Here is a 57,671-nt window from a genome sequence, read left to right as displayed (position 1 = left end):
GACCAACTCCGCGAAGACCTCATAGTCCTCCTTCGCGGCATCGTTGGTGATGGCGAACATCTCCTGCTGTGCGCGGTCCACCACGTTGTCTACATCTGCACCCTCGGTGCCCGCATAGCCCAGCTGCACAATCGTGGTACCGGCCTGCACCAGGCGACGCAACGTGGCCTTCTCTCGCACAATCGAGGCGTAGTAGCCCACGTTTGCGGAGGTCGGAGTCTTTTGGATGATGCTATGCAGGTATCCCGCACCACCGATGAAACCCAGCACGCCGTCGCGGTCCAAGCGCCCGCCAAGGATGACTGGGTCGACTTCCTTACCCTCGCCGTAGAGCTGAAGTATGGCGTCAAAAATAGTCTTGTGCTTCGGCACATAGAAGTCATCGCCGACAAGGACTTCTACGACATCCGCGATCGCGTCCTTGTTGAGCATCATGCCGCCGAGCACACCCTGCTCAGCCTCCGGGTTCTGCGGCATCTCGCGGACGATCTGCTGGGTGCCCGAACCTCCGCGACGCCCACCGCGGCCACTGCCGAAGTCACGGCCGCCGACGAAATCCTGGGATCCGCCGAAGTCATCAAACGGCTCGTCGGGCAGCGGGGCGCCGTCGTCGAAGTTCATGCCTGCATTCTCGCTCATGTCGACCACTTTAGTGGCAGCACCGGACAACCTCGAACCCCGCCCTGTGCCCGCTTTTTGTGCTCACCCACCCCGTGCGAGAACAACTTGTGAGGGCATTGCAAATCAAGTTATCCACAGGCGCTGTGAATATACCTGTGGAGGAAATGTGCATAACTTCCAATAGCCCAGGACGGGTTGTGGATAACCTGTGGACAGTCAACGCTCTCACCTGCACTTTCTTCTATTATCGCAGGTCAGGGGCGTGTGACTGGTGTGAAAACCTCTTTTTTCATCGGTGGATAACTTGGGGATAAACAAACCTGCAGGCCAGGCGATTGCCCTTCTGTAAACGCCCAGGTCGCCTGAAAGTTCAAAATATTCACGTATTATTCACCTTCGGCGCGGAGTTTTGCACAGCCCTTATCCCCTCCTCAGACATTGCCTAATTTTCAGTTTGCTAAGTGGAAGCAAAATATTGGTTCTCCCACGAGACGTCGCCATCGTGAACTAGCCTGTTCCCCATGAACGCAACGCCCGACCACTCCACAGCCGACCCAACCTCCACCGCGACCACTCCCCTGCCCGCCCTCGCAAACGCTGGTGCCGAACACCCCCTCGACCTCCTTATCGTCGGCGCAGGCCTCTCTGGCATCGACATCGCCTACCACGTCTCCAAAAACTTCCCTTCCTGGAACTGGGCAGCCGTCGATTCCAACTACGACGTCGGCGGCACTTGGGCCACCTTCCAATACCCCGGAATCCGTTCAGATTCCGACATGGCCACGTTCTCCCTCCCCTTCAAGAAATGGCCACACAAGGGCACGCTCGGCTCCGGCAAGCAAATCCGCGACTACTGCCACGAAGCCGCCGCCGAAATCGGCATGCTCGACCGCCTACAGCTATCCACCTGGGTCGAATCCGTAAACTTCCACACCGACCGCGGGCTGTGGGAGGTTACCATGCGCCTCGGTCGCACAGGCCACGCAAACTCCGAAGGCACCGACGACTCCGGCCTCGCGCAGCCCACCCTCACCACGTGGACGCGCCGCCTCCACTTCGCCACCGGATACTACCGCCATTCGGAGGGCTTTACCGCGCAAATTGAGGGCGTCGATACCTTCCAAGGCACCGCCCTACACCCACAACAATGGCCCCGCGACCTCGACGTGCGCGGAAAGAAGGTTACCGTAATTGGCTCCGGAGCCACGGCAATTACGCTGGTTCCGGCGCTGCATTCGATGGGCGCGGACGTCACGATGCTGCAGCGAACTCCCACGTACATTGCCCCGCTGCCGGAGACGGACACGATCAGCTCCCTCGTCGGCCTGGGTCTCAGCACACAGCCGGGCACATTCGGCCATCGTTTGGCCCGCAGCCTGCATATTGGGCGCGACATGGCGCAGTACCACCTATGCCAGACATTCCCCAGCATCGCGAAGTTGGTGTTCCGGGGCTGGAATCGTCTGTACCTGCCCGCTGACGAGGTGCGCCGGAACTTCACTCCCCCGTATGGGCCGTGGGATCAGCGCGTCTGCAAGTCCCCCGGCGGCGACTTCTTTAAGGCCGTGCGGGGTGGGGCGCGAGTCGTCACTGACCATATCGACCGCGTTGACGCAGGTGGGGTGCGGTTGCGCTCCGGCGGGTACATCGAGGCCGATGTTTTGGTGATCGCCACGGGGCTGCAGCTTTTGGCCTTTGGTGACGCCAACTTCTCCGTGGACGGCACTCCCGTACCGACCGAATCTCTGGTGGCTTATCGTGCCATGATGGCCAATCGCCTGCCGAATTTCTCGTACACCATTGGGTATTTGAACCAGTCGTGGACGCTGCGCGCGGATATGACTTCGCGCTATTTGGTGCAGCTGTGGAAGGACATGGAAGCGCGGGGCGAGCAGTGGGCTTGCCCGCTGCTGCCCGCCGGAGAGGCCGCTGACCTGCCGCTTTTGGAGATGTCCAGCGGTTATATTCAGCGGAGCGTGGCGACTCTGCCGCGTCAGGGTGCTGGGGATCCGTGGCGGATGGAGCAGGATTACATCAAGGAGCGGCGCACCTACACGGGCGCGGACAACAAGCATGACATGGCATTTGGCGTGGAGGCTTTGAAGGCTGCGGCGCCGCTGGCGGCTGGAGAGGGCGGCGGCGGTGCCGCTGAGCTGCGACAATAGCTCTGGCTGTGGTGGCCCTGGTTGCGGACACCGGCTCCGGCAGTGGTAGCCCTGGTATGCGGCCAACAGCTTCGGCGGTGGTCCTTCTCCGTAGCATCAGAGGTCCTTCCCTAACCCCAGCGCGGGCGAGTTTGTGTGCTTCAGAACGGAAAATGTCGCTGGAACGGGAATCCATTAACCGCAATTGTTTTCATTAATGCAAACCCACAGGTCACAGCGCTGAAGAATTTTCTAAACTTTTCAGCCGCCCGCCACATTCCCGATCTAACGACATTCCTGGCCCGCCGGAGCCCCTCCAGGCACCAAACCGGCCCCACATTCCCGACCTAACGACATTCCGGGCAAGGTTCGCCGTGGCGTCCAAAAGCCCCAACCTGCACCCCGGTAACGGAAAAGACCCCACGCGTAGGTGCGTGGGGCCTTAACCTGCTGTTGTCTAAGTTAGAAAAGTTTTCTTCTGGTGCGTTCTAGTTATTGGCGCATCATCGCAGTTCAGGGCATTAAAATCCGACCGAGCCGCCGAAAAATCAGCCACCCGTGTTGTCTAGGCACGGGCAAAAGGGCTCGCAGGAATGCCATGACCTGCCGGTCACCGGAAAACGGCGAAACCGGACAGTTGCGAACTTACGCGGAAACAACCTCGAAGCTCAGGGATGCAACGATGCCTTCGTGCAGCTGAACGTCCACAGAGTAAACGCCGGTTGCCTTAACATCGCCCTTGCGCAGCTTGATGCTGTGCTTGTCCAGGGAACGACCGTTGGCCTTCTTCACTGCATCAACAATGTTGTCTGCGGTGACAGAGCCGAACATCTTGCCGGATTCTGCAGTGCGAACCGAGATGGTCACGCCAGACAGGTTCTCCAGCTCTTCCTTAACCTCGCGTGCGTGATCCAGGTCGCGAATCTGTCGAGCTTCCTGCGCGCGCTTAATTCCTTCGATCTGCTTCTCAGCACCGCGGGTTGCAACGATTGCATAGCCGCGCGGAAGCAGGTAGTTACGTCCGTAGCCAGCCTTGACCTCTACGATGTCGCCGGGGACACCGAGGTTGTCAACGTTGGCGGTGAGGATCAGCTTCATGATCCAGCCTTTCGTTGTGCTTTGGTTCGACCAATTATGTTCAAAAAATTTAACGCTGACCAGCGACTTTTAAGCCAACCGATCAGAATGGCGGTTCGTCGTCGCCATCACCAAATCCGGACTGTGGTGCAGAGTTCCACGGGTCATCGTCCATGGCAGCGTTGCGGCCACCGAAGCCCTGGTTGTTCTGTCCCCGATTACCTTGACCCTGGCCGCCGGCATTGCCGCCACCAAAGCCACCCTGGCCGCCAGCATTGCCGCCACCAAAGCCACCGTTTCCACCGTTGCCCTGACCTTGGCCACCCTGGCCGCCTCCACGGAACGACTTATTAATGTCCGCAGTTGCGAAGCGCAGCGACGGGCCTACCTCTTCGACCTCAATCTCGAAGACAGTACGGCGCTCGCCATTGCGATCGTCGTAGGAGCGCTGGCGCAGACGGCCAGTCACGATCACGCGGTCACCCTTGCTCAGGCTGTTGGCCACGTTCTCGGCAGGTTGACGCCACACGTTGCAGGTCAAAAACAGCGGCTCACCGTCGACGAATTGACCAGCTTGCTGGTCGTAGCGACGAGGTGTGGAAGCCACGCGGAAGTTTGCAACTGCAGCCCCGTTGGGCGTGTAGCGCAATTCCGGATCCGCAACGATGTTGCCGACCACAGTGATCTGGGTGTCTCCCTGTGCCATGTTTCTTTCCTAACGTTGTGTGGTGAAGGGCGGTTGAGCAGTGTTTAGTCCTGTTCGAGCCCCGTTAGAACCCTGTTCAGGTCTGTTTAGGTGTAGGTACAGTCCGTTCGGAGCCTGTAGCTCGCCTCAATGGCGATTGTAGCTACTGGTCCTTCCGCAGCACCTTGGTGCGCAGAATCTGGTCGTTGATGTTGAGCAGGCGGTCGATTTCCAGCACGGTAGCCGACTCACACTTCAGGTCGAGAACTACGTAGATGCCCTCGTCCTTCTTGTTGATCGGGTACTCGAGGCGACGCTTGCCCCAGATATCAACCTTTTCCACGGTACCGTTTTCCTTGCGGACAATATCCAAGTACTTGTCCAGCGACGGGGCAACGGTGCGTTCATCCTGGGAAGGGTCGATGATGATCATCATCTCGTATTGACGCACGGACCTCATCACCTCCTATGGTCTAGTGTTTCGGCCATACCCCTTTTGGGCATGGCAGGAGGGTCGTTGCGTCAGCAACGTTCCCAGCCTACCTGGTGCCCCCCGATTTAAGAAATGCCCCGTCGCGCGACCTGACCCCGCGCAACTGTCCCCGCGCTACTAACCCCTTGCTTCCCGTCCCCGCGCTACTGACCCTTATCGCCGACCATTACGCCGCGACGAATACCGCCAAGCTCACCGGCACAATTGTCAAGAACACGATGGCGATGCAGAACAACGTCCACACCTGCTTCTTCGACTTGCCGTACATAAAGCTGGCGAAGCTGCCACCGAAAAACAGAAATCCCGTGAATACGCTCGCCATGGTGATCAATATGGTCGTGTTATCCATCGTTGCTCTCTTTCTTCGTAGCACCCACTTTTTTCTTTGTGACGCCCACTTCTCCGTCGCCACCATCGTCGAGTACACCGGCCAATGGATCACGGCCAGCGTGTGCATCGCGTACCGGATCGGGGATCCGTCCCATGATCTGTCGGATCACCAGCACCGCCATGTACACCAGCAGCGCCAGTCGCAGCACGGTCACGCTATCGACCAGCCAATTGGGTGCTGCTTGGTTGGAGGGTAGGAACTGCCACATGCGCAGGTACCAGTAGACGGCCTCCAGAGCCGCCCAGCCAAAGACGAGTCGCCAGCGGGGGAGTGCCAGCACCAGCAACGGCACGAGCCAGATGGAGTACTGGGGGCTCCACACTTTATTAGTAATCATGAAGGCCAAGGTGGCCAGGAACGCCACCTGAACTACTCGCGGGGTTCGCGGCGCGGCGAAAATGACTAGCCATGCCAGTGCTAGCAACACGAGGAGAAGCAGTACGCCGGTCAGCAGGTTCAGAGCATCAGCGCCTTCAACGGACTTCGAGGGAGACACGCCGTTCCAGGCGTCATTACCCATGATGTGTGCAATGACGGCATAGATGGTCGAGCCTTCCCAGCCGCGTTCAGAGTTCAGTCGGAAGAACTCAGACCAGCCTGTCGGCGCGAGGAGGATGATCGGCAGGTTCACAGCGATCCAACTGCCAAGGGTTCCTCCGACTAGCTTGGCCAATGGACCCCAGGTGCGCTGGCGCAGGCAGAGCAGGATCAACGCTCCGCCGATGAAGGCAGGCCACAGCTTTAGAGCCACGCCCACGCCGGTAGCCACACCCGCCCAGCCGGGGCGGCGGTTGGCCCAGAAGCTAAAGATAGCGACAGCGGCGGCACAGGCCAGCAAGTCGAAGTTCGTGAATGCGTGGACGATGACCAGGGGAGAGGCGGCCATCAGCAGGGTATCCCATACCCGGTTGCCGGTCAGCTTCGTCATGAGACCGGTCGCGACCATCCAAAAGAGGCCTAGGAAGAATGCGTTAACGCCGAAGTAGATCGCTGCAGAATCAGCCGTCGGCAAGGGGAGGAAGTCCCACACCACGCCTACCGGCTGGGCGATAACCGCCACGAGCCACTGGTACAGACCGGTAAGCACCGGGTATTCCATGTACCTGGTGGCGCCGTCACCGTCAGTAAAAGAAGTTAAATAGGGGAAGTCGAGTGTATCCAGCCCGTGACTGCCGAATAGCGAAATCGTGTCGGAGTAGCAGGCGGAGGTGAATTGGCGCTTCCCGGACCAGTCGATATAGGGGAGCCCCTCAGAGTCAAAAGCTGTGCGGAGGCACTGGGCCTTCTGTAGCCATCCAAATGCCAGGAAGGTGGCGGCGGTGGCCAGAAGTACGCGTAGGGGAGTCCACCACCGGGCCCGCCCGATGAGGGCATGGGCGCCGGGTGGTCCGCCGATGAAGCGGATGAAGCCCTGCGCCATCGGCTCGGTGCGGGAGGGCAGTACTCGCTGCTCGGCGGTCATTTTTCTATTGGTTGAGGAATCCATCGATCAGGTCTTGTAGATCGTTGTTCGCCGGCGGGTTACCGCCCCGCGGGGCGGGTTGGCGCGGTGCCGGCTGCGGCGACTGGGGGGAAGGGGGTGCGGCTGGTGCAGGGGATTCTGGCTCCGTCTGTGCTTCGCCCTCGGTTCCGGCCCCAGCGGCCGCGCCAGCGCCAGCGTCAGCGCCAGTGTCAGCGCCACCGCCACCGCTGTAGGCACCGGAGCTGCCTGACGAGGCAGCTGCTCCGGTACCAAACTGCTCGATCTCGGAATCTGCCAGCTGGCGATCCAGCACACCCTTCCAAATCTGGGCGGGCAAGCCGGAACCGTACATAATGCCGCCGTAGCTGTTGTGAATTGGCTTGCCGTCGGCAGTACCAACCCACACTGCGGTGGAGAGCTGCGGGGTGGAGCCCAGCATCCAGGCATCCTTGTTCTCGCCCGTGTCACCCAGCTGCGCGGTACCAGTCTTGGCTGCAGATGGGCGACCACCGGCCAGCACGTTGCCATTGGAGTAGGCGGCGATGGGCTGCATCGCCTGGATCACTCCGTTGGCAACTTCCTCGGAGACTACGCGGTCGCCGTCGTCTTTAGTGTTATCCAGCAGGACATCACCGTTGGAGTTCTCCACCTTCTGTACAAAGTGCGGACGGTGGTAGACGCCGCCGTTGGTCATGGTCGCCAGGGCGGTGGCCATATCCAGCGGGCTGGACTGGTACATGCCCAGGGTAATGCCATCGGCGGGCTTGCCGTTCTTCTCCTGGAGCGTCTTGCCCACGCCCGGTAGCTCCTCTGCCACGCCCAGGCGGTGCGCCATATCGGCCACATCTTGCGGGCCGCCCTTCAGCGATTGCGTCAGACGGATGAAGCTGGTATTCAGCGACTGCTTTAGCGCCTCGGCGATGGAACAGGTGCCACAGCTGGCGCCACCAACGTTTGTCACCTGCGCATCACCGGTCATGACAGGGGAGGAGTCGAATTGGTCGTAGATGCTGCCGCCCTGGTCGAGGTATGCGGCCAGCGTGAAGATCTTAAACGTCGAACCAGTCTGTAGACCTGCACCGGCGAAGTCGAAACCGACTGGGTCATCGCCGCCGTACCAGGAGCGCACTCCACCGGTCTTCGGATCCACCGAAACAACGGCGGTGCGTAGGCCCTTCTGTTGGCCTTCCATCTTCTTGTGGATTTCATCCACTGCTTCGGCTTGCATCTTCGGGTCGATGGTGGTGGTGATCTTCAGACCACCCGTGTTCACCTGCTCCTCGGTGATGCCGGCCTGCTCAAGCTCTTCAATAACCTTCGTCTTGATCAGCCCGTTGGTACCCGCGGCCTGAGTGCTCTCGGCGGTCTCCGCCGGATCCTTTACCTTCGGGTAAACGGCGTTCTTACGGTCGGCCTCCTTCATCGCACCAATGCCCACCATGCCGTCGAGCACATAGTTCCAGCGCGATTCGGCGCGTTCACGGTTCGTCCATGGATCCAGTCCAGAAGGTGCCTGAATAGTTGCAGCCAGCACCGCGCCTTCCTCCGGGCTGAGCTCCTTGACGTCCTTATCAAAGTAAGCATGCGCCGCTGCGCTAATGCCATAGGCATTGCGCCCGAAGTAAATGGTGTTCAGGTAGGCCTCGAGGATCTCGTCCTTCGACCATTCGCGAGCCATCTTTGCGGAAATCACCAGCTCCTTCGCCTTTCGGCTCAAGCTGAACTCGTCACCCACCAGCGCGTTCTTCACATACTGCTGGGTGATCGTCGAACCGCCACCTGCGCCATCGCGGCCCAGCACCTGGCCGACAGCTGCACGGGCAAAGCCGGAAACTGAGAAACCAGGGTTGCTGTAGAACTCGCGGTCCTCAGCAGCTAGAACGGCCTGGCGCACTGCCATTGGCACTTCGTCCAGTTTCACGTTCTGGCGGTTGCCCTCCGGCGGCACGATGCGCGCCAGCTCAGTGTTGTTATCACTCGCCATGATGTAGGAGATCTGGTTGTTCACCAGCTCTTCCGGCTCTGGCACCTTCGTCACCGAATAGGCCGTAAAGAAGGCCACCAGCGGCACGATAATCATGACCGCCATCACGGCAGCCAACCCTGCAAAAAAGTTGCGCAGGGTTCGCTTGTCGCGCCAACTGCGCTTCTTACGTGTTCTTGCCTTTAGCTTTCCTTCGCCCACGGAGCGGCTCCCATCCTTCTTCATCCGAGTCTGCGGACCATTCTTCTTCAGTCCGTTTCTTTGCGGACCGTTCTTTTGGGGCCTCTTGTTTTGTGACGCCACCGCGCCAGCAGCAGCTCGACGCTTGCCCGGCTGTGCACTGCGATTCTGCCCCGGCTTACGCGCGCCCGGCCTACCCGGCTGGCCTGCCTGGCTGACCCTGCTTCTCTGCCCGACCCGGTGCTGTCCAGACTTACCTGGCTGGCCCTGTCCGGCACGCCGCTGACCCGGTCTACCAGGCCTACCCGGCTGACCCGACCGACTTGGCTGGCCCTGTCCGGCGCGGCGCTGACCAGGCGCACCGCCTTGTGCAGCTTTGCGGGAACCCGGCTTGCCGCCCTTAGCGGCCCGGTGCTGGTTCAACCGGCCTGGCTGTCCAGACTTACCTGGCTGCCCCTGCCCGGCACGGCGCTGCCCCGGCTTGCCCGGTTGCCCCGGCTTCCGCTGTCCACTCCGGCCGTTGCTGGAGCGGCCACTACCGGAATTACCGGCACCACCGCGGGAGTAAGGGTTCTTGGACGGCTTGTCGCTACTCAACTAGACGAGTCTCCTGATTATCGATCGTGATTCCGATCAGCTCTTCTCGGATCAAGTGATTCCATCTACACTTCATGCACACTTCAACGGTGTGTATCGAAAACTCAGCATTCTGCTGTTTATCCACGAGTGTCTCAATCACACCATTGATCTCTCTTACACTACGCGCTGTACCCGACTTTTCACCTAATACAGTGCCGTGAATCCACTGCGTTTCCTTTAAATAAGGCTTTCCACACACCGGACACGGGCGATCAACTGCCCGTCCTAGAACCTCCGCCGAGGATAGGAGCCGCGGGGTGGCGTCACCAATAAAGCGCTCGACCGCACGCACCTCGGATAGGGCGCGACGGCGATCGAGTGACCTATCAATAACCCTTCGCGAAATCGACACACCCATATTGTAAACACGCTCCGGGCAACCCCTTCTCCCCGTAGCTTGATCGATAAACCGGGCTAGCTTGATCGGTTAACCTGCCGATGAAGAGCAGTTTTCCGCGGCTCTCGCCCTACGGTTGTCCGCATGACTACGAATACTTGCAACATCGCTATCGTGGGGCTCGGTAACTGCGCGACCTCGCTGATTCAGGGAATCCACCTTTATTCTGACGCCGATGCGTCCCAGGACGTCCCAGGTCTCATGCACACCAAGTTCGGCCCCTACTCGGTGGGCGACGTGCGCGTGACCGCTGCCTTCGACGTAGACGCGGACAAGGTTGGCAAAGACGTATCCGAGGCGATCTACGCAGGCATGAACTGCACCATCAAGATCGCCGATGTCCCGCACATCGGCGTGACCGTCCAGCGTGGCCACACCTTTGATGGCCTCGGCCGCCACTACCAGGAGAGCATCACCGAATCCGAGGAAGAACCCGTCGACGTGCCGCAGGCTCTGCGGGACGCGAACGTGGACGTGCTGGTCAGCTACCTGCCGGTCGGTTCTGAAGAGGCCGACCGCTTCTACGCACAGTGCGCCATCGACGCAGGCTGTGCCTTCGTGAACGCCCTGCCGGTCTTTATCGCCTCCGATCCGGAGTGGGCGGAGAAGTTCCGCGCCGCTGGCCTGCCGATCGTTGGCGACGACATCAAGTCCCAGGTCGGCGCTACTATCACCCACCGTGTGCTGGCTCGTTTGTTCGAGGAGCGCGGCGTGCGCCTGGAGCGCACCATGCAGCTGAACGTCGGCGGCAACATGGACTTTAAGAACATGCTGGATCGTGATCGCCTGGAGTCCAAGAAGATCTCCAAGACCCAGGCCGTCACGTCCAACCTGCAGGAAGGCCCGCTGGCCGGCAAGGTAAACGACCGGAACGTCCACATCGGCCCCTCGGACTACGTGGAGTGGCTGGACGATCGCAAGTGGGCTTATGTCCGCCTCGAGGGCTCCGCATTCGGCGAAGTTCCACTGAACCTGGAGTACAAACTGGAGGTCTGGGACTCCCCGAACTCCGCGGGCATCATCATCGACGCTGTGCGCGCCGCCAAGATCGCGCTGGATAGGGGAGTGGCCGGCCCGGTCGACGCTGCCTCTAGCTACCTAATGAAGTCTCCGCCCGTGCAGCTGCCGGACGATGTCGCCCGCGCGCAGCTGGAAGAGTTCATTAACGGGGCATAGCACCTTTACCTTGTCCCGGCGCAACAACCCTGTGCACCCTGCGCCCCTGTACCCCTGTACCCCACCCAAGGCGGTGGGGTAGTTCGTTTCGATGCACAGCTCCGCAACAGCGAACGTCACCGCTATTCACCGCTTTCAGATGGGGGCAAAACCTCCGTGTCCAGCGCCCCGCTTGTGCATTTACAACCAAAACTGTTGTATTTTAGTACCTATGGCTTCCACACCCTTAGAAATCGCCAAAGAATTGCGTCTCCCTCTGACGCGGCTGTACCTGCTGTACTTCCGCCAGACAGAGAACTCGCACATCAGTATGGCGCAACTTTCCATCCTCATGATCCTCGAGGAAAACGGCCCGATGCGCATCAGCAAAATCGCGGCCACCGAGACGATCCGGATGCCCACCGCCTCTAACGCTGTTAACCAGCTAGAGACGATGGACCTGGTCACTCGCGTACGCGACACCTCGGACCGCCGCGGCGTCAGCGTCACCCTGACCGATAAGGGACGCGAAGAGCTGCGTCGTCTTTCCGAAGAACGCGCCGAGCAGCTCTCCAGCATGCTGGCTAGCCTCAGCGATGAAGAACTCAAGGAAGTAGCGAAGGCCACCCCAGTTATCGAACTGGTGCTACGTCGCTACACTGAGGCTATAGAGGCAAAGCTGAACAACGACCAGCACTAGAAGCTGGAGCTAGCGAGCAAACTTCCTTGAGCAACACCCCTAAGTCCCACGATCCCCTCCGCCTGCTCCTTACGTGGCGTCCGGAATCTGCCGGTGACGAAGCCGCGCAGGTCGCAGCCTGGCTCGGCCGCACGGAAACTGTGGCAGTGCGCACTGCAACCGTCATTTCGCGTTCCTGGACCGCACAGCCCGAGCTGGAGTTCGATAACTACTCACAGTGGATCGAAAAGGAATCAAAGGCAGTCTCCTCCGCCGCGCAGAAGGCTCTTGACCTGGCCAAATTGCCGGATTCTATGCTGGACGCCGACGAGCCCTCCTCCGTCACTGTCGATCACTCGGAGACGAAGGCTCTTATCGACGCCGCCACCGAGTTCAACGCCGACATGATGATCTTGGGCTCCCATCCTGCCGCGCCGCATTCTCGCTTTAGAATCGGCTCGACGGCGGATGCTTTGCTGCATTACGCTCCGCTGCCTTTACTATTGGCTCCGCGGACGCCGAAGTTGTCGAAACGTGGCGTCACCAGGGTCAATTGCTGTTACATCGACACCGATCAGTCGCATGAGGCCCTGCGTCGCGCCGCCGATCTGGCGCACCGGTGGGATGTGCCGCTGCGGCTGGTGGCGTTTAGCCCACGCGGGGCAACGATGTACCCGACGGAGACGGAGTTTATCGATAACTCCGACATGATGGTCGAATGGCGCGAGCAGGCGCTGGCACTGCTGGATCGCGGACGTGACCGCGCGCTGAACCGGCACGGCGACCTGACTGTGCAGATGGAAGTCGGTAGCGGCTATGGCTGGTCCGGCGCGATCAATGCCCTGAAGTGGAAGAAGGGCGATCTGCTGGTCATGGGGTCCAGCACATTGGGTGGTTTCCACCGCGTGTTCATCGGCCCGTCGACAAACCAGATTCTGCGCCACAGTCCGGTACCGGTGCTGCTGAGCACGGTCTAAGTCTTAAGCCATTACCCGGCGTGTAGATTTGAGGGCATTATGAGCACTGATGGTTTGAACGATAGCCCCTCACCTGCTGATAAACCGAGCCCTGACGCCGATCCTCGTGCGAACGACCTGGATTTTCCGGGTGAGCTCTCCGACCTTGATCGTCCCGGCGCGCCCTCGGAGCTCGACTACGAAGCCGACCCTTTGCTCCGCCTGGAGCGCAACAATAAGTCCACCCGCCAGGCGATACGGTTCTTCATCGGCGTGATTGTGTCGACCACGCTATCCGCCATTTTGATTTGGGTGGCCTCGAAGGCCATTGGCGGGCCGTACTGCGAGGCTGATTCCTCCGCTCAGCTGTGTAGCCGCACGTTCCAGCTGCTCTTCGCCATCGTTCCTACCTCGCTGGCGTTTTTCGGCCTGTTCGGCTCGGCCTTTATCACCTATTACAAGTGGAAGAAGCACCAGCGCTGGCGCCCATGGGTAGCGGTGATCTGGTTCATTATGCCGTTCTGCATGGCTTGGATCACGTCAGTTGGCGCCTACCTGATCCTCGACCACAACCTCTAAAAGGCGCCGCCGCGCGCTACTTTGCGACGACGTTCACCATCTTGCCCGGCACGACGATGATTTTCGCCACCGCCTTACCCTCGATGTGCGCGGCCACGTTCGGTTCTTCCAGCGCAGCGGCCTCAATGTCCTCTCGTGAAGCATCCGCTGCCACGTTGATGCGGCCACGTAGCTTGCCCATCACCTGCACGGGCAGCTCGATGGTGTCATCCACCAGCCACTTCTCGTCCCACTCCGGGAAGGGAACGTACGTGATGCCATCGGCGTGCCCCAGCACCTCCCACATCTCCTCGGCAATGTGCGGTGCCACTGGTGCAAGCATCTGCACAAGTGGTTCCACGGCCGCACGCGGAGTCTGTCCCGTGGAGTACGTCTTCGTCAGGTAGTTCACGTACTCGATCAGCTTCGCGACGGCTGTGTTGTCGCGCAGCTCTGCATAGTTCTCGTGAACGCCCTGGACGGTCCTGTGCAGGGCCTTCAGGTCATCATCAGTGAGGGCGTCATCGCTCACAGAGCACTCACCCGTGTTCTCATCCACGGCGAGGCGCCACGCGCGCTGCAGGAAGCGCTGCGCACCCACCACGTCCTTCGTCGCCCACGGCCGCGACGTGTCGAGTGGGCCCATCGCCATCTCGTATACACGCAGGATGTCCGCACCGTAGTCATCGCAGATCTCGTCGGGCGAGACCGCGTTCTTCAGAGACTTGCCCATCTTGCCGTATTCCTGGAATACCTCTTCTTCCTTGTCGACGCCCTCAGCGTCATCGGCTGTGCGAACCCAGAAGAACTTACCGTCGCGCTCGGTGACCTCTTCTGCAGGTACGTATACGCCACGGGAATCCGTGTAAGCATAAGCCTGGATATAGCCCTGGTTGTACAGGCGGTAGTAGGGCTCGAAGCTGGAGACAACACCCAGGTCAAAGAGCACCTTGTGCCAGAAACGGGCATACAGCAGGTGCAGCACGGCGTGTTCCACGCCGCCCACGTACAGATCCACACCGCCAGAGGGGCGACCTTCGCGCGGGCCAACCCAGTAACGCTCATTTTCGATGTCTACCAGGGCATTGTCGTTATTCGGGTCGATGTAGCGCAGCTGGTACCACGAGGAACCCGCCCACTGCGGCATGACGTTCGTGTCCCGGTAGTAGGTTTTCTCGCCGTCGCCGAGATCCAGGGTGACCTCAACCCACTCCTTAGCCTTGGCCAGTGGGGGCTGCGGTGCAGAGTCCTTGTCTTCCGGGTCAAAGCTGACGGGCTTGTAGTCCTCTACTTCCGGCAGTTCGACGGGAAGCATCTCCTCCGGCAGGGCGTGCGCCACACCGTTCTCGTCATAAACGACGGGGAAGGGCTCACCCCAGTAGCGCTGACGGGCGAACAGCCAGTCCCGCAGCTTGTACTGGATCTTGCCACTGCCGGTGCCCTTGGCTTCCAGCCATTCAATGGCCTTGTCGATGGCCTCGGCCTTACCCAGTCCATTGAGCTCCAGGCCATCGGAGTTGTTGGAGTTGATGTGCGGACCGTCTTCGGTGAACGCCTCCGTCATTTCGGCTCCGTCTCCGGCCTCAGAGCCAGCTTCAGCGCCCTCAGCGGACAGCACCGGCACAATTGGCAGCCCGAACTCGGTGGCGAACTCAAAGTCGCGCGTGTCATGCGCCGGCACGGCCATGATCGCGCCGGTGCCATAACCCGTCAGCACATAGTCCGCGATGAAGACTGGCACCTGTGCACCATTGACTGGATTGGTGGCATAAACGCCCAGGAAAACGCCCGTCTTTTCCTTATTCTCCTGACGCTCCAGATCGGATTTGGCGGCGATTGCCGCACGGTATGCCTCCACTGCAGCAGTCGGGTTCGCCTGCCCATAGGTCCACCGTGGGTCAACATCCGTGTAGGCGTCCTTACCCGTAGAAGAACCAGCCTGCGCGACGAGGGTATCGACCAGCTCGTGTTCCGGGGCCAGCACCATGTACGTCGCACCGAAGAGCGTGTCCGGGCGGGTGGTGAAGACATCAATGTCTTGGCCGAGGCAGTCAAATGTAACCTCCGCACCACGGGAACAGCCGATCCAGTTGCGCTGCATCGACTTCACCTTCTCCGGCCAGTCGAGGTACTCAAGATCGTCGATCAGCCGGTCGGAGTACGCGGTGATGCGCATCATCCACTGCTGTAGGTTTTTGCGGAAGACCGGGAAGTTTCCGCGCTCGGAGCGCCCCTCCGCCGTAACTTCTTCGTTGGCCAGCACTGTGCCCAGGCCGGGGCACCAGTTCACCGTGGAGTTGGAGCGGTAGACCAAGCGGTGGCTATCCAGGATCTCCTGCTTCTCGACAGCGCTGAGCTCCGCCCAGTCGGCACGCTCAGCGGCCAGCTTCTCTTCCAGCTCGGCGATGGGGCGGGCCTTACCCAGGGTGCCGTTGGCGTTCTTGGCTTCCGGGTCGAACCAGGAGTTGTAAATCTGCAGGAAAATCCACTGAGTCCAGCGGTAGTAGTCGGTATCCGTGGTGGCGAAACTGCGGCGCTTGTCGTGTCCCAGACCCAGGCGGCCCAGCTGGCGTTCCATATTGGAGATATTCGCCATGGTGGTGGTGCGCGGGTGGGTGCCCGTCTGCACGGCATATTGTTCGGCAGGCAGGCCAAACGCATCATAACCCAGCGTATGCAGGACATTTGCGCCCTTCATGCGGTGGAATCGCGCGAACACGTCCGTGCCAATGTAGCCCAGCGGGTGGCCAACGTGCAGGCCCACACCGGAGGGGTAGGGGAACATGTCCTGGATGAACTTGCGATCCTCCGGCAGCTCCGTGCCCGGCTCGGCTAGGTCGCCCGTGGGGTTCGGGGCGTTAAACGTGCCGTTATCGGCCCAGTGCTTCTGCCACTTGGCCTCGATCTTGGCCGCGAGGTCAGGCGTATAGCGGTAGGAATTGTCTGCAGTGCTGCCGTTCGTCATGGTTAAACAGTCTAGTAGGTCGCCCAGACAGGGCAGGTTATTGCGTTTGGCTTGTTGGCCACCTGCGGTAATAGACTGTTTTCCATGATCGTCTTGACCGTCGTGTTGGTATTAGTGGGGCTGGCTTTCTTCGTCGCGGGGCTGCTGGGAGCAATGGGGAAGCTGCCGGGGAATCCAGTGGTTGGCCTGCGGGTTCCGGAGGTGCGTAAGTCCAAGGAACTCTGGATTACCGCACACAAAATCGTCGGCCCGGCTTGGATGGGCGCGGGTGCGGCATTCCTGGGCGCGGCGCTGATCACCTTGAAGGTGAGCGGCTGGATGTGGTTGGTCTTCGCATTGTTGCTGATCGGTGCCGTATTTTTGATCGGCCTCGGCTCTGCTCTGGGCGCCCACACCGTCGCACGCCTGGATGCCCGTGCCGCTCAGCTCGAGGCCGCCGATTCTTCCTGTTGCTCTAGCGGTGACGCCACCTCGGACTCCTGCTGCTCCAGTTCCAGCGAGGCCGCCGGCGCTTCCGACTCCGCTGGCGCTTGCTGTTCCGACGACTCTGGCGTTGGCGCAGACCAGAGTGCTGGCATTAGCGCTGGTCAGGCTGCGGGCTCCGGCGCCAAGGCCGGCACGGTGAGCGCGGAGGCGTGCGCAAGCGGCAAGGCCTGCGGCAGCTGCTCGCTGAATGGCTCCTGCGAAGGCGGCGGCGTGGACTGGGAGGCCGCCCAGCGGGCCGCCTCGGCGCAAGACTCCGCGCAGAACCCGGCACAGGCCTAGTCCAGCACCCCCTAGCCCAAGTACTGTTAGCCCAGCACGGGCCTCGCCCAGTACCGCCTCGCCCTGAGGCTCAAGTCCCAAGCCCCCGACTCCGTCGGGGGCTTGGTTTCTGTCTGCCTTATCTCGCCTCGCTATCTCTCCGCGAATCCTGCCCGCATTGGGGCTCCTAAAGGGTCAATGTCCCAAATCTACGAGTTATTGAAAGAAGCGGGTTTGAAGCTAAAAATGGCGGTCCTCTGACCTGCGAAAATAGAATAGTTATATTCTAAGACGTGGAATTTGGGACATTCACCCCTCCAGCCGGCCATCCAGCCAGCCATCGGCATCCCAAAACTACCCAGACTTCAGCCCGTCGCCCCAGCACCACTGCACCCATCAACCCAGCACCACTGCACCCGTCGCCGCGGCTCCACCACGTCCGCTGCCGCAGCTCCGCCGCCCCAGCTAACCCAGTATTCTCCAGTATTCTGGGGAACCATGAGAGACAGCAACGCCACCGTCGTCGTATCAGGCACCACTAACGTAGATACCTTCGTCACCGTCCAAAACTTCCCCCTACCAGGGGAAACTACCATTGCAAAACCCGGCATAGAGGGTCTCGGCGGAAAGGGCGCTAATCAGGCGGCAGCGTGCGCACATATGGGCGTCAATACCGTTCTTTTGTCTGCGGTAGGCAACGACCCACAGGGCGAGCTGGCCCTGCAACAGCTGCGCGAACACGGTGTGAACACCGACTACTTGGTCACGAGTAGGCAGCCGACGGGGCGCGCATTCATCATGAACGATCCCAGCGGTGAGAACATCATCATCGTCACTTCCGGCGCAAACGAGCTGGTCAGCCCCGCCCAGCAGCGCGAAACTGTCGACGAGCTGCGACGCCAGGGGCCGGTGCCGATCGTCCTGGCGCAAGGCGAGCTCACCCCTGAACACAGTGCGGAACTGCCGAAGTTGGTGGCGAACTCGGACACTCGACTGGTGCTGAACCTCGCGCCGGTAACCACGCGCGATCCCGAACTACTGGCCGCTGCCGACCCACTAGTCCTGAACGAAGGCGAGGCCGCCGCCGTGCTCGACGCCGCCCCCGGAACTCCTGTCGAGGACCTTATCGAAGACCTGCGGGCCACGGCCCGCTCCGTCGTCGTTACTTTGGGGCAGCGTGGTGCGCTGATCTTGGAAAAGGACGCCGAACCGGTGCACATTCCCGCCGTCTACGTCGAACATGTCGTAGACACCACTGGTGCAGGTGATGCCTTCTGCGGCACGCTCGCCGCCGCGCTGGCACAAGGGGAGACCCTCGTGGATGCCTGCACGCTGGGAGCGGCAGCCGGGGCACTGGCCACGCAGAAGCGCGGAGCCGCTGGAAGCTACGCCACTGAAAACGAAATCCGTCGCCTAGGGGATGCTTAAATGACTGCAAATGCCAACACCGTGCCAGCTAACTCTGTGCCAACCAACACCGTGCCAACCAACTCCGTACGAAAGATCATCCTCGACTGCGATCCTGGCCACGACGACGCCATTGCGATGCTGCTGGCCTGGGGAAACCCAAATCTCGACCTGCTGGCAGTCACCACGGTGGCAGGTAACCAGACGTTAGAAAAGGTCACCAAGAATGCGCTGGCACTGGCGAAAGTCGGCAACATCACCGGCATTCCCTTCGCCGCCGGAGCCGACCGGCCGCTGGTGGCACCGCAGATCATCCCGGAGGAAATTCACGGAGACAGCGGCCTGGACGGCCCCCAGCTACCCGCCCCTGGCGCTGAACGAGACCCGCGCCACGCAGTTAACCTCATTGCGGACATCATCCGGGACAACGAGCCGGGAACTGTCACCATCGTCCCGACAGGAGCTTTGACCAACATCGCCCTGTTCGCCCGCATGTATCCGGAACTGGTTGAACGGGTAGGTGGCGTCACCCTGATGGGCGGAGCGCACCACGCGGGCAACATGACTGCCAGCGCCGAGTTCAACATCCTGGCGGACCCGGAGGCCGCGAAGATCGTGTTCGGCGCGGGTTGGCCTGTGACGATGGTGGGGCTGGACGTCACTCACAAGGTGCTGGCCACCCCCGAGCGGATGGCACAACTGACGAACGTCGGCACTGATGTAGCGACCTTCATCGCAGAACTGGTGGAGTTTTTCGGCGCGGCCTATATGAAGGAGCGGCACTACCCAGGCCCGCCGATGCACGACCCTCTGGCTGTGGCAGCCGTCGCGGATCCGCAGGTCGTACACACTGTACTAGCGCCCATTGACGTAGAGACGCAGGGCCAGTTCACGCGCGGAGCGACTGTCGTGGATCTGCGGCGCACATGGGGCAGCCAGGAAGGTTGTCAGGATCCGACCGCACTGGGCACGGCCGATGATTCTGATGTTTCTAGTTCCGACGCCACCACGGCTCCGTTGCACACACGCGTTGCGGTGGACGTCGACGCGGATCGGTTCTGGGATTTACTGGTCGATGCGCTGCAACGCATCGGCAACACGGACTTTGCATAGTCCTCACACTGCACATGCTGGCGCGGAATGTGAGGAGGTGCTGTGCTTCTTAGCGCAGCCAGCCGAAGGCCAACAGGTAGTTCTCCGTGTCGAGGAGGTCTTCTACGCTGGCCTCATGCCCCAAGACAGTGCGGTAGGCGTTAGCGATATCGCTGGTGGTCGCGGGGATCGTATCGTTCGCGAACAGCTCCATCGCAATACGCTCCTCGGTCTGAACGCCATTGAGCACGTCCAGGCCGGTCCCGGTGGAGCTCGTGAATGCTGTCGAAACCTTGCTGAAGATCTCGTTGAAGGTCATCATTTGGCTCACCTCTTTACTTTCGAATTTGAATGGTGCCTTCGCAATGCGGTGGCTCTTCTGGAGATACCGCATTTGTTACAACGGTTGAATCTACCAACAAATTTCCAAAAGTCCACAATCTTCCGCGATATTGACAGAAAATATACAAACGGCCTGCAAAGTGAAGTAGATCACTTCGCAGGCCGTTTGGCGATAGTCGTGTGTCTGAAGCCGGGGCTCTCAACCCCGGTGTTTTTAGTGGTGGCCAGACATACCTGGGAACAGGTTCCAGCCGAAGTAGTGGTTCAGGGAATCCTTCGCCACCCAGACGATACCCAGCAGGATCACGGCTGCCAGTACCGCGTACACGGTCCAGCCGAGAACCTTCATCTGCGTCGAGGCCTCGGTATCTCCAACGATGACACCGTTATCGTCGCGGATAGGGTCACCAGTCATGCAGCGCATGCCAAGGGAGAACAGAACAGGAATACCAGCGCCGAACAGAAGAGCCAGGGCAGCGACTCGGATGATGGCCTGGAAGATTTCAGGGGCAGTCATTGTTCTTCACACTTTCTGTGTTTTTAGCTTTGGCTCCAACGAGCCAAGGTGGGGCTTGTGTGCCTGTGTGTTGTGGCTACTTGCCGTCGTTGCCTAGGCCAGGGTGCTTGGGGTCTGCAACGACCTCAGCGACAGTGTCAGAAGGGGTGGGGTAACCGGCTCCGACCATCTCTGGATCATGCTCGGTAGTGGGCTGGCGATCGGTGGTCTTGGCAGCGGCTGCGGTGGTACCGGTCTTCATGGAGGAGTCGACAGACTCGGAGTCCGGATCCCAATCGTCGTTAACATTGTTAGCGTCAACCGGGTTCATGCGGGCGCGGATGACGATCGCTGCAGCCATCGCGATCAGCAGGATGAAGTCAACGATCACACCGCCCATGGTGTTGGTCATCTTGGATACGCCGGTGGCGACCCACCAGGACGCGAAGCCAACAAACGCGGCACACGGCAGGGTAATCAGCCATGCAGCGACCATGCGCATTGCCACGCCCCAGCGGACCTTCGCACCCTTGCGGCCCAGGCCGGTACCCAGGATGGAGCCGGTGGAGACGTGAGTGGTGGACAGTGCCATGCCGCCTGCAGCGGAGGTCAGGATGATAGCTGCGGAGCTGGACTCTGCGGCCATACCCTGCGGGGACTCGATCTCGACCAGCCCCTTACCCAGGGTGCGGATCACACGCCAACCGCCGGACAGGGTGCCGGCTGCGATGGCAACTGCACAAGCAATGATGACCCAGGTCGGGATGCGGGCGGCTTCGTCGGCGGAGCCGGCTGCAACCAGCGCCAGGAAGATAACACCCATGGTCTTCTGCGCGTCACCAGCACCGTGCGCGAGGGAGACCAGGCAGGCCGTGACGATCTGTCCGTGGCGGAAGTGCTCGTTCTTCACCTTGTTCGGAATGGTGTTTGTCACCCAGTAGATCATGAAGGTGCCGACAGCGGAGACCATTGCAGCGATGAACGGGGAGGCAACCGCAGGCACGATGATCTTGCCCAGGATGGAGCTCCAGGCCACGCCGCCGGTGCCCAGGGCAGCGAAAGCTGCGCCGATGAGTCCACCGAACAGAGCGTGAGACGAGCTGGAGGGCAGACCCAGCAGCCAGGTAAATAGGTTCCAGAAGATGCCACCGATCAGACCGGTGAACACGACAAGGAGCAGCGCGTCGCCATCCCCGCTATTCGCCAAGTCATAAGAATCAAGGTTGACGATGCCCTTGGCGACTGTGGCGGCAACGTTGACGGACAAGAACGCACCGACCAGGTTTAGGGCAGCGGAAATAGCTACTGCAGTGAAGGGCTTCAGGGCACCGGTAGCGATGGACGTAGCCATCGCGTTAGCGGTGTCGTGGAAGCCATTGGTGAAGTCAAAAGCTAGTGCGGTGAGCACTACGATGACCATGATGATGAGCGTCGTTGTCACGACAGTGACCCCTTAAACATTAAGTTACTGCTATTAATGGCGATGAGATCGGAATAAGTTGGTCGCAGGCCACTCGCGTGGTTCCTGTAGTTTTCCGACAGTGAGTTAAGCTACTCCGCCCCTAAAGCCTCAACAACATTGCGGATCTTAACCCCTTCCTAGCACCAGCGACCCCCCCAGGTATCAGACATAACTGCTGGTCAAGATGATTCTATGGGCTTCATTTCGCCCCCAACGCGTCCTCAATCGACTACCTCTTTATCAATTTGTCCAACAATATTCACTCACGCGACGACCTTTATTAATACTCTGTTTACCTTTAGATAAGTGGCAAGCGCCTCAATGGCCAGACCTTATCGTCGCGCTAACTATGCATTACAGTGCTAACTACACGTGCTAGCTACACGTTTTGCAGAAATCTTTAAGCACTCTCGGGGGTTGCCCATGAATTCCACCAATCCGTCCTCTGCCGACCGCGCCCCGGCAGACGCGCCCGGCGCGACCACTGGCAAAACTGGCACTGGCACTGCCGTCTCGCCCGACCCGATAGATTCCCGCCCTGGCGGAATCGGCCTGCTGATGACTGTGCTCATCACCGCGGCAATCGCTTTCCAGCTCAATGCTTCCATGCTCTCCCCGGTGCTAGCGACTATGGCCCGCGAGCTAAATACAGATGAAGCCGCCACCGGCCTCACCCAAACCGCGTTCTTCACCGGCGGCGCGATGTGTGGCCTATTCCTACCGCGCCTGTCGGATATCGTCGGCCGCCGCAAAATCCTCGTCATCATGCTCGGCGTAATGTCCCTCGGCGGACTCATCGCCGCGCTGGCACCCAATATCGGCGTGCTGATGGTTGCCCGTGCCATGCAGGGCATCGCCGGCCCGACAATTCCCATGACCCTCATCATCTTGCGCAGCCAGGTGAAGGAAGAGGTGCGCCTCGGCACCCTCATGGGTCTGCTGGCAGCCATCAATGGTGGCGTAGCGGGCATCGACGTTATCCTCGCCGGCTGGCTGGCAGAAAACTACGGCTTCCGCTCTGTATTCTGGCTCATCGCCATTATTGGCATCATCGCCACCGTCGTTGTCGCATTCGGTGCACCGGAATCTAAGCCTTCGGACAATGTGAAAATGGACTGGGCTGGCGCTGCGCTGCTAGTGATTTCGGTGCTGTGCATCACGCTGGGCGTCAACGAGGCCGGCAAGGCCGGGGAGGCAAACTGGCTGTACGTCATTGCCATGCTGATCATCGGCCCCGCGGTATTCCTGGGCTTCTGGAAATACGAAGGCCGCCACTCGCAGCCGTTGGTCGCCCCGAAGTACCTGGCCCGCCGCCACACATGGGCGCTGCTGGCCACTACCGTGCTGACAATGACCGGCGTGTTCGCCGCAGTCAACGGTGTAGCAATCTCTCTGGCACAGAACCCAGATGCAGGTTTCGGCCTGGAGGCCGACAAGGCCTCGCTGTGGCTGCTGACCCCCTACGCCCTCGTCGGCTGGGCAGTAGGCCCCTTCGCAGGCCGTTGGGCGCCAAGGGTGGGCTATGGACGGCTGATCATCATCGCCAACATCGCCAGCGCGGTGCTGATGCTGGGGCTCGCATTCGTCGGCGTAAAGTCCCTGGCAGTTCTGGTTATCATCGTCATCCTGCTGGGCGTCACCTACGCGGGTGTCGGAAACATTGTCATCAACAACCTCGGTGTCGTGAACTCACCGAAGGATAACGAGGGCTTCCTGCCCGGCATGAACTCCGCGGGCTTCAACCTCGGCGCCGGCGTATCCTTCGCCATCCTGCCGGTTTTCCAGGTCGCCGGCTCTCCCCAAGGCTCGGACTCCGTAGCGGGCTACACCACGGCGTTTATCGCCGCCGCGGTCATCTTGGGCATCGCTGCGGCTGTAGCATCGCTCATCCCCAAGCAGACTGTCGCGGAGCTCGACCGCGCCATCGTCTAAGCCACACGCCCATTTAGCTGGCACACTCCGCCCCTATCCGGCGCCTGCAACGTTTCTCGACGTTTGCGGTTCGCGGGAATAGGGGCGTCAATAATATAGAGACACATGGCAGAAAAACTTCCGCTGTGGCAGCGCATCATCAATTACCGGCCAGACTTCCTCATTGTCCTGATCGTCATCGCGGTCATGGCGGCGGTTATTGTGCCCGTGCGCGGCGAGGCCGCGGATGTCGCAAGTGTCTTGACGAAGATTGCCATCGCCTTCCTATTCTTCCTCTATGGCGCACGGCTTTCCCCACAAGAAGCGCTCAAGGGTCTGCTGCATTGGCGACTGCACCTGCTGATCATGGCGTTCACTTTCGTGGTCTTCCCACTCATCGGTGTAGCTATGATGCCACTTAAGGGGATCGTCGGAAATGAGCTTTACCTGGGGATTCTCTTCTGTACCCTGGTGCCGTCGACGGTTCAGTCCTCAGTCGCATTCACCAGCATCGCGCGAGGCCACGTCGCCGCCTCAATCGTCGCAGCGAGCGTCTCTAGCCTGCTAGGTGTTCTATTCACACCGCTGCTGGTGCTGTTCCTGATGTCTTCTTCGGAAGGTTTTCATATTGACGCCAGCACTTTTCTGGACATCGGCGTGCAACTGCTGCTGCCTTTTGCCATTGGCCAACTCTTGCGCAGGTGGGTGTACAAGTTTGCGGCGTCAAAGGCGACGAAAAAGGTGGATCAGATTTCCATCGGCCTGGTGGTGTACGTCAGCTTCTCGGAGGGTATTGTCTCCGGCGTGTGGGGCTCCGTCAGCTGGCTTACCATCGTTGGCTTGGTGGTGGGCTCCATCGCGCTGGTTCACGTTATGCTCGGGATTACCAGCTTCACCTCCCGAAAGTTGGGCTTCGACTATGCAGACCAGGTAGCTATTCAGTTCGCTGGCACCAAGAAGTCCCTGGCCTCCGGGCTACCGATGGCGGCAGTGATGTTCGGGGGAGCAAGCCTTGGCATGATGATCCTGCCGCTGATGATCTTCCACCAGGTGCAGCTTGTGATCTGCTCCATGCGCGCCAGTTCCTATGCCACGCGGTTCCCAGAGGGAGGACAGACCGTCGGCGCGCACACCTGGTAAAGCGGAGAACTTCACGGCATAGCTATTCCGGTTTCTGCAGCCGCTTTACATATCCCATGCGCGGACGGAACCCGGCAGGGTGCTTCATCTGCGCCACCGCATCAGCCACAACCAGGCGGAAGCGCGGCTGCATCGGAGGCATTTGCGAGATCGAATACCAGCCAACCTGGGTGGACTCGCCGTCGCCAACCACTGGTTCGTCGTTGAACTCGCCGGTCTCGGGGTCGGGGATGACCGTGCAGCGCACGGTGGTATCCACATAACTCGTCACATCCCCGTTCGGATACTCGATCGGCCCAACTTGCCCCACGCCCAGCAACGCATCGACCTGCACATTTAGACCGGTTTCCTCCCGCACCTCGCGGATCGCCGCAAGATGGGGCTCTTCACGCGGATCAACAATGCCAGTCACGGGCGTCCACTGCCCGTCGTCGGCGCGCTTGACCAGCAGCACCTCTGGCACAGCCCATATTGGTGCATCCTCCGGGACGTCACGGATGACAATGGCCGTCACACCCGGCAGCCACAGCTCATCGTGGCCGATTTTCTTGCGCAGTTCGACGATAAATTCTGGGGTCGGCATGGGCGCTATTCTACGGTGCTGGGGCGGCAGGCGAGGGAGGAGGGGCGTCAAAAAACAAGGTTAACCAGGACTAGATACAGCACCGTGCCTAAAAGAATCGACAAGGTTGTCGAACGGCGCCAGAGATGCAAGGCGACGGTGAAAACCAGGGCGATGCCGACCGCCGTCAGTCCGCCCGGCGCGCTGGCCTGGCCGGAGACGGTGTAGATGACGAGGAGAGTCATCACGCCGACGGGCATTGCCAGGCCAAGCCATGTGACGAGGTCAGACTCGCGGAAGAAACGGAGGGCGGCGAAAGGCAGACCGCGCAGGGCAAGGGTCACCAGGAAGATTGCGCCGAGGGCCGCCAGGGTGGGTCCCAGTTGCACCCCTTCGGGCAGTCCAGCGGCGGCTAACAATTGCACAGTAGGCACGGGCTCAGCCATCTACTCGACCTCCCGGGACAGGACGTTATCCGCGCCGACCTTCAGCCGCAAAGCGCGATCCAAGGGCGGGCACACGAAACGCACGATGAGGCTGAGGAAGTACAGGCTCATGCCAATCACCAGCATGTTGTCAGGTGAGATCAGCAGGCCCACGGCGCCACACAATACGGCCACAATCGGCAGGGAGAGATCCTTGAAGCTCACGAAAGCTTCAATCACCAAGACCGTGAACAGGGCGATCAGCGCAAATTCCATGCCCTGGATCTCGAAGGGAAGGGCGCTTCCAAACAAGGCTCCAACCAGGCCACCGCCGATCCAGCCGACCTGCAGCAGACTCTGCACTGCCAGCACGCGAGCCGTCGACCACCGCGCATCGCGCCGGGCTGCGAGGATCGCATACGTCTCGTCCGTCAGTGCATAGATGCCATATGCCTTAGCCAACCACCCACGCACATGGGCTATGGGGTAGTTCAGGGCGTAGAAGGCATGGCGAAAGTTCACCAAAAATCCGTATAACGCTGCGCTCAGCGGACCCACACCGCCCGTGACCAGTGAGACAGCCAAGAACTCCATCGAGCCCGCGTAGATGACGAATGAGAAAATCGGCGTCCACCACCATGCAAAGCCGACCTGCGTAATCAGCAGGCCAAAGGCCAGACCCAGCGGCACCATGCCCAAGGCGACCGGCCAGGCGTCGGCGATCCCGGCGCGCCAGTCGCGGTGCGGGTTGCGGCGGTGCACGCTACGGTGCGAGTTGTCTGCGCCCATTTAATTACGCTCTGGGTGGCTCGCCCATGTCACGAACAGGTTGTCGGGGAAGGGGCGCTGCTTCATCAATTGACGCCACGTCTCCGCAGGTCTTTCCGTGAAAACATCCTCGGCGGTTGCGGCCTGCACACCAACGAGCCCGGCATCCACCCAATTACGCAAGTCCTGCATATCCAGCTGCACATAGCTATGGAAGAGCCTTAAGCCCCGCAGCATGGAGGGGTCCACGTGGCCAACGACCTCCGCGACTTGTTCATCCACGCTCGGCGCTTCTTCGGCAGTGCTGACCAGCAGAAATTGGCCGCGCTTTCCGAAACGCGTGGGGGCGGAGGCGGTGGTGGCGTCAAGTTCCAAACGATCCACATCCAGCAGGCCAACCGCGAGCACAACAGGTTCGTTGTTGCCGCCAATGAAGAAAACCTTTGGCTTGGTGAGCTTGTCCGCGAGAGCGGGGAGGTGATTGGCGGCGGCTTCGCTACTCATGAGGCCCAACTGGACTGCCACAATGGTGCCGCCAGCACCTTCAGCATCGTCCTGCACCTCCAACACCAGCAGTGCATCCGCGCCGGGCAATCCCGGTTCGGCCAGCACCCCCGGCGCATTACCGAAGACGGACATGTATTTCTGCAGGTCCTCGGCGGTTGCGTCGATAGATTCGACGTATCCTGCGGGATCCACGACGGTGGCCGGGGATTGGAAGATAACGTCTCCGGGTTGCACGTCGAACGGCAGGTTGGCGTTCAGTTCTTGCTGGTCAGCGTTCACGTCTGCGATCTGCCTTTCTGGGCTTAGTCATTGTGCGCTCAGTCATTGTGCGCTCAGTCATTCTGGGCAGCCCACCATTCCTGCAGTGCGGCGACGGCGTCGTCATGATCCATCGGCCCGCGATCCAACCGCAGCTCCTTCAGGTACGCCCACGCCTTGCCCACATCAGGGCCAGGTTTGAGGTTCAGGATCTGCATGATCTCGTTGCCGTCCAAGTCGGGGCGGACGGCGGCGAGGTCCTCTTGTGCCTGCAGCTGTTCAATGCGCTTTTCCAAGTTATCGTAGGTGCGCTGCAGCCTCTGGGCTTTCCGCTGGTTTCGGGTTGTGCAGTCCGCACGGACCAGCAAGTGCAGCAGCGGCAGCAGTTCGCCTGCGTCGTTGACGTAACGGCGCACCGCCGAGTCAGTCCAGGTGGATTCGTTGTTATCCTTTTCGCCCGCGCCGCGTGGGGCGTCTTGGTTTTGGCCTTTGCCCTGGTTATCTGCGTAACCGTGGAAACGCATGTGCAGGAACACCAGCTGTCCAATGTCTTGGACATGCTGCTTGGAGTACTTGAGCTTCCGCAGGCGACGCCGGGTGATGCGCGCTCCAACGACCTCGTGTTGGTGGAAGGTCACCGCCCCGGATTCGGTAAAAGCCCTGGTATCCGGCTTGCCAATATCATGCAGCAATGCCGCCATGCGCAGTTCCAGCGAAGGCTCCAGGCCGCGTTCCGCCTCCAGATTCACGGCGTTGCGCAGCACCTTTAGCGAATGCCAGTAGACGTCCTTGTGCTGGCGGTGCTCGTCCTGCGTGAGCTTCAACGCAGGCAGTTCCGGTAGCACGTGATCAGCCAGCCCAGTCTCGACCATGAGATCCAGGCCCACCCACGGCGCGGCCCCAAGCATCAGCTTGTTCAGTTCCACAGCCACACGCTCGACGGTGATGCGGTTTATCTGCTCGCTCATCGCCGTCATCGCTTGCTGTACTCGTTTGGTGACGCCAAACTCCAGCTGCGAGACGAACCGGCATGCGCGGAGCATGCGCAGTGGGTCGTCGTTGAAACTGATCTCTGGGCTGTCCGGGGTGTCTAGCACTCCGGCCTGCAGGTCTTCGAGTCCGTTCAGGGGGTCGCGGAGCTGGTGGTTGCCGTCGGGGGAAAGCTCCAGTGCGATGGCGTTGGCACGGAAGTCCCGGCGGATGAGGTCTCCGTCGAGGCTGTCGCCGAAGGATACTTCGGGGTTGCGGGACTGGCCGTCATACTGGTCGGCGCGGAAGGTGGTGATCTCTAGGATCTGGCCCTTGACCAGTGCAGATACCGTGCCGTATTCAATACCCGTGTCCCACACGGTTTCTGCCAGCGGCGTGACGATATCGACGATTGCCTGCGGCCGGGCGTCGGTAGTGAAGTCCAGGTCGTGGGAGAGGCGCCCCAGCAGGGCGTCGCGCACCGACCCGCCGACGAGATAGAGGCTATGCCCGGCCTCGTTGAAGGCCTGCGTAAGTGGCAGCAGGTCGCGGTCGAGCGCGCGCAGGGAGGTGAAGGCCTCCTGCAGCATGCCGTCGATGGTTCGCTGATTTGCTGCAGTATCGGCTGGCTGTTCCTGTTGTGCCGGGTGTGTCGAGTATGTCCGGTGTGTCAGCTTTGCCTGATGGGCTGGCTGTTCCTGTTGTGCTGAACCGGTCTGTGCACCCGACTGCACAGGACGCTTGCTGGAAGGGGAGTGGGCGGGGTTTGTCACGCTGCCAGATTCTACTAGCCCGCGGTACGGAGCCAACCAGCCCCTAGCTTCCACACCTCACAAGTCCCAAAGCAGTCCCACAACAGCCCCAAAGCAGTCCCAGATGTCGCTAGATCAGGAATGTGAAAGCCGGAATCCGGATCTCCAAAAATTCACAACTCTCTGACCTGCACTAATGCAAGGTCGACATTGGTTGTCAATAACAGATTCCCGTTCTAACGACATTTGGCCTCACAGTTGACCACCCAGCCTGCGGATACCTCTCCATCGCTGGTTACATATTCAGTTCCACATTGTGCAGTTAACCGGCTATCGTTATCAGAATGAGTGGAAACGACAGCACCGGAAACGGCACGCCCCGCCGCCGGCGCCGCCGTTCAAGAAGAAGGTCACGCTCCGGCGGCGGCCAAAGCCAAAACCAAAGCCAAAACCAAGGTCAAAACAACCGCAATAACCAGGGCAAAGGCTCCAATAACAACCAGCCAAATAACAACCAGCCCAACAGAAACCAGCCCAGCAGAAACAAAAACAAGGGCAAAGGCAAAAACCAGTCGCGACGCGGACGTGGCTCCGGGTCCAACAACCGTCGCCACAACTCAAGGCCTAATTCCTTCGACGAGCACTCCAACCTGCCGACTTCCGTAGAAACCTCCGCGGGCGGCCTCGTGCTCTCTGGCCTGGCCGAAGCTGTGCAGACCAACGGCGACGTCGACTTTTCTTCGATTTACGTAGCTCTGATCGGCCGTCTAGATCGCCGGGGCAGGTTGCTGTGGTCCATGCCAAAGGGCCACATTGAGCCGGACGAATCCCAGCACGCCACCGCCGAACGCGAAGTGTGGGAGGAAACAGGCGTCGCCGGCAAGGTCATCGCAGACCTTGGAACCATCGACTATTGGTTCGTGTCTGAGGGCATCCGCATCCACAAAACCGTCCACCACCACCTGCTCCGCTATGTCGATGGTGACCTCAATGACGAGGATCCCGAGGTCACCGAGGTTCGCTGGTTGCCGGTCAACCGCCTTATCGAACACCTTGCGTATGCTGACGAGCGTCGCCTTGCCCGGCAGGCTTTCGATAGCCTGGCCGATCTCGCCCGCGCAGAGGCCGACGCTGGCCGTGCCACGCCACGCTAAAGAATCGACAAGGTCGGACTGCTAGAACTAGTAGTACTAAATAGAAGTACTTAAGTAAGCATGTAATCGTGCAAAAGGTGAGCGCAATGTCTAGATTCCCCCATGCCTGCATGGCGTTTGGTGTTTCTGTCGCGCTCTGCGGACTCTCCGCCCTCCCGGTCGCCCCGGCAGTTGCGAACCCTATTTCTGACGCCACCTCGGCTCCCGCCACCCACACCTCAGCCCAAGGCGTCGAATCTGCAGCCCAAGGAGCGGACTCCGCGAACCGGTCACAACCCACCACCGCCCCAGATCCGATGAACCCCGAGGCTCGCGACGATACCTACTGGGCCAATCCGCTGGCCCGTGCGACAGACCCGCAACAGGACGTGAACCTGGAGATCACAGGTATCGACACCGCTCCAGCCGATCAAACCAACCCAAGTGCGTCGAGCAATCCCAGCAGCTCCGCCAACCAGATCTACACCCTGCGCATCCGCAATGACCGCTCGCACGCCCTGAGCAACCTCTCGCTCACGCTGTACTATCGCACGGCTGCTACCGCCGCCGAAGTCCGCGTCGCACAGCTCGCTAACCAGGGCGAATACTCCCTCAGCAGCCAGCCTTTACAACTCGAAGGCACCCTCAGCCCCGGCGAGACTCGCGAAATCAAGATCTCGTTGCCTGTCGGAAAAGCTGCAGGAGAGGCTGGATCCGCTGATTCTGATGACGCCTCCTCGGCTCAACCGCTCAGCATTCCCGCAGACGCTTTTCGTGAACCCGGCGCTTATCCCCTGTTGTTTAGCCTAAGTGGTCAGGATACGAACCCGGAAGCTGCCAACGAAGGGGGTGTGCAATACCTGGCGGTGGCGCGCACCACTCTTAGCGTGGGGGCGTCAAAAAGAACGGAGGAACAGCCCAGCTCTCCGGTGACCGTCGTGTATCCGCTGGCCGGGCCTACGTATATGGCGGCCGGACAGACGGGTGACGCGCCCAAGCGCCGGCCCGCGTTTGTCACAAAGGACGTGCTGGCCAAGGAGGTCGCCGAGGGCGGCAGACTGCGTGGCCTGCTGGATGCCTACCGTGAAGCGAAGTCGAAGAAGCTCAAGCAAGCGACGTGTATTGCGATCGATCCGGAGCTGCTGGATACCGTGAACCGGCTGGCAGAGGGTTACTTTGTGGGCGAGCGCACACCCGACCCGGTGGAGGAACAGAAACGTCTGCGCGACTCCTGGGACGAGATTTTAGGCGGCAAAGACATCAACGCCCAGCACATGCCCGGCAATGCAGATGCGAAGAAATGGATTGCTGACCTGCGGGAAGTCGTGCAGGGAAACTGCTCGGTGGCATTGCCCTATGCGGGGGCTGACATTAACGCTTTGGAGCAGGTCGATTCTGACTGGCTCCGAGTGCGTGGGCTCGGCATGGGTGCCGGGGTAATCCAACGAATCCTGGGTGTGGTGCCGACGCAGAACGTGGTGATTCCCGATGCTGGCTACGTGTCCCCGGAGGCGCAGAAGATTCTGGCGGCGGGCATCAGCAAGACGCCGGAAGGCGCGCAGCCTGTGGAGTCCGACGAATCGCGACGCTTTGAGCAGACCGTGCAAGGCGAACCGGCTATTCCATCTGCTGGGCATGTCACTGCGCTGGTGGCGGAGAATACCGTCAACGTCGAGTCCCCGGCGTTGCCGCCGGAGGCAACGTCCGCGGCTGACCCGAACCAGCCCGACCAGTCCAGCCAGCCCGACCAGTCCGGCCAGCCCGGCCAGCAGCCCAACGAACACCAGCAGCCGAGCACCGAGGACAATGCATGGAACCACCGCCTTGTAAATCTTCCCGGCGCGACCCTCAAGAGTGGGAGTACCTCTGCTACCGCCACCGCCCTGACGTATTCCGCGGATCTTGGCACGGTACTCAAGGCACTGGGCGAGCACCCGGAAGTTGCGGCTTATTCAAACCCTGAGCTGCGCTTTAACCTCAGCGACGACAGTTCCGCTTCCCGTCTCGCCACGGCTCAGGCTGTGTTGGATCTGGAACTCGACTCCGGGCGTCCCACCTTGGCCGTCCCGCCCGCTGCATGGTCCGTCAATAAGACCCAAGCAGCCGACTTCCTACAGACGATCAGCCAGCATCTGGAGAACAGCTCTGCTCGTCCCGCGCCGCTGCCGGAGGCCGTACAACCCCGGGGTATCGACATTGCCCGGGTGGCTTCTGGCACCACGACGGTGCCATACACCGACCCTGGCGAGTACTCTTCGCCATATCTCGACACCCTGACGGATGCGACCCGCAAGCTGCGGGAGCTAACGCTCTTTATGCAGAACGATTCCGCGATTGCGCTGACCCGCGAGGGCTTCACCAGCCCATTGTTTGCCGATTTGCTGCGTGGCGTAACCACTTATCGCAAGCGTGAACGCCACTATGCCGAAGTGCAGCGTGGGGAACTCAGCACCAAGCTAGGTCGTGTGGAGCAGGTCACCACGCAATTGCGCCGTTCGATCTCTCTGCTGCCACCGGGCAACGTCTTCACCCGCACCTCCGATTCCTCACCGTTGCTTGTCGTTGCGCGCAACGGACTGCCCCTGCCTGTGATGGCCGAGGTTGATTATCGTTCTGACGCCAACACGGATGTCACCGTTCATGTGGATTCCACGGCCTCGCCGATGATCCCGGCGAAGGGCTCCATCACTTGGTCGCTGACCACAGATATCGCGGACACATCCCAGCAGGTCAACCTCTCTTTATGGCTGGCGACGACGAAACAGGACGGAACTGCGGATCTGCAGGAGGGCACCCGCATTTCAGATCCTGTGGAGCTGCGCGTGCAGTCCGTCCCCGGTCTTTCCACGCGTAGCGTAGCGATCATCGGCATTCTCCTACTGGGCATCGGCATGGCGGGCAAGTTCTTGTGGAATCGCCGCAGCGGACGGGGCGGAGGAGATCTCAGCCCTAAGCCGCTGGAACGCGTTGCTCGCCCAGTAGAGGGCGAACAAAACTAGACACGCCCACTTCTCCGTTAGGCAATATACGGCTGGTGCATAAAGATGGAGTAGTGACTTCTGAGCAAGAGAGGGAAGACCTACCAGCTAGCCCCTCGGCTGGGCAACGTGGACGTTTCCGCGCAACCCAGCCGCCGGCGCTAGCGCCGAAGAAAGACCGCGCTAAGACTGATGTGTCGGCGGGCGGAGACGGGGCGTCACAAAGCTCCACAGAGGTAAACCCGACCTCCGCTAGTGGCCACGGCGATGTTGCCATGGTTGGTGACCAAGCATCCGGTGCCCACAATGCGGCAGCCGTTGGCGATAGCAACCCGGCCGCAGGCAGCACGGTGAGTGCAACGACCGAGCGCGAAACCAGCCTTCGCACTGCCACACGCGGCGGCGACCACAGCAGCGACCACAGTAACGACAACAGCGGCAACTACGGTGGCAACGAAAGCGGTGAGCAGGGCAGCGGGCACAGCAACGGGCAGGCCAGCGATCAGAACGATAAGCAAAGTGACGAGCAGATCGTACGCGCTGGCGGCTCTATGGCGATTGCAACGCTGATTAGCCGCATCACGGGCTTCCTGCGCACGGTATTCATTGCCTCGGCGCTGGGCGGCGCGGTGGCCAGTGCGTTCAACACCGCCAACACGCTGCCGAACCTGGTGACCGAGCTGGTTCTCGGTGCCGTGTTGACCTCGCTGGTGGTGCCAGTGCTGGTGCGCGCCGAGAAGGAGGACGCGGATCGCGGCGAGGCCTTCATACGAAGACTTTTGACGCTTACGTTCTCACTGACCGTTGTCATCACCTTGGTCTCCGTGGCGTGTGCACCACTGCTGGTGCGCATGAGTCTGGATTCCGAGGGCCATGTGAATGTCGGCATGTCCACGGCGTTTGCCTACCTGGTGCTGCCGCAGATCATGTTCTACGCGATGTTCGCGGTGTTCATGGCGATCCTCAATACCAAGGGAGTGTTCAAACCCGGCGCGTGGGCGCCTGTGGTGAACAACGTGGTCACACTCGCGGTGCTGGGACTGTATATGTTCCTGCCGCGGGACACGAAACTGCAGCCGACGGACAATGTGACCATCACGGATCCACACGTACTGCTGCTGGGCCTGGGCACCACTGCGGGTGTGGTCATGCAGGCACTGATCATGGTGCCTTTCCTGCGCAAGGCCGGAATTAACCTCCGCCCTCTGTGGGGTATCGACGAGCGCCTGAAGTCCTTCGGCGGCATGGCCATCGCCATCGTCGTGTACGTGGCTATCTCCCAGGTCGGCTGGCTGCTCAACAACCGCATCGCCTCCGATACATGGGAGGTCGCGCCGACAATCTACATGCAGGCCTGGCAGCTACTGCAGATGCCCTACGGCGTGATCGGCGTAACGCTACTTACGGCTGTGATGCCGCGCCTGTCCCGCAATGCGGCGGAGGGCGACGACAAGGCTGTGGTGCGCGACCTGACTGTCGCCTCGAAGCTAACGATGCTGGCAATGGTGCCGATCATCGTGTTCTTCACTTGCTTCGGTACGCTGATTTCCGCGGCACTTTTTGCGTATAAGGAGTTCTCGCTGGATGACGCGAACGTGTTGGGCTGGACCATCAGCTTCTCCGCGTTCACCTTGATTCCCTATGCACTGGTTTTGCTGCACCTGCGCGTGTTCTATGCCCGCGAGGAAGTCTGGACGCCGACCTTCATCATCGCCGGAATTACCGTGACGAAGCTGGCCTTCGCCTACATTGCCCCACAGATCGCCACCGAACCCCGCTTGGTCGTGGTGCTGCTGGGTGCGGCCAACGGCCTGGGCTTCATGGCCGGTGCCATTATTGGCGATCGCCTGCTGCGGCGTTCACTAGGTGATCTACAGTTCCGCAAGGTGACGATGACGGTGCTGTGGGCGCTGGGATCCTCGCTGGTCGGTGCTCTGATCGCCTGGCGCGTAGATGTGGTGCTGGCGCGCTACGCATTCCAGACACTAGCTAACCCCTGGTTTGTTGTCCGCCTGTTTATCGCTGGTGTGCTGTTCCTCGGTGTTACCGGGTTGATCCTCGTGCGCGCCCCACTGCCAGAGATTCAAACTCTGGTGGGCGCTCTGTCGCGCATTCCGGGGTTGTCCCGGGTTCTTCCTTCTCGACGCCCACTCCCCAGCGACGAACAATCCACCGTCGAGGCTGGCCCCCGTCGTCTCTCGCCTCAGGAACTGGCTGCCCGCGAGGCCATTGCTCTGGACCACATGATGGCGGGCGTGGCGCTCCCACCATTGGCAGCTGGCCGGGTGCGCGGCCCACGCCTGGTGCCGGGTGCGCCGCTGCTGGAAGGCCGCTACCGTCTGCTGGCCGACCACGGAGGCTGGTCCGCCGCCCGCTTCTGGCAGGGGCGCGAACTGGCGACGGGCGACATTGTGGGTCTCACGATCATGGATCCGGTGGCCTTTGCCCGTTCGCAGGTGGAGCCCGGAGTATCCGTGCCTGTAAACGGCCCGGCAGTGGCCCACGCAAAGGACGAAATGCTGCGTCGCTCGGCCAAGCTTAAGCAGTTCGATGCGCCGGGCATGGCGCAGGTCAATCGTGTCATCGACTACGGCAATCTGGTTGTCATCGTTTCCAGTTGGGTACAGGGTTCGCCTCTGACGAAGGTGGCGGAGAGCCAGCCGGAGCCGCTGGCCGCAGCTTTCGCCGTAGCCTCTCTGGCAGATGCTGCCGCACAGGCGGAGGCCAGTGGCACTGCGTTGGGCTTGGATCACCGCGATCGTGTGCGCATCGGCACTGATGGAGCAGCCGTCCTGGCCTTTCCGGGTGTTCTGCCTCACGATGACACGGCACAGGATGCCCACGGCGTGGCCGTCGCACTGCGACTGCTGCTGGAGCATGTCCCGTATGAACAAGTACCGGAGGAGCTCACCCGTATCTACAAGAAGATCCACGAATTCGATGGAGAGAAGGTCGAACCGGAGGATCTGCACAAGGCTGCGAAGAGCCTGCGAGACCTGAAGTCGGGTCAGCTGGCGATCCAGGAAGATCAAACCCCGGATCCAAGTGCTCGTTCTGGTTTCGGCGCCGAGGGCAACCGTCCGGTCGGCATGGCTGCTGCGGCGGCTATCGCTTTCATCTCCGTCGTCATCATCGCTGCTTTGGTCGCAGCAGTGGTCAGTGTGGTCGGCGGCGACCGCAAGGATTCGCCGTTGTCCACCGACTCGCTGCGTCAGGGTGCGCAGGCCGTGCGTGGCGTGGATCCTGCGGATGTCCCTTTGAGCAAGCCGCTCGAGTGGCTCCCCGCCGATGTGGACTGGCCGCTGGATCGACCGGACTTGGCGCGCCTGATTACCGACGGAGATCCGGAGACGTTCTGGCAGTCCAATCCCGCAACTGTGCAGCTCGGAGGCGAGCCTGGCACCACTAAGCCTGGAATCGGACTGCTTATGACGCTGCCAGAGGGCACCGCCCTGTCGCAGGTTCAGCTGCGCGGTCTGACCCGCGGAACCACCATGGAACTGCGATTGGCGACCGCCGACAGCAACGGCAAGTTGGCGTCTCTGGATCAGACTCAGCTGCTCAAGACCGTGAAGGCGGATTCTGCCGACATGACCGTGAACCTCGCCGGTACTGGCAGCGCCAGCGATTCCAACTGGGGCGCGGGTAATACGAGCCGTGGCGCAGATGGTGCAGATGGTAACGACACCGGAGCATCTGCCGCAGCGGGGGAGGGCGATGGCAACGAGAATGAAAACGAAGAGAGCAATCGAGAAAAAGGTAAGTACGATACCGACAAGGTCAGCGCAGCGAAGGGCAATCGCCTGCTGATCTGGATTACGGGTCTGCCGCTTCCGAAGCCCGCGACGATCAGTGAGGTTTCCGCCGCCGGCAACTGGCTCGACCAGGCGACTTCCGACGAGGATTCCAGCGCTACTCAGCCGACCCAGCCCTCAGAGCAGCGCCAGCCGGCACAGCCAAAACCGTCGGCACAGCCAGCCCAGCCGGCACAGTCACGCCAGCCCGCGCAGTCGATTCAACCCGTCGGCTGACCTGCACTGTGGCTAAGCCAAACCCATAGCGCATAGCGGCGCCCACCTCAACTGTGAAGTTCACAATGAGGTCGGCGCCGTTTGCAGTTATCCACAGGTTCAGTTCTTTGCCCCCACACTTCATTCAGCACAGAATAAAGTGTGTGACACGGGGGCGGCACGGCTCCGACGTCATACTAAGGGGGAAGATGATGCAGGGGGCGTCACCAAGAAAAACGGCTCATAAACGGCCAACAGAGCAAACCGACCACGAGCTACTACGCGGACATAACGAGGGGCAACCCGGCGCATTTCGTGAACTGATCGACCGCCACCAGCGCACGCTGTGGTGGGCTCTTCGACGGGTGAATGTGCCCGAAGCCCATCAAATGGACGTTTACCAGGAGGGGTTGTTGCGAGTGCACCGCTTTGCCTCGCGCTTTAGTGGAAAACGTTCAGCGAGCGTGAGCACGTGGATGGCCACGATTATGCGCAACGCAGCACTGTCTTACATGCAGCGCTATAACCGTGAGGCCCAACCGGGGCGGGAGGACTTCAGTGAGCGGACGCGGACGCTGCCGGCGCTAGGGGCGCGGGAAGAAGCAACGGTCGCACGGCTGGATGTGCACCGCAGCCTGCGACAGCTATCCCCCGAGATGCGCGACGTGGTGGTACTGACGGAGATCCGGGGACTCAGTGAGGCTCACGCAGCAGCACAGCTAGGCATTCCAATCGGCACCGTGAAATCACGAAAGAACCGCGCGAAGCGGATGATGTGTGAACATCTCGGTGGGGCAGAGGAATACGGAATGGCCGCAGCCGGTTAGACTGGGGTGAACGACATCTTCGACCTCAAAGGATAATCATGAACCAGCCATTCCTGCAGGCCAGCGGTATTCTCAACAGCGATTCAACGGAGGCCGCGAGCGCGGACGCCGGCACCCAGAGTGCGGGCCAGGTTCATGACGTCATCATTATCGGGTCAGGACCCGCAGGCTACACCGCGGCAGTGTACGCAGCGCGTGCCGAGCTGAACCCGGTTGTGTTTGAAGGCGTGGAGTACGGCGGTTTGCTGATGCAGACCACCGAGGTGGAGAACTTCCCCGGCTTCCAGAAGGGCATTATGGGCCCGGATCTTATGGAGGAAATGCGCGCACAGGCCGAGCGCTTCGGTGCTGATCTGCGCCAGGAGGAGGTCGAGAAGGTCGACCTTTCCGGCGAGATCAAGAAGGTGTGGGTCTATGGGGAGGAGTACCAGGCTCGCGCGGTGATTCTGGCTACCGGTGCCGCCCCGCGCTATCTGAACGTTCCCGGCGAGCAGGAGCTGCTGGGGCGCGGTGTATCCGCCTGCGCAACCTGCGATGGTTTCTTCTTCAAGGACAAGCAGATCGCTGTGATCGGTGGTGGCGATTCCGCGATGGAGGAAGCCGACTTCCTTACAAAGTTCGGCGAAAGCGTGACTATCATCCACCGTCGCGATGAATTCCGCGCCTCCAAGATCATGGAGGAGCGCGCCCGTAACAATCCGAAGATCAAGTTCCTGACCAACGCCAAGGTCGTAGAGGTTAAGGGCGACAAGAGCGTAGAAACACTCGTTGTGGAGGATACGCAAACCGGAGAGCGTACGGACGTGCCAATGGATGCGATGTTCGTTGCAATCGGCCACGACCCGCGCACGACGGTCTTCGAAGGCCAGGTGGAACTACAGGACAATGGCTATGTGAAGGTCGAGGAGCCTTCCACCCGCACCAGCCTGCCCGGTGTGTTCGCCGCTGGTGACCTGGTGGATTCCCATTACCAGCAGGCCATTACCGCGGCTGGCTCCGGCTGCCGCGCCGCCCTGGATGCCGAGGCATATCTCGCAGCCCAGTAACGGAACGGTCACATTCGGTCACCTTTAGGTAAATTCCACCGTCTGCGCATAGGATTTTTACACGTTGAAGGGTAACCTCCAACCTAATGAGAATGTGCCCCAACCAGGAGTTTTGTCACTCTTATGTCCGAGATTGTGAACGTTACCCAAGCCACCTTCAAGTCCGAGGTAGTGGAATCTAGCCAACCCGTTCTGGTCGACTTTTGGGCCGAATGGTGCCGCCCTTGCCTAGCCATGACGCCCATTCTCGACGAACTGGCGGCTGAGTTCGATGGCAAGGCCACAATTGCCAAGGTCAATATTGATGATGAGCGCATGCTGGGCGCTATGTTCCAGGTGATGTCGATTCCGGCTCTCTTAGTGTTCAAGGATGGCAAGAAGGTCGCCGAGTTTAGTGGCGCCCAAGATAGAGACACTCTTCGAGCTGCCATCGAGGAACAACTTTAAACACGCCTGACCTGCCTATAAGGCAGATTGGCGCAATAGACCCTAGAATTGCACCTATGGCTCGACTCTATTCGCAGGGGAATGCGGTAGTGATCTAGATCACAATAAGAGTGGGCGAGAACAAGGCGAGATCAATACCTCGTCGCACATAACTTAGAACAGCGCTAAGGGTGCTCGACCAGCACCAAAGAGCTTTAGAGAATTGGAGTGTTGAGCCCAGTGGATCGTTTGCTTCTCCACGTCGGAGACCGCAGTCCGCGCGTCGCTGAGGTACGCGGTACCTTGGCACGCTTGGGACTGCTGGAAGGGTACGAGGGGGACGCGACCGGTAGCAAAGCACAGCGCTGGACTAGTGAAGAAGAGGTGTTTGACGAGGTTCTGGCTGAAGCGCTTCGAGCGTTTCAGCAGCAGCGTGGAATCATCGCAGACGGTGCCATTACCCCAGGCACCCTGCGTGCCCTTCGAGAAGCCTCCTACACCTTAGGCGCTCGAGTGCTTTCCCTGCAGAGCAATCAATTTGTCGGCGACGATGTTGCGCAGCTGCAAACCCAGCTTCACGACCTCGGCTTTTATACGAGCCGTATCGATGGTCACTTCGGCCCGCGCACGCATTCCGCCGTTGTCAATTATCAGCTGAACTACGGTCTGACTAACGATGGCGTGGTGGGGCCCGACACGCTACGTGCCCTGTCCTATCTAGGACGACGCATTACCGGCGGTTCCCCGCAATCGATCCGGGAAAAGGAACAGATCCGTTCTGCCGGACCCCAACTCACGGGCAAGCGAGTTGTGATTGATCCTGGTCTTGGTGGCGCTGACAAAGGCTATATCGTCGATGGTCCTTATGGGCAGATCTCCGAGGAGGAGATCCTTTGGGACCTTGCGGGCAGGGTAGAAGGGCGCATGATTGCCGCTGGAATGGAGACTATTCTGTCTCGGCCACGATCGGCTAATCCAACGAATCAGGATCGTGCGAACATCGCAAATGCTTTTGGCGCAGATGTCATGATAAGCCTGCGTACCGATATTTACCCTAATGAGAAAGCCAACGGTGCAGCCTCCTTTTACTTTGGTTCGCTGACTGGCTATTCGTCCATGGTGGGTGAAAAGCTCTCCGGTTTTATCCAGCGCGAGATCGTTGCCCGCACCTCATTGCAGAATTGCTACAACCACGGGCAGACGTGGGATATCTTGCGTCTGACGAGTATGCCAACTGTGCAAGTTGTGCCAGGTTATTTGACCAGCCCTCGCGACATGAAGATCCTCAGTGATCCCGCCATGCGTGACACCATCGCTGAAGCGATCGTTGTGGCTGTAAAGCGCCTCTACCTTTTGGATAAAGATGTCCACGAGACGGGCACGTTTAGCTTTGTTGAGCTTCTACAGGAAGAGCTTCCGCAGAAGTAGGTTCCCCATTGGGCCAGGTGCTTGTTTGCCTCCGATTACGGTAGATAGCTTTTCAGGTCCATTTACCCTTGCATGATCCTCTTCTGCGAAGTCGCTAAACAAGGAATTATTTCCATTGATTTCAAAGCGATAGCGGGGGAAACGCCGATGGTGTTTTACCACTTTGAAGCCCTCCGCTTCCAATATGTCTTCGGAGAGCATGGGAGCAATATCTAGAACGTCTTCATCCGCGGCGTCATGTACTTCGGCAGCCGCTTCCCATCCCCGATAGGACTCCGGAACATACTTCAGGGATTCTAGGGCGCTGTATTCGCCCTCTTTGTCACCAGCTTGATCGTACTGGCGGCTTACACCTCCTCGATCCGTCTCCGTCACCGAAGCACTGCCCAATTGCCTCGCAAGATCTTCGTCAAAGTCCTCTACACGAGCAAAAGCCTCGACGGCTTTCACGCCACGCCTGTGGGCCTCCGTAATCACCGTATCGATTAGCTGGTGTTCCAGGTAGAGACCCATGTATGGGAGGGCTACATGAACCGTACTCAGCAAGATTGCATCGGATGAGATTGGCCCAGTTGGAAACTTGGAGATGCCCTGCATATACCGCGCAGGGGCAAAGAACACGGTCGCTGCAGGCACAGAGTGCGTACCCGCGTCTCCAGTGCCCACAAACGCCGTATAGCCGCAGATTCCCCATTCCATCATGACGTTATGCAGCCATAGTTGCTTGTCAAAAAGAGGATCGCAGTTTTCATTCCCCTCCGTGCCGTAGTCAGCTGGGAACGGCCAAAAAGTCGATATAGCAGCACCTGATTCTAGATCCTCGGAACGCTGAGGGGTTATGGCGCGGATACTTACTTCCACATCTTTTCCTTTCAGCGTTCAGACGATCAATGATGCGCAAGCTGCAGGGTCCTTACTTTCCATAAATCCGAAGGATCCAACAACGTGAATCCTATAGCGCTCATCCCACGGCCGGGCGGAAATGAATAGTTTTCTCAAAGCCGAATCCCCGATGTTTCACGTGAAACATCGGGGATTTCTAACCGAATTCGCATTTCCTAGTATCGATCATCCACGCGCCTGTTTAGCGCACGGCCAGGGTGAGCGGGTTCTTCGTCCGCGTAACCCGCCGCGATAACCAGGGCAATTGAGCGATCATCTCGCCCCTCCAGACCAATGGCCTTTTTGACGCCCTCCTCGTTCCATCCAGTGGTAGGGGAGGTAGACAATCCTTGTTCCTGAGCCGCAAGGAGCAAGAACCCGGCCACCAACATTGCATCACGAATACCAATTTCGCGTAGCTTGGACGCAGAGGCGTTGCCATTAAACCCGCGAACCTTTTCCGTTAAATCTGTGCCAAGGATCTCTTCGGCATCCTCCGGAACTACTTCAGACCGTCCTACCACTACGAAGACCACTGGCGCATCTAGGAATTGCTGCTGGCCAGAGGCTTCAAAAATAGCCTCCTTGACACTCTGATCGCGGACAACTACCAGATCTCGCATTTGTGCGTTGAAGGCGCTAGGAGCCTCCAATGCATTCCTCACAACCCGGTCCAGAATCTCATTGCTCAAAGGCTGGTTCTTGAACTTTCGAGTAGCTCGGCGTTGGTCAATTGCTTCAGTCACGCTCAGAGACATGGGTAACCTTTCATTTCTACTATTGGAACTGTAATTAATACGCTGGACCCCTACTAATGTTTCTTGAACTTGAAAAGCTCAATAATCCTGTCGAAATCCTCAGGCCCACCGAACTCAACAACGATCTTTCCCTTTTTCTTCCCCATCTGCACTGAAACCTTGGTTTCAAGCGCATCTGAGGCGGTATCTACCCAGTCAGAAACCTCATCCGGAAGCTGTTGAGGCTTTCGGATGGTCTTTTTGGTGTTTAATTCGCCGCTATCGTCCCGGTTGAGCAAAGTGACCGCTTCTTCAGTGGCTCGAACACTCATACCCTCTGTCACAATGCGATTAGCCAAGTTCTCCTGAGCTTCAGCCCCGAGCTTCAAACCCAAGAGCGCTCTGGCATGACCGGCGCTGAGTACACCTGCACCGACTCGTCGCTGTACAGAAACGGGCAACTGCAGTAGACGAATCATATTCGTAATGAGCGGCCGTGAACGTCCGATTTTTCTTGCCAGCTGCTCTTGAGTTACACCGAACTCCTCCATGAGCTGCTGATACGCAGCCGCTTCTTCCAACGGATTGAGTTGTACGCGATGAATATTCTCCAAGAGAGCGTCGCGGAGCATCTCTTCGTCAGCGGTCTCGCGAACGATTGCAGGAATTACGTCGAAGCCTGCGCGACTAGCGGCACGGTATCGGCGTTCACCCATGATGAGTTCATAGGTCGAGTTCTCATTGGGAGCACGACGCACCACAATCGGTTGCATAAGGCCGAACTCCTTGATGGAGTGCACCAACTCTTGTAGCGCTTCTTCATCAAACACTTCACGGGGCTGCTTCGCGTTCGTGCGAATAGCCTCCAGCGGGATCTCTTGGTACGAAGCACCAAAATCCTCCGTCGATGTTTCACGTGAAACATTGTCTTCTGTGTTCGGCTCGTCGAAGCGACCGGAAATTGATCCTCGATTGTTTTGGTGGGCTGCGTTAGAAACATCCGAAGCGCCACTGTGACGTTTCGCACCTATACCTGAGGTACCCCTCTCAACACCTTCTTGAGCAGATTTTTCCGAGGCAAAATTCTTTACATCATCTGATGTACGATGCTCACCCTTCTTAATGCTGCGGGAGGTAGATGGCGTATCGGTAGTGCTGACTTTTGACTGGGGGAACGAAGCGCTATTTTCACCAGCCGCATTTGTTAAGCCGTTCGCCTCTGACGTAGACCTAGTCGCCGAGCTGTTGCCGAGAACTATGTCTGCGGCACCATCGCCAAGAGACGGTCGAGCTGGCCCAGTCGGGATGAGGGCGGCCAAGCCGCGACCCAACCCACCGCGACGCTGATTGCCAACGGCACTGGGGGAGGGCATTTGTGGCTTTCTATTCCTCGGAGAAGGCATGCGCGGAGTAGCAGTAGCCGCATCTCCGTTTGGATTGTCAGCTGGTTTGCTAGGCTGAGGCATCATCTTCGAGTCATCGGCGTTCGAAGGATTCAAAGGCGCTTTGTCATCTTTTGACTTCACTTGTTTGGAGCTCTTCTTAGACAATTTTGAACCCGTTTTATTGCTTTTCCCCACTATTGAACACCCCCGTCGTGGAGTTCTGGGGCAATCCCAATGGGGGCCGTTTCTGAGGATGGAAGGTAATCGCCACGTACCGCAAATTCCTTAGCCGCGTCATAGTAGGCAAGGGCACCGGGAGCGCCGCCATCGTATTGAAGCACGGTCATGTTATAACTTGGCGCCTCAGACACCTTTACGTTGCGAGGTATGTGGTTATCCAAAACAACCGAGCCAAAGTGTGTGCGCACATCATCACTAACGTTCAGCGATAGCTTCGTACGGCCATCATACATGGTTAGGAGTACACCAGAAATATGAAGATTTGGGTTCAGACTCTCACGAATCATGGCGATATTATCGATAAGCTGGGTCACGCCCTCGAGCGCATAGTATTCACACTGAATCGGAATCAGAACCTCATCTACGGCCGCCATAGCGTTAATAGTCAACAGTCCAAGCGACGGGGGACAGTCAATAAAGACGTAGTCAAAACCTTGTTCTTCCAACCATGAGTCATTCAAAGCCGTGGCAAGTCGGTACTCACGACGTACCTCATTAACAAGGTTAATTTCGGCTCCCGCGAGATCAATCGTTGCAGGCACACAGAAGATATTGTCGTTGTCTCTGTTGCCCTGCATAACCTCATCGATGGTCATCTCATTCAAGAGAACCTCGTAACTTGAGGGAGTCCCAGCATGATGAACAGCATCTAACGCAGTGGAGGCGTTTCCCTGCGGATCAAGATCAATAACAAGCACCCTCATGCCCATCAACGCTAAAGACCACGCCAAATTAACGGTGGAAGTCGTCTTACCTACTCCACCCTTTTGATTGGCGATGGTAATCTTCCTGCACTTTGGCGGCTTCGGAAGCTGGTTCCGATTTGGGTTCTTCATTCGCGCCGCTTGTCGAGCTGCGCGACCAATGGGTGTGTCATCCATGTCGATATTCGACATTTACGTCCAATCCTGAAGTCGAGAACCGATGTTTCACGTGAAACATCGGGGTGTACGTAAAGAATAATGCAGCCTGTCCTACGTCTCAACGAGAGCACAAGGCTAGGAATAGGTGGCACGTTCAAGGAGATCATGGCGTATCCCTGAGTCTTTTACCAATATTGAACCCTGAAGGGCTCCAATGAATCGATGCCTATTTCACGCGAGGAATTATGATGACGTGAGTCGGCTCAGCAACTTTAGACTCACCAACCAGCTCAATGGTTCCCTCGCCACCACCGGCCTTTGAAATCTCCTTAGCGTCACGCTGCAATTCCTCTGCAACAGAACCACCCTTCAAGGATTTCATCGACCCACCGACTCGAACCAGGGGGAGAGACCAACGAGCCAGTTTCCCTAAAGGCGCAACTGCGCGGGAGGTAACTACATCGGCGCCACCAATGGCTCTTACCACATCTGGTTCTTCCGCACGGCCACGGATAACATCGCAACCCAGCTCAAGCTCATCATTGATCTCTTGGAGAAAGTTATAACGACGCAACAGCGGCTCTAAAAGTTGAACCTTAAGATCCGGGCGTGCGATAGCCAACGGTATGCCCGGAAGACCCGCACCAGATCCAACGTCGATCACTCGCTGACCCGGATCGATTACTTCGCCAAGGACTGCAGAGTTAAGAACATGACGTTCCCAGATACGCGGCACCTCTCTCGGACCGAGCAAACCTCTCTCTATCCCGGCAGATGCTAGAAACTCTGCATATACACGAGCGAGGGGAAGCCGATCCCCAAACACGTCCTCGGCTATCGCTGGTGGTTCACCCAACTGAGGGTTGGCAACGGTGGAATCGTCCTGATTCGCCATCTGGGCACTCCTTCAAAAGGTGGGAGGATGGGCATGTTTCACGTGAAACCACGCCGAATGTTTCACGTGAAACATTCAAACTGATGTACTCCGCCCATTCTATAGCCACTAGCCGGAACGACAGCACCCGGGAAGGGGAGCAGGGCAAACAAAAAACCGCCACCTCATAGGTGACGGTTCTATAAGTAATTGGCAACGTACAGTAGCGAGCTACTACCGCTTCTTGCCCTTCTTCTTTGGATTATTCGGACGCGCTCCGACCTTAGGAGCAGAGGTACGCTTCGAAGCGGCAACTGCCTCCTTCTCGGCCTCTTCTTCTGCATCCATCTTCTTGTAGAGGAAGAACTGCTGCAAGTAGGACCACGTCATGTTCGTGACCATGTACAGAGCCAGACCAACCTGCCATGCGAAACCACCCAGCAGGTAAAGAACCGGCATAACCCAGAGCATGAGTTTCTGCATCATGTCCATCTGCATCTGCATCTGCTGAGCCTTAGGATCATTCCCCTTAGCCGGGGATGCCTTGCGGCGCTTTGCAGCGCGATCCATAGACATGCGTGCGGAGAAGTGCATCAGAACAGACGCTACGAGCATCATCGGCACGACAACAACAATGATGTTGGTCCGCGTAAAGTCCACCACGCCATCAGCGGAAAACGCGCGGTAGTTCTGAGGATCCATGGAAATGAAGCCAGAAATCGGGGTACCAAAGATACGCGCATCGAGGAACGATTGAACCTCATCTACTCCGAAGAAATAGTTTGGCGTGTTTCGGGTTTCCTCAACGGACATCCCCAACTGGCCCACACCATTACCGGTACGGTTGAACGAACGCAGCACGTGGAACAGGCCAAGGAAGATCGGCATCTGCACCAGCATCGGCAAGCAGGAAGCCAAAGGGTTAACGCCCATTTCCTTCTGCAACTTGCGCATCTCGATCGCCAGCGTCTGTCGATCATTCTTGTACTTCCGTTGCAGCTCCTGCATCTTCGGCTGCATTTCTTGCATCTTGCGGGCCGAGCGCAGCTGATTCGCCATCGGCTTCACCAACAAAATACGGATGGTGAAAACGAGGAACATGATCGCTAGCGCCCACGTGAATCCCGAGTCCGGGCTGAGGACGTAGCTGAACAGCTTATGCCAGAACCACAAAACGCCGGACACTGGATAATAAATAAAATCCATGGCGACTCGAGGTTTCTCCTGATATTGGTCTAGTAAGGCCTATGTTGCTGACGACCCAGCTAGCAGTTCCACAAACGAACAGCCTAACGGTGTCGCCTGCTCCACAGGCGCAAGGGACGACGAGGAGGGACAGGATCCCAACCTCCCGGATGCCATGGCCCACAGCGGGCCAATCGACCTAGCGTAAGTATTGACCCTTTAATCAGACCATGTCGGCCGATAGCGATTAAAGCGTAGTTACTGCACGTAGGTTCAAAACGGCACGTTGGCCCCATTTTAAGGGGTGAAACATAACTTTGGTAACCAAGGATTACTCGGCGAGCCATTCGAGCTCCGAGGCCGCGCTTCCGCGACCTACCCTCGTGCGCGTTAACCGTGCCTTCTGCACCGTCACCGGGGGAGGGCCCGTCGGATGCAGCTACGCACATCACCGACCAACTCCTCAAAGCTTGCCTCGGCGCTCTTCGGCAAAGCGCGGATCACCAAAGTTGTTCCAGCTGGGAAATCCAGTTTGCCTTCATCTAATACAGTCCGAAAGGCATGGCGAATCTTGCGTGATGTATTATGCCTGGTCACAGCGTTTCCAACGGCTTTGGAGACAACCAGTCCCATCCGCGGTCCAGCTGTGGCTGCCTCTTGTAAGGGTGCCGGCAAAGCCTCGGCCCCTTCACCCCCCACTAAAACATGAACCACCACAGTGCGGCTACCTTTCTTCCGGCCGTTCCGAATCGTCTTCCCAAACAGGGAAGTTGACCGAAGCCGGTGCTTAGGAGCTAGCACAATGGTGGCTCTTTCTTTTAATTGACGCCCCTACGACAATCCACCCCAAGATTCTTGGGGTGGAGGGAACGTCGATGCCTTACTTAGGCAGTGAGGGACTTGCGACCCTTGTTGCGGCGTGCGGAAACGATGGCACGGCCAGCGCGGGTACGCATGCGGGTACGGAAACCGTGCACGCGTGCACGACGACGGTTATTGGGCTGGAAAGTACGCTTGCCCTTGGCCACGGTACTTCACTCCTTAACATTCATTAGCTGTGCGCACACCGCATATGACGACAGCAGGCAGCCCAGCGCTAAAGAAGCTGGGATATTGCTTAGCCAGCGATGCGCCCACAAATTTAAGTGGACAGTTGTACCGGCAATCTCCGAGAAGAATGGCGCCGATACCGGAGGCACCCGATAGGCAGCGTGGTGAACTGCTGCCACATATGGGTTGCCATAGACGGGTCAAGGATACGTGCTGTGACGTAAGTTATCCAAATTTTAGAGACGGCGCCCTCGAAGAGGATGCAGCTGTCTCTAATAAATACTCGTCAGAACATCATTGGATGTCTCCAGAAGGCACCTTCCGGTTTCAACGAAACCAACGGGGTGGAAGTAGGTGTGTAAAGCCTAGATCTAAGTTCGTCAAATGACGATGGACCTTGTGGAAAACTCCCTCACCCCCAAACACTAAACCTTTACTTTACACCCTATTTATGCAGGTAGAGTGAATATTGAGGCTCTGATTAGAGTTATCCACAAGGAGCCTGTACCTTGGGGATAACATGTGAAGAGAAGTTATCCACAGGTGTGCATAACTATGTGCAAATGCAGGATATACGGCATTTCCCACTGTGTACGACGAGGTGAACAACTACATAAAAGAGGGAATTGAGAACCACCGCTGGTTTAACCCCCCGTTTACCTCTACGCCACCCCCGAAAACTCTTACGCTGAAAACAGCCCTGACCCTGGAGCCCCTATGAGCAACTCGAATTTCTCTATCGAGGAACACTTTCCCGACATGTGGGATGCCATCATGCACGATTGGCTCGCGGATAGCTCCTCCGCCAATCCCGACCCCGATCTTCCACCTATCTCCCCCAAACAGCGTTCACTTCTGCGCAAGGTCAAACCGGTGGGGCTTATGGGACGGATCGTCGTGCTTGAAACACCCAATAAGTGGACCAAGGAATCGATCGAAAAAGACCTCATCGATCCCATCAAGCATGTCCTCAAAGCTCGTTTGGATCTTTCCGTCAGCCTTGCGATCACCAGCACGAATGGGGAATCCGTAGAGGCAGAATCAGGGGAACCCAAGCAGGGCACACAGTCTGAGAGTGACACTGAAACGGCAGGCGATATCCACGAAGGGGCGTCAGAAAAAAGTTCGGTAGCTACCGCAGACGACCTATCAACCTTCCAGGTAGAAGCACTGGTTCACCAAGCACAGGAAAAAGACGGCTCGGCGGCGGAGACTGAGGAAGAAGCTGCTCAGCGACGGGAGCACGATGCCGATGCTCTTGCAGGGCAATACGCTGCGACGGAAAACCACATCGATCCGAATCCATCCCCCACACCGACACATTGGACAAATAAGGAACAAGCTCACCGGGTACCGCCGCGACAGAACGTTGCGCCGCAGCCTTCATCGAACTTCAACGATGGGCTGGATGGCGATTCTCTGCTGAACAAGAACTACACGTTCGACAGCTTCGTTGTTGGCTCGTCGAATAACTTCGCCGCCGCAGCCTGCCGGGCTGTTGCAGAAGCACCCGCAAAGGCCTACAACCCTCTGTTTATCTGGGGTGAATCCGGGTTGGGGAAGACCCACTTGCTGCATGCAATTGGACACTATGCCAAAGAGCTACAGCCAAATATGCGGGTGAAGTACGTGAGTTCCGAAGAGCTGACGAATGACTTTATTAACTCCATCGCCAATGACACCCGTGAATCCTTCAAGCGGCGCTACCGCAATCTAGACATGCTGATCGTTGACGATATCCAGTTCCTTCAGAACAAGGAATCGACGCAGGAGGAGTTCTTCCACACTTTCAATGCATTGCACCAGGCAAATAAGCAGATTGTGCTGAGTTCCGACCGACCTCCACGACAGCTGACCACGTTGGAAGATCGCCTGCGCACTCGCTTTGAAGGCGGACTGATTACCGATGTTCAGACTCCGGACCTAGAAACGCGCATTGCGATTCTCACGAAGAAAGCAGAATCCGACAATGTGCAGCTACCCGAGGACGTCAAGGTACTGATCGCGAGCCGCTATGAGAAATCGATTCGTGAGCTCGATGGTGCTTTGATCCGCGTGACGGCCTATTGCGCGCTTAGCCATGAACCGCTGACGGTGGAAACTGCAGAAATTGCGTTGCGCGATATTTCGCCGGCCGATCAGGATGTGGAAATTGTTCCTCAGCATGTGATTGAGGTGGTGGCAAACTACTTCAATCTCACCACCGACGAGCTCATAGGCAAGGGTAGGGCCAAGAAGTTTGTGCAGGCTCGGCAGATCGCAATGTATCTCTGCCGAGAACTGACGGATCTTTCTCTGCCGAAGTTGGGAAGTGCTTTCGGCGGACGCGACCACACCACGGTGATGTATGCCGAACGTCGCGTGCGCGAATCCCTGTCGGAGAACAAGAAGGTGTTCGATCAGGTGCAAGAACTCACACAAAAGATCAAGTCCCATGCCCGGGATTAGCCCCGTCGTCTGACCTTTCCACCCCCTATGGAGCGGCCGGGGAGCGAGTTACCCACAGTTTTCCCCAGCTTTACTGAGTTATCCACAAGCAGCCTGGGGATAACTCACGATTCCCTGACCTTTGGTAGACCGGGATTCAATCGAGTTATCCACAATTCCACAACGTTTTCCACAGATGTAATTCCAAACTTGTAATTCAAGGGGTAGCAACGATGTGTCTTAAGAGTTCTCGAAATCAGCATGGAGAGTTGGATGGCTCACACCACAGCCCAATGACCCCTGGGGAAAACTGCGTCTAAACTGGGTAAACAGCAGTGGACAGATTGTGTACAACTCGCAGGGCAACCGAGTTATCCACATTGCAAATGCGTTATTCACAGTTCATCCACCGACGCATCAACATCCGAACCCACGTCCTGACATGCATGGATTAGGGTTTGTGCACAGGATCCACAACACCTACTACGACTGCTATCTTTCTAAATAAAAGGGAATAAACAGAAATAGAGCTTGTGGGTTAATCTTGATCAGACGAACCTCGAGAAGAACGAGACGCTCGAGCACGACGAAGACACGGAAGTTAGATTGAGCATGGATAGCCAGACAGTGAGTTTCATTGTTCCCAAGGATGACTTCGCATCTGCCCTCGGTTGGGTAGCCCGCTCCCTTCCCAGCAAGCCCACCCAACCCATCTTGCGCGGTGTGATGATCGTTGCCGATGACGAGGGATTGGAACTTTCCGGATTCGACCGTGAGGTCTCTACCCGAGTACGCATCAACGCCGAGGTCAACGAGCCCGGAAAGATTTTGGTTGCCGGAAAACTGGCTTCCGATATTGTCGGCTCCCTGCCTAACAAGCCAATCAATATCGAGTTCGATGGCACGACTGTGACTCTGAAAACAGGTAAGTCCAAGTTCGAGCTCCCGGCAATGACGATCGAGGATTATCCAGTACTACCGGATCTGCCGGATGTCACAGGCACTATCGATCCAAACCTCTTTGCTGAATCTATTGCGCAGGTCGCTGTTGCAGCTGGTCGTGATGACACGTTGCCAATGCTTACTGGCGTACACGTAGAAATCGACGGCGAAGATGTAATTATGGTTGCTACCGATCGCTTCCGTCTGGCCGTCCGCAACTTCCAGTGGAATCCCGCTCAGGCTGATGCGCAGGCAAAGCTGTTGATTCCAGCTCGGACTTTGGCAGATACCGCCCGTTCCATGGATCCGGCCAACACGGATCCAATCGAGATTGCCGTCGGTACAGGCGAAGACATTGGTGCAGATGGCCTTCTGGGTATTTCCACTGAATCGCGTCACACCACGACACGCCTTTTGGATGCAGAATTCCCGAAGTTCCGCCCACTGCTTCCTAAGACGCACACGGCTTTGGCAAGTGTGGAAATTGCTCCTCTGCAAGAGGCCATCAAGCGCGTCTCCATCGTCGCTGAGCGGAACTCGCAGATTCGGATGGATTTCAAGGACAACACCGTTACCCTTTCTGCAGGCGGTAGCGATGTTGGCTCCGCAACGGAAACCTTGGATTGTGCTTTTGCCGGCGAACCACTGGTTATTGCCTTTAACCCCAGTTACCTCAAGGAGGGGCTGGCGGCCATCCACACTCCGCGCGTGGTCTTCGGTTTCACCATGGCTTCTCGCCCCGCGATCCTTCTCCCCGATCCAGGCGAGTTGCCGGAAGCAGACGCTGAGGGGAACTTCGCTACCCCGGAAACGGACTTCACCTACCTGCTGATGCCAGTGCGCCTGCCGGGCTGATCCCGAGAATACGAAAACCAAGGCAAGCCTTCAGCTAACTGTGTACGTCTCCAATCTCCGTCTGAGCAATTACAGGTCGTGGGAGGAACTCGACCTGCAGCTTAGCCCTGGTATTACGATCTTTTCTGGGCCTAATGGCCACGGAAAGACCAATATCGTTGAGGCACTCGGTTACCTTGCTCACCTCAGTTCCCACCGCGTGAACTCGGACGCAGCACTTGTGCGACGCGGTGAAGACATCGCCAATGTGTCCGCCACGGCCGTGAACAATGGTCGCGAACTCACAGCCCACCTCGCCATTCGCGCTCGGGGTTCGAATCGCGCTCACATTAATCGCACGGCCATGAAATCTCCCCGTGATCTGCTGGGTGTGGTGCGAACGACGTTGTTCTCGCCAGAAGACCTGGCCTTGATTAGAGGCGAGCCGGAGCAACGTCGCCATTTCTTGGACACAATCATGATTGCCCGTTACCCGCGCCTCGCAGCAGTTAAGGCGGACTATGATAAAGCTCTACGACAGCGCAATGCACTTCTCCGGCAGTCTGCTTTTGCCCTGCGCCTTGTTGTCGGTGCTCCGAAGGGAGCTAGCCATAACCTATCCGAGGAGATCAAGGCCGACGCGGAATCTGCGTTGGCCACCCTTGATGTCTGGGATAGCCAATTGGCCGCCTTGGGTGGACAGATCATGTCTGCACGCGTGCAAATCGTCTACGATCTAGCTCCACATTTACAGCAGACCTACCAATCGTTGGCACCACAGTCGCGTCCGGCGCACATGTCCTATACGTCGACCATCGACGCGGACCTGACCGAACTGGGGATTCATCTAGGTGTGAGCGAACCCGACCAGCCCACCGCATTGCTTAGCCCGGAGATTGCCGAGGCTACCTTGCTGCAAGCCTTCGCCACGAAGCGTCCTCAGGAGGTCGAGCGTGGTACCACACTTCTTGGCCCCCACCGCGATGACGTTAACCTGATGCTGGGTCATCAACCGGCGAAGGGATACGCATCTCATGGTGAATCATGGTCTTTTGCTCTTTCCCTGCGCCTCGCTGCGTTTTTTATGCAGCGCGGTGATGGGGTCGAGCCCGTCGTTATTCTCGATGATGTTTTTGCGGAACTCGATGCTTCTCGACGCCACCATCTCGTTAACCTCATCTCCAGCGCTGAGCAAGTGTTGATCACGGCGGCAGTGGATGAGGACATTCCCGAGGCCTTGCGGGATGTTGCGCAGATTTACACTATTGAGGAGTTGAAAGCTCAACCTCAAGAAGTGTCTGACTATGCGGTGAAGGGTGGCGAAGACAGTGTCGATTGATCCTGTTGCGCAAGCCCTCGATGCTATGAAACAGGCGGGCGGTTCTCCTCAGGCCGAGTTGCCGATGGTGGCGTCACCACGAAAAAAGAAGAAGAAAACATCGGGTGGGCCGACAAGATACAGGACCCGAATGGATGGCCGATTAGATCGCAGCTATCGTGATCCGAAGCGTTTTGGCTCGTTGATTGGGTTAGAGATCAAACGGCAAGGTTGGCAGCAGCGAGTAAGCGTTGCCAGGATTATGAATGCATGGCCAGAGCTTGTGGGTGACAAAATTGCCGAACACACTCGGCCTGTGCGCTATGAAGAGGACTCGCAGGTGTTGGTAATTGAGTGCGATTCGACTCCGTGGACTACCCAGCTGCGTTATATGCAGACTGTGATTCTGCAGGCGATCGCGAAGCGTGCAGGGGAGGATGTGGTGGCTCAACTTCGCATTGTGGGTCCCAATATTCGGAGGCCGAAGTATGGCAAGCTCCGCGTGCAGGGGCGGGGGCCACGGGATGACTTCGGATAAGTCAGTTGGGAGTATCAACTGATTCTGAATGGCCCAAACGGCCTGTCCAATGGCACCTTTTGGCCTCCAACGCGCTAGAATAGGGTGGTTATTTACGCGCGAGAGAAGGAGTTTGACCCACCGTGGCTGAACCACAGAAGCAGAGCGACTACGGCGCGAATTCGATTACGATCCTCGAAGGCCTGGAGGCCGTTCGAAAGCGCCCCGGCATGTACATCGGTTCCACCGGTGAGCGTGGCTTGCACCACCTGGTGTGGGAAGTTGTGGACAACTCGGTTGACGAGGCCATGGCAGGTTATGCCAAGGAAGTTAGCGTAACGCTATTGGCCGACGGTGGCGTAGAGGTCATCGACGATGGCCGTGGTATCCCGGTGGAGGATCACCCGACCGGCCCGCCGACCGTGCAGGTAGTTATGACGCAGCTGCACGCAGGCGGCAAGTTCGACTCGGACTCTTATGCAGTATCTGGTGGTCTACACGGTGTGGGTATTTCAGTGGTTAACGCCCTGTCCACTCACATGGAGACCGAGATTAAGCGCGATGGCTACCTGTGGCTCCAGAGCTTCAACGCGGCTGTGCCTGAGGAGTTGCAGCGCGTAAAAAAGGCTCGGGGCACCGGCACGACACAGCGATTTTGGCCGGATCCAGAGATTTTCGAAACCGTTGAGTTCAACTTCGACACGGTGGCTAAGCGCCTGCAGGAGATGGCTTTCCTGAATAAGGGTCTGACCATCAAGTTGATTGATGAGCGCGAACATCTTGAGGACGATGAGGAGCTGGAGAGCGCAGCAGAGGATGCCGCAGCTCCAAAGTCCGCGGAGGAGAAGGCTGCAGAGGCTGAAAAGAAGAAGGGTCCGCGCACCCGCGTATTCCACTACCCAGAGGGTCTGAAGGATTACGTTGCGTACATCAACCGGAAGCGCACCGCGATCCACCCGACGATTGTTTCCTTCGAAGCGGTCGGCGAGGATCACGAGGTTGAGGTTGCTCTGCAGTGGAACAGTGGTTTTAGCCAGTCTGTTCATACTTTTGCTAACACCATCAATACTTTTGAGGGCGGTACTCACGAGGAAGGTTTCCGCGCGGCCTTGACCTCGTTGATGAACCGTTATGCTCGTGATCACAAGCTGCTGAAGGCAAAGGATCCGAAGCTCAGCGGTGATGATGTGCGCGAAGGTCTAGCAGCCGTCATTTCCGTTCGCGTTGGCGACCCGCAGTTCGAGGGTCAGACGAAGACCAAGCTTGGAAACACCGAAATCAAGGGCTTTGTGCAGAAGGCTGTGAACGAGCACCTGGCCGATTGGTTGGATGCGAACCCAGCAGAGGCAAAGGCCATTATCGACAAGGCAGTCGCTTCTGCCCACGCACGCGATGCCGCACGCAAGGCTCGCGACATGGTGCGCCGCAAGTCGGCCTCCGATATCGGCGGCCTGCCGGGCAAGTTGGCCGATTGCCGTTCGCGTGACCCGAAGCTCAGCGAGCTGTACATCGTGGAGGGTGACTCTGCAGGTGGTTCCGCTAAGTCCGGCCGCGATTCCATGTACCAGGCCATCCTGCCGCTACGCGGCAAGATCCTGAACGTGGAAAAGGCACGCATGGATAAGGTGCTGAAGAACAATGAGGTTCAGGCCATCATTACGGCTCTGGGCACCGGTATTCACGACGAGTTCGACATTAAAAAGCTGCGCTATCACAAGATCGTGCTGATGGCCGACGCCGACGTGGATGGTCAGCACATCGCCACCCTGCTGCTGACCTTGCTGTTCCGCTTTATGCGTCCGCTGGTGGAAGAGGGCTATGTGTACCTGGCCCAGCCGCCGCTGTACAAATTGAAGTGGGCTAAGGGCGAGCCGGGCTTTGCCTTTAGTGATCGCGAGCGTGACGAGCAGTTGGAAGAAGGCTTGGCACAGGGACGCAAGATCAACAAGGATGACGGCATCCAGCGCTACAAGGGTCTGGGCGAGATGAACGCCAAGGAGCTGTGGGAGACCACCATGGATCCGACGGTACGTACGCTGCGCCGCGTGGACCTGGAAGATGCTGCTGCCGCCGATGAGATCTTCAGCGTGCTGATGGGTGATGATGTTGTGGCACGCCGCAGCTTCATCACTAAGAACGCCCGCGACGTGCGCTTCCTGGACGTTTAGTTCCAGCCGGCATCGCCGAAGCGCTCGTGGATTTGCGCCGTCACCTCACCGAGGCCATCACGAACGCCCACCGAAATGGTGGGCGTGAACAGGCCATCGCCTGAATACCCCGCGACGTGCGCTTATTTGTTGTTTAATCGAATGTTGTGAGCGATTCGAAACCCCAAGCGAAGTACACTTCCACGCCGGCACGTCGCCAGCCCACTCTGGTGCCAGTCACGATGGCCGACGGCTCAACCTCGCAGATGCGTATCTTCCTGCCCGGCACCCCACGGGTAGGGGAGAAGGTTGTTAATGACGCCACCGCCTCCAGCTCCGCTGAGAATCCCGTGCAGGATCTGGTGAATGCTGGGTGGGATCGTACTCGTCCCCTCATTGTGATCTGGCCTGGTTTTGGAATGGGCGCTCGGTACTACGACCCCATTGCATGGGAGCTGGCCGACCGCGGCTATCCGGTGATCTCCGGTGAACTGCGCGGTCAGGGTACATCTACGGCGGTAGCCACTCGGAAGCATAAGTGGGGTTATCACCACCTGGCCTCTGGGGATTATCCCCGAACGATCCGCGCGGCAAAGGAAGCGTTGGGCGTCAATAAGAATCACCCGACACTTATGTTGTGCCATTCGATGGGTGGACAGATCGGCTCGCTGTTCCTAGCTAGGCCTGAAGCTAAGGAGCTGGGGATTCACGGCATGATCGGTGTCGGCTCTGGAACGCCTTACTACCGGGGCTTTAAGGGGAAGCAATACGCGCGATTGCGTTTCGGAACGTACCAGATCATGCTGAATATTCTGTTATTCGGCTATCAGCCTGCGGGTTTTTTGGACCTAGCGGGTTATGGACGTCAGTCCGGCGTGCAGCTGCGCGAGTGGTTCCGCTATGGTCACACCAACCGTCTGCACAAACTGGCGGATCAGGATATGGACTACGAAGAAGCTAAGAAAGCTGTTCGTATTCCTATCTTGCTCACCCGCTGTACGAATGACGAGGACTGCCCGCTTGCTTCCGCAGAACACCTGGGGGCAGAGTTGCCCGCGGATATGGTGACGATTGAGGAACTCGACGCGCCGCTGGGACACAATCGCTGGGCGCGTGAACCGCAAGTCGTGTCGGATCGGCTGGAGACGTTCTGGCGCGAGATCTCCGCCTAGGAGGTAAAACAAAACCCGCGCTCCCTGAA

General features: G+C 58.6%; 49 protein-coding genes (1 of these 49 running past the window's edge). 23 read left to right on the top strand and 26 right to left on the bottom strand.

The window, feature by feature from the left end; all coding sequences use genetic code 11:
* On the bottom strand, positions 1-639 hold the 5' end (the start) of the coding sequence (dnaB, locus tag ACWXWJ_RS05775) for a replicative DNA helicase (RefSeq protein WP_473963807.1). The gene continues 852 nt to the left of window position 1, outside the view; 639 of the gene's 1,491 nt are visible here — the first part of the coding sequence; the start codon lies at positions 637-639; its stop codon lies beyond the left edge, outside the window.
* 503 nt (positions 640-1,142) lie between these two features.
* On the opposite strand from dnaB, the gene ACWXWJ_RS05770 reads away from it, so the two are divergent.
* Entirely contained in the window at positions 1,143-2,786 is a 1,644-nt protein-coding gene (locus tag ACWXWJ_RS05770) for a flavin-containing monooxygenase (protein WP_473963806.1), read from the top strand.
* A 624-nt stretch (positions 2,787-3,410) separates the two neighbouring features.
* Here ACWXWJ_RS05770 and rplI read toward each other — a convergent pair.
* The 7 genes from rplI to ACWXWJ_RS05735 all read right to left on the bottom strand — a co-directional run bounded on the left by rplI (position 3,411) and on the right by ACWXWJ_RS05735 (position 10,034).
* On the bottom strand, positions 3,411-3,863 hold the full coding sequence (rplI, locus tag ACWXWJ_RS05765) for a 50S ribosomal protein L9 (RefSeq protein WP_005292476.1): 453 nt from the start codon (positions 3,861-3,863) through the stop codon (positions 3,411-3,413).
* 82 nt (positions 3,864-3,945) lie between these two features.
* Positions 3,946-4,548, bottom strand: coding sequence for a single-stranded DNA-binding protein (locus ACWXWJ_RS05760; protein WP_005292478.1), 603 nt, complete (start codon positions 4,546-4,548; stop codon positions 3,946-3,948).
* A 142-nt stretch (positions 4,549-4,690) separates the two neighbouring features.
* The gene (gene rpsF, locus ACWXWJ_RS05755; RefSeq protein WP_293792073.1) at positions 4,691-4,987 is read right to left on the bottom strand and encodes a 30S ribosomal protein S6; all 297 of its coding nucleotides are present in this window, start codon (positions 4,985-4,987) and stop codon (positions 4,691-4,693) included.
* A 199-nt stretch (positions 4,988-5,186) separates the two neighbouring features.
* Positions 5,187-5,369, bottom strand: coding sequence for a hypothetical protein (locus ACWXWJ_RS05750; protein ID WP_293792045.1), 183 nt, complete (start codon positions 5,367-5,369; stop codon positions 5,187-5,189).
* Positions 5,362-6,873 carry a glycosyltransferase family 87 protein gene (locus ACWXWJ_RS05745; protein ID WP_473963805.1) on the bottom strand — a complete coding sequence of 504 codons (1,512 nt, stop codon included), beginning with the start codon at positions 6,871-6,873 and terminating at the stop codon, positions 5,362-5,364. Before ACWXWJ_RS05745 ends, ACWXWJ_RS05750 begins: the two co-directional genes overlap by 8 nt.
* A 4-nt stretch (positions 6,874-6,877) precedes the next feature.
* Complete coding sequence (locus ACWXWJ_RS05740) at positions 6,878-9,634, bottom strand: transglycosylase domain-containing protein (RefSeq protein WP_448307880.1); 2,757 nt, start codon at positions 9,632-9,634, stop codon at positions 6,878-6,880.
* Positions 9,627-10,034 (bottom strand): DUF5318 family protein, encoded by a 408-nt coding sequence (locus tag ACWXWJ_RS05735; protein WP_293792049.1) that lies wholly within the window; start codon positions 10,032-10,034, stop codon positions 9,627-9,629. The genes ACWXWJ_RS05740 and ACWXWJ_RS05735 overlap by 8 nt, the downstream gene beginning before the upstream one ends.
* A 123-nt stretch (positions 10,035-10,157) precedes the next feature.
* Here ACWXWJ_RS05735 and ACWXWJ_RS05730 point away from each other — a divergent pair, with 123 nt between their 5' ends.
* From ACWXWJ_RS05730 to ACWXWJ_RS05715, 4 genes are all read left to right on the top strand, one after another.
* The gene (locus tag ACWXWJ_RS05730; RefSeq protein ID WP_473963804.1) at positions 10,158-11,249 is read left to right on the top strand and encodes an inositol-3-phosphate synthase; all 1,092 of its coding nucleotides are present in this window, start codon (positions 10,158-10,160) and stop codon (positions 11,247-11,249) included.
* Between the two features lie 211 nt (positions 11,250-11,460).
* On the top strand, positions 11,461-11,928 hold the full coding sequence (locus ACWXWJ_RS05725) for a MarR family winged helix-turn-helix transcriptional regulator (protein ID WP_473963803.1): 468 nt from the start codon (positions 11,461-11,463) through the stop codon (positions 11,926-11,928).
* 26 nt (positions 11,929-11,954) lie between these two features.
* Entirely contained in the window at positions 11,955-12,884 is a 930-nt protein-coding gene (locus ACWXWJ_RS05720) for a universal stress protein (RefSeq protein ID WP_473963802.1), read from the top strand.
* A 39-nt stretch (positions 12,885-12,923) separates the two neighbouring features.
* The gene (locus tag ACWXWJ_RS05715; RefSeq protein ID WP_473963801.1) at positions 12,924-13,442 is read left to right on the top strand and encodes a hypothetical protein; all 519 of its coding nucleotides are present in this window, start codon (positions 12,924-12,926) and stop codon (positions 13,440-13,442) included.
* A gap of 16 nt (positions 13,443-13,458) precedes the next feature.
* Here the strand turns inward: ACWXWJ_RS05715 and ACWXWJ_RS05710 are convergent, their stop codons facing one another.
* Positions 13,459-16,386 (bottom strand): leucine--tRNA ligase, encoded by a 2,928-nt coding sequence (locus ACWXWJ_RS05710; protein WP_473963800.1) that lies wholly within the window; start codon positions 16,384-16,386, stop codon positions 13,459-13,461.
* Between the two features lie 84 nt (positions 16,387-16,470).
* Between ACWXWJ_RS05710 and ACWXWJ_RS05705 the strand changes: the two genes are divergently transcribed.
* The 3 genes from ACWXWJ_RS05705 to ACWXWJ_RS05695 all read left to right on the top strand — a co-directional run bounded on the left by ACWXWJ_RS05705 (position 16,471) and on the right by ACWXWJ_RS05695 (position 19,650).
* The gene (locus ACWXWJ_RS05705; RefSeq protein WP_473963799.1) at positions 16,471-17,151 is read left to right on the top strand and encodes an SdpI family protein; all 681 of its coding nucleotides are present in this window, start codon (positions 16,471-16,473) and stop codon (positions 17,149-17,151) included.
* Between the two features lie 477 nt (positions 17,152-17,628).
* Positions 17,629-18,558, top strand: a complete 930-nt coding sequence (locus ACWXWJ_RS05700; RefSeq protein ID WP_293792060.1) for a ribokinase — start codon at positions 17,629-17,631, stop codon at positions 18,556-18,558.
* Positions 18,559-19,650: a nucleoside hydrolase gene (locus ACWXWJ_RS05695; RefSeq protein WP_473963798.1), complete on the top strand. Its 1,092-nt coding sequence runs from the start codon at positions 18,559-18,561 to the stop codon at positions 19,648-19,650.
* A gap of 49 nt (positions 19,651-19,699) precedes the next feature.
* On the opposite strand, the gene ACWXWJ_RS05690 is transcribed toward ACWXWJ_RS05695, so the two are convergent.
* The 3 genes from ACWXWJ_RS05690 to ACWXWJ_RS05680 all read right to left on the bottom strand — a co-directional run bounded on the left by ACWXWJ_RS05690 (position 19,700) and on the right by ACWXWJ_RS05680 (position 21,908).
* Positions 19,700-19,951, bottom strand: a complete 252-nt coding sequence (locus ACWXWJ_RS05690; RefSeq protein ID WP_293792063.1) for a hypothetical protein — start codon at positions 19,949-19,951, stop codon at positions 19,700-19,702.
* A gap of 234 nt (positions 19,952-20,185) precedes the next feature.
* Complete coding sequence (locus ACWXWJ_RS05685; protein WP_293792064.1) at positions 20,186-20,488, bottom strand: hypothetical protein; 303 nt, start codon at positions 20,486-20,488, stop codon at positions 20,186-20,188.
* A 76-nt stretch (positions 20,489-20,564) separates the two neighbouring features.
* Positions 20,565-21,908: an anion permease gene (locus tag ACWXWJ_RS05680; RefSeq protein WP_473963797.1), complete on the bottom strand. Its 1,344-nt coding sequence runs from the start codon at positions 21,906-21,908 to the stop codon at positions 20,565-20,567.
* Positions 21,909-22,487: 579 nt separating this feature from the next.
* On the opposite strand from ACWXWJ_RS05680, the gene ACWXWJ_RS05675 reads away from it, so the two are divergent.
* Together ACWXWJ_RS05675 and ACWXWJ_RS05670 are read left to right on the top strand one after the other, a co-directional pair.
* Complete coding sequence (locus tag ACWXWJ_RS05675) at positions 22,488-23,861, top strand: MFS transporter (protein WP_448307972.1); 1,374 nt, start codon at positions 22,488-22,490, stop codon at positions 23,859-23,861.
* Between the two features lie 105 nt (positions 23,862-23,966).
* Positions 23,967-24,980, top strand: a complete 1,014-nt coding sequence (locus ACWXWJ_RS05670) for a bile acid:sodium symporter family protein (RefSeq protein WP_473963796.1) — start codon at positions 23,967-23,969, stop codon at positions 24,978-24,980.
* Between the two features lie 22 nt (positions 24,981-25,002).
* Here ACWXWJ_RS05670 and ACWXWJ_RS05665 read toward each other — a convergent pair whose 3' ends face one another.
* Genes ACWXWJ_RS05665 through ACWXWJ_RS05645 form a run of 5 tightly spaced genes read right to left on the bottom strand, consistent with a single transcriptional unit; the run spans position 25,003 to position 29,059 of the window.
* Complete coding sequence (locus tag ACWXWJ_RS05665; protein ID WP_473963795.1) at positions 25,003-25,563, bottom strand: NUDIX hydrolase; 561 nt, start codon at positions 25,561-25,563, stop codon at positions 25,003-25,005.
* 47 nt (positions 25,564-25,610) lie between these two features.
* Positions 25,611-25,988, bottom strand: coding sequence for a branched-chain amino acid transporter permease (locus tag ACWXWJ_RS05660; RefSeq protein ID WP_448307893.1), 378 nt, complete (start codon positions 25,986-25,988; stop codon positions 25,611-25,613).
* Positions 25,989-26,756 (bottom strand): AzlC family ABC transporter permease, encoded by a 768-nt coding sequence (locus ACWXWJ_RS05655; protein WP_448307894.1) that lies wholly within the window; start codon positions 26,754-26,756, stop codon positions 25,989-25,991.
* Positions 26,757-27,521 carry a hypothetical protein gene (locus tag ACWXWJ_RS05650; RefSeq protein WP_473963794.1) on the bottom strand — a complete coding sequence of 255 codons (765 nt, stop codon included), beginning with the start codon at positions 27,519-27,521 and terminating at the stop codon, positions 26,757-26,759.
* A gap of 53 nt (positions 27,522-27,574) precedes the next feature.
* The gene (locus tag ACWXWJ_RS05645; protein WP_473963822.1) at positions 27,575-29,059 is read right to left on the bottom strand and encodes a CCA tRNA nucleotidyltransferase; all 1,485 of its coding nucleotides are present in this window, start codon (positions 29,057-29,059) and stop codon (positions 27,575-27,577) included.
* Between the two features lie 506 nt (positions 29,060-29,565).
* Between ACWXWJ_RS05645 and ACWXWJ_RS05640 the strand changes: the two genes are divergently transcribed.
* The 7 genes from ACWXWJ_RS05640 to ACWXWJ_RS05610 all read left to right on the top strand — a co-directional run bounded on the left by ACWXWJ_RS05640 (position 29,566) and on the right by ACWXWJ_RS05610 (position 41,069).
* Entirely contained in the window at positions 29,566-30,375 is an 810-nt protein-coding gene (locus tag ACWXWJ_RS05640; protein ID WP_473963793.1) for an NUDIX hydrolase, read from the top strand.
* A gap of 86 nt (positions 30,376-30,461) precedes the next feature.
* Entirely contained in the window at positions 30,462-33,353 is a 2,892-nt protein-coding gene (locus ACWXWJ_RS05635; RefSeq protein WP_473963792.1) for a hypothetical protein, read from the top strand.
* Positions 33,354-33,607: 254 nt separating this feature from the next.
* Positions 33,608-37,363 carry a murein biosynthesis integral membrane protein MurJ gene (locus ACWXWJ_RS05630; protein ID WP_473963821.1) on the top strand — a complete coding sequence of 1,252 codons (3,756 nt, stop codon included), beginning with the start codon at positions 33,608-33,610 and terminating at the stop codon, positions 37,361-37,363.
* Positions 37,364-37,506: 143 nt separating this feature from the next.
* Positions 37,507-38,169 (top strand): RNA polymerase sigma factor, encoded by a 663-nt coding sequence (locus ACWXWJ_RS05625; protein ID WP_448307899.1) that lies wholly within the window; start codon positions 37,507-37,509, stop codon positions 38,167-38,169.
* Positions 38,170-38,207: 38 nt separating this feature from the next.
* Positions 38,208-39,215 carry a thioredoxin-disulfide reductase gene (gene trxB / locus ACWXWJ_RS05620; protein ID WP_473963791.1) on the top strand — a complete coding sequence of 336 codons (1,008 nt, stop codon included), beginning with the start codon at positions 38,208-38,210 and terminating at the stop codon, positions 39,213-39,215.
* 123 nt (positions 39,216-39,338) lie between these two features.
* Positions 39,339-39,662 (top strand): thioredoxin, encoded by a 324-nt coding sequence (gene trxA / locus ACWXWJ_RS05615; protein ID WP_473963790.1) that lies wholly within the window; start codon positions 39,339-39,341, stop codon positions 39,660-39,662.
* Between the two features lie 219 nt (positions 39,663-39,881).
* Entirely contained in the window at positions 39,882-41,069 is a 1,188-nt protein-coding gene (locus tag ACWXWJ_RS05610) for an N-acetylmuramoyl-L-alanine amidase (RefSeq protein WP_448307902.1), read from the top strand.
* Here the strand turns inward: ACWXWJ_RS05610 and ACWXWJ_RS05605 are convergent.
* The 9 genes from ACWXWJ_RS05605 to rpmH form a co-directional block, all read right to left on the bottom strand.
* Positions 41,043-41,930, bottom strand: a complete 888-nt coding sequence (locus tag ACWXWJ_RS05605) for a hypothetical protein (RefSeq protein ID WP_473963789.1) — start codon at positions 41,928-41,930, stop codon at positions 41,043-41,045. The genes ACWXWJ_RS05610 and ACWXWJ_RS05605 overlap by 27 nt on opposite strands.
* Before the next feature lie 197 nt (positions 41,931-42,127).
* Positions 42,128-42,709 carry a nitroreductase family protein gene (locus ACWXWJ_RS05600; protein ID WP_473963788.1) on the bottom strand — a complete coding sequence of 194 codons (582 nt, stop codon included), beginning with the start codon at positions 42,707-42,709 and terminating at the stop codon, positions 42,128-42,130.
* A 53-nt stretch (positions 42,710-42,762) separates the two neighbouring features.
* A complete protein-coding gene (locus tag ACWXWJ_RS05595) occupies positions 42,763-44,091 on the bottom strand; it encodes a ParB/RepB/Spo0J family partition protein (RefSeq protein WP_473963820.1) in 1,329 nt (442 codons plus the stop codon).
* 176 nt (positions 44,092-44,267) lie between these two features.
* Positions 44,268-45,209 (bottom strand): ParA family protein, encoded by a 942-nt coding sequence (locus tag ACWXWJ_RS05590; RefSeq protein ID WP_473963787.1) that lies wholly within the window; start codon positions 45,207-45,209, stop codon positions 44,268-44,270.
* 193 nt (positions 45,210-45,402) lie between these two features.
* Positions 45,403-46,071 (bottom strand): 16S rRNA (guanine(527)-N(7))-methyltransferase RsmG, encoded by a 669-nt coding sequence (rsmG, locus tag ACWXWJ_RS05585; RefSeq protein ID WP_473963786.1) that lies wholly within the window; start codon positions 46,069-46,071, stop codon positions 45,403-45,405.
* Between the two features lie 213 nt (positions 46,072-46,284).
* Positions 46,285-47,256 (bottom strand): membrane protein insertase YidC, encoded by a 972-nt coding sequence (gene yidC / locus ACWXWJ_RS05580; RefSeq protein WP_473963785.1) that lies wholly within the window; start codon positions 47,254-47,256, stop codon positions 46,285-46,287.
* A gap of 83 nt (positions 47,257-47,339) precedes the next feature.
* Complete coding sequence (gene yidD, locus ACWXWJ_RS05575; protein WP_293792289.1) at positions 47,340-47,582, bottom strand: membrane protein insertion efficiency factor YidD; 243 nt, start codon at positions 47,580-47,582, stop codon at positions 47,340-47,342.
* A gap of 64 nt (positions 47,583-47,646) precedes the next feature.
* Positions 47,647-48,036 carry a ribonuclease P protein component gene (gene rnpA, locus ACWXWJ_RS05570; RefSeq protein WP_448307908.1) on the bottom strand — a complete coding sequence of 130 codons (390 nt, stop codon included), beginning with the start codon at positions 48,034-48,036 and terminating at the stop codon, positions 47,647-47,649.
* A gap of 83 nt (positions 48,037-48,119) precedes the next feature.
* A complete protein-coding gene (rpmH, locus tag ACWXWJ_RS05565; protein WP_005292556.1) occupies positions 48,120-48,263 on the bottom strand; it encodes a 50S ribosomal protein L34 in 144 nt (47 codons plus the stop codon).
* Between the two features lie 739 nt (positions 48,264-49,002).
* Between rpmH and dnaA the strand changes: the two genes are divergently transcribed.
* From dnaA to ACWXWJ_RS05535, 6 genes are all read left to right on the top strand, one after another.
* Positions 49,003-50,733: a chromosomal replication initiator protein DnaA gene (gene dnaA, locus ACWXWJ_RS05560; RefSeq protein ID WP_473963784.1), complete on the top strand. Its 1,731-nt coding sequence runs from the start codon at positions 49,003-49,005 to the stop codon at positions 50,731-50,733.
* A 591-nt stretch (positions 50,734-51,324) separates the two neighbouring features.
* A complete protein-coding gene (gene dnaN / locus ACWXWJ_RS05555; RefSeq protein ID WP_473963783.1) occupies positions 51,325-52,509 on the top strand; it encodes a DNA polymerase III subunit beta in 1,185 nt (394 codons plus the stop codon).
* Positions 52,510-52,549: 40 nt separating this feature from the next.
* Positions 52,550-53,827: a DNA replication/repair protein RecF gene (recF, locus tag ACWXWJ_RS05550; protein ID WP_473963782.1), complete on the top strand. Its 1,278-nt coding sequence runs from the start codon at positions 52,550-52,552 to the stop codon at positions 53,825-53,827.
* Positions 53,828-53,957: 130 nt separating this feature from the next.
* Positions 53,958-54,344, top strand: coding sequence for a DciA family protein (locus tag ACWXWJ_RS05545; protein ID WP_473963781.1), 387 nt, complete (start codon positions 53,958-53,960; stop codon positions 54,342-54,344).
* 122 nt (positions 54,345-54,466) lie between these two features.
* Positions 54,467-56,491, top strand: coding sequence for a DNA topoisomerase (ATP-hydrolyzing) subunit B (gene gyrB / locus ACWXWJ_RS05540; RefSeq protein WP_473963780.1), 2,025 nt, complete (start codon positions 54,467-54,469; stop codon positions 56,489-56,491).
* A 146-nt stretch (positions 56,492-56,637) separates the two neighbouring features.
* Entirely contained in the window at positions 56,638-57,642 is a 1,005-nt protein-coding gene (locus tag ACWXWJ_RS05535; protein WP_473963779.1) for an alpha/beta fold hydrolase, read from the top strand.
* Positions 57,643-57,671 lie beyond the last annotated feature (29 nt).

The organism is Corynebacterium sp. p3-SID1761 (genome assembly GCF_055862885.1).
Note: the sequence above shows the minus strand (reverse complement) of the source record. Positions and strands in the feature narration are given on the sequence as shown.

What these genes read in the sequence shown, in the direction of transcription:
- ACWXWJ_RS05770 (WP_473963806.1), top strand. Translation starts at nt 1,143, where the DNA reads ATGAACGCAACGCCCGACCACTCCACAGCCGACCCAACCTCCACCGCG.
- rplI (WP_005292476.1), bottom strand. Translation starts at nt 3,863, where the DNA reads ATGAAGCTGATCCTCACCGCCAACGTTGACAACCTCGGTGTCCCCGGC.
- ACWXWJ_RS05760 (WP_005292478.1), bottom strand. Translation starts at nt 4,548, where the DNA reads ATGGCACAGGGAGACACCCAGATCACTGTGGTCGGCAACATCGTTGCG.
- rpsF (WP_293792073.1), bottom strand. Translation starts at nt 4,987, where the DNA reads ATGAGGTCCGTGCGTCAATACGAGATGATGATCATCATCGACCCTTCC.
- ACWXWJ_RS05750 (WP_293792045.1), bottom strand. Translation starts at nt 5,369, where the DNA reads ATGGATAACACGACCATATTGATCACCATGGCGAGCGTATTCACGGGA.
- ACWXWJ_RS05745 (WP_473963805.1), bottom strand. Translation starts at nt 6,873, where the DNA reads ATGACCGCCGAGCAGCGAGTACTGCCCTCCCGCACCGAGCCGATGGCG.
- ACWXWJ_RS05735 (WP_293792049.1), bottom strand. Translation starts at nt 10,034, where the DNA reads ATGGGTGTGTCGATTTCGCGAAGGGTTATTGATAGGTCACTCGATCGC.
- ACWXWJ_RS05730 (WP_473963804.1), top strand. Translation starts at nt 10,158, where the DNA reads ATGACTACGAATACTTGCAACATCGCTATCGTGGGGCTCGGTAACTGC.
- ACWXWJ_RS05725 (WP_473963803.1), top strand. Translation starts at nt 11,461, where the DNA reads ATGGCTTCCACACCCTTAGAAATCGCCAAAGAATTGCGTCTCCCTCTG.
- ACWXWJ_RS05715 (WP_473963801.1), top strand. Translation starts at nt 12,924, where the DNA reads ATGAGCACTGATGGTTTGAACGATAGCCCCTCACCTGCTGATAAACCG.
- ACWXWJ_RS05710 (WP_473963800.1), bottom strand. Translation starts at nt 16,386, where the DNA reads ATGACGAACGGCAGCACTGCAGACAATTCCTACCGCTATACGCCTGAC.
- ACWXWJ_RS05705 (WP_473963799.1), top strand. Translation starts at nt 16,471, where the DNA reads ATGATCGTCTTGACCGTCGTGTTGGTATTAGTGGGGCTGGCTTTCTTC.
- ACWXWJ_RS05700 (WP_293792060.1), top strand. Translation starts at nt 17,629, where the DNA reads ATGAGAGACAGCAACGCCACCGTCGTCGTATCAGGCACCACTAACGTA.
- ACWXWJ_RS05695 (WP_473963798.1), top strand. Translation starts at nt 18,559, where the DNA reads ATGACTGCAAATGCCAACACCGTGCCAGCTAACTCTGTGCCAACCAAC.
- ACWXWJ_RS05690 (WP_293792063.1), bottom strand. Translation starts at nt 19,951, where the DNA reads ATGATGACCTTCAACGAGATCTTCAGCAAGGTTTCGACAGCATTCACG.
- ACWXWJ_RS05685 (WP_293792064.1), bottom strand. Translation starts at nt 20,488, where the DNA reads ATGACTGCCCCTGAAATCTTCCAGGCCATCATCCGAGTCGCTGCCCTG.
- ACWXWJ_RS05675 (WP_448307972.1), top strand. Translation starts at nt 22,488, where the DNA reads ATGACTGTGCTCATCACCGCGGCAATCGCTTTCCAGCTCAATGCTTCC.
- ACWXWJ_RS05670 (WP_473963796.1), top strand. Translation starts at nt 23,967, where the DNA reads ATGGCAGAAAAACTTCCGCTGTGGCAGCGCATCATCAATTACCGGCCA.
- ACWXWJ_RS05665 (WP_473963795.1), bottom strand. Translation starts at nt 25,563, where the DNA reads ATGCCGACCCCAGAATTTATCGTCGAACTGCGCAAGAAAATCGGCCAC.
- ACWXWJ_RS05660 (WP_448307893.1), bottom strand. Translation starts at nt 25,988, where the DNA reads ATGGCTGAGCCCGTGCCTACTGTGCAATTGTTAGCCGCCGCTGGACTG.
- ACWXWJ_RS05655 (WP_448307894.1), bottom strand. Translation starts at nt 26,756, where the DNA reads ATGGGCGCAGACAACTCGCACCGTAGCGTGCACCGCCGCAACCCGCAC.
- ACWXWJ_RS05645 (WP_473963822.1), bottom strand. Translation starts at nt 29,059, where the DNA reads ATGCTGCAGGAGGCCTTCACCTCCCTGCGCGCGCTCGACCGCGACCTG.
- ACWXWJ_RS05640 (WP_473963793.1), top strand. Translation starts at nt 29,566, where the DNA reads ATGAGTGGAAACGACAGCACCGGAAACGGCACGCCCCGCCGCCGGCGC.
- ACWXWJ_RS05635 (WP_473963792.1), top strand. Translation starts at nt 30,462, where the DNA reads ATGTCTAGATTCCCCCATGCCTGCATGGCGTTTGGTGTTTCTGTCGCG.
- ACWXWJ_RS05630 (WP_473963821.1), top strand. Translation starts at nt 33,608, where the DNA reads ATGGTTGGTGACCAAGCATCCGGTGCCCACAATGCGGCAGCCGTTGGC.
- trxB (WP_473963791.1), top strand. Translation starts at nt 38,208, where the DNA reads ATGAACCAGCCATTCCTGCAGGCCAGCGGTATTCTCAACAGCGATTCA.
- trxA (WP_473963790.1), top strand. Translation starts at nt 39,339, where the DNA reads ATGTCCGAGATTGTGAACGTTACCCAAGCCACCTTCAAGTCCGAGGTA.
- ACWXWJ_RS05600 (WP_473963788.1), bottom strand. Translation starts at nt 42,709, where the DNA reads ATGTCTCTGAGCGTGACTGAAGCAATTGACCAACGCCGAGCTACTCGA.
- ACWXWJ_RS05595 (WP_473963820.1), bottom strand. Translation starts at nt 44,091, where the DNA reads ATGCCTTCTCCGAGGAATAGAAAGCCACAAATGCCCTCCCCCAGTGCC.
- ACWXWJ_RS05590 (WP_473963787.1), bottom strand. Translation starts at nt 45,209, where the DNA reads ATGTCGAATATCGACATGGATGACACACCCATTGGTCGCGCAGCTCGA.
- rsmG (WP_473963786.1), bottom strand. Translation starts at nt 46,071, where the DNA reads ATGGCGAATCAGGACGATTCCACCGTTGCCAACCCTCAGTTGGGTGAA.
- yidC (WP_473963785.1), bottom strand. Translation starts at nt 47,256, where the DNA reads ATGGATTTTATTTATTATCCAGTGTCCGGCGTTTTGTGGTTCTGGCAT.
- yidD (WP_293792289.1), bottom strand. Translation starts at nt 47,582, where the DNA reads ATGGCTCGCCGAGTAATCCTTGGTTACCAAAGTTATGTTTCACCCCTT.
- dnaA (WP_473963784.1), top strand. Translation starts at nt 49,003, where the DNA reads ATGAGCAACTCGAATTTCTCTATCGAGGAACACTTTCCCGACATGTGG.
- dnaN (WP_473963783.1), top strand. Translation starts at nt 51,325, where the DNA reads ATGGATAGCCAGACAGTGAGTTTCATTGTTCCCAAGGATGACTTCGCA.
- ACWXWJ_RS05545 (WP_473963781.1), top strand. Translation starts at nt 53,958, where the DNA reads ATGGATGGCCGATTAGATCGCAGCTATCGTGATCCGAAGCGTTTTGGC.